At 37.3% G+C, this 56338-nt stretch carries 68 protein-coding genes and 3 pseudogenes (2 of these 71 only partly in view); 33 read left to right on the forward strand and 38 right to left on the reverse strand.

All coding sequences use genetic code 11. The annotated features are described in order from the left end of the window. Both fni and sppA read left to right on the forward strand, forming a co-directional pair. Positions 1–1000, forward strand: the 3' portion of a protein-coding gene (gene fni / locus H6F45_RS04625; RefSeq protein ID WP_190346603.1) for a type 2 isopentenyl-diphosphate Delta-isomerase. It extends 50 nt beyond the left edge of the window; the window shows 1000 of its 1050 coding nt (coding positions 51–1050); its start codon lies off the left edge, out of view; its stop codon occupies positions 998–1000. Between the two features lie 119 nt (positions 1001–1119). Beyond that, entirely contained in the window at positions 1120–2952 is a 1833-nt protein-coding gene (gene sppA / locus H6F45_RS04630) for a signal peptide peptidase SppA (protein ID WP_190346604.1), read from the forward strand. Here the strand turns inward: sppA and H6F45_RS04635 are convergent. Beyond that, entirely contained in the window at positions 2949–3113 is a 165-nt protein-coding gene (locus H6F45_RS04635) for a hypothetical protein (protein WP_190346605.1), read from the reverse strand. The genes sppA and H6F45_RS04635 overlap by 4 nt on opposite strands. Positions 3114–3240: 127 nt before the next feature. Here H6F45_RS04635 and H6F45_RS04640 point away from each other — a divergent pair, with 127 nt between their 5' ends. Continuing rightward, positions 3241–3480 carry a hypothetical protein gene (locus tag H6F45_RS04640; protein WP_187039436.1) on the forward strand — a complete coding sequence of 80 codons (240 nt, stop codon included), beginning with the start codon at positions 3241–3243 and terminating at the stop codon, positions 3478–3480. Between the two features lie 58 nt (positions 3481–3538). Here H6F45_RS04640 and H6F45_RS04645 read toward each other — a convergent pair whose 3' ends face one another. The 3 genes from H6F45_RS04645 to H6F45_RS04650 all read right to left on the reverse strand — a co-directional run bounded on the left by H6F45_RS04645 (position 3539) and on the right by H6F45_RS04650 (position 6072). Then, positions 3539–4297, reverse strand: coding sequence for a GDYXXLXY domain-containing protein (locus H6F45_RS04645; protein ID WP_137668617.1), 759 nt, complete (start codon positions 4295–4297; stop codon positions 3539–3541). Next, positions 4294–4425, reverse strand: coding sequence for a hypothetical protein (locus H6F45_RS26895; RefSeq protein WP_277876956.1), 132 nt, complete (start codon positions 4423–4425; stop codon positions 4294–4296). Before H6F45_RS26895 ends, H6F45_RS04645 begins: the two co-directional genes overlap by 4 nt. A 216-nt stretch (positions 4426–4641) precedes the next feature. Next, on the reverse strand, positions 4642–6072 hold the full coding sequence (locus tag H6F45_RS04650; RefSeq protein ID WP_190346606.1) for a DUF2157 domain-containing protein: 1431 nt from the start codon (positions 6070–6072) through the stop codon (positions 4642–4644). Between the two features lie 427 nt (positions 6073–6499). Between H6F45_RS04650 and H6F45_RS04655 the strand changes: the two genes are divergently transcribed. Beyond that, a complete protein-coding gene (locus H6F45_RS04655; protein ID WP_096568666.1) occupies positions 6500–7462 on the forward strand; it encodes an RsmB/NOP family class I SAM-dependent RNA methyltransferase in 963 nt (320 codons plus the stop codon). 241 nt (positions 7463–7703) lie between these two features. After that, positions 7704–8339 (forward strand): hypothetical protein, encoded by a 636-nt coding sequence (locus tag H6F45_RS04660; RefSeq protein WP_096568663.1) that lies wholly within the window; start codon positions 7704–7706, stop codon positions 8337–8339. Positions 8340–8469: 130 nt separating this feature from the next. Here H6F45_RS04660 and H6F45_RS04665 read toward each other — a convergent pair whose 3' ends face one another. Continuing rightward, positions 8470–9267, reverse strand: coding sequence for a Uma2 family endonuclease (locus tag H6F45_RS04665; protein ID WP_096568661.1), 798 nt, complete (start codon positions 9265–9267; stop codon positions 8470–8472). 249 nt (positions 9268–9516) lie between these two features. Between H6F45_RS04665 and H6F45_RS04670 the strand changes: the two genes are divergently transcribed. Beyond that, positions 9517–11049 carry a gamma-glutamyltransferase gene (locus tag H6F45_RS04670; protein ID WP_190346607.1) on the forward strand — a complete coding sequence of 511 codons (1533 nt, stop codon included), beginning with the start codon at positions 9517–9519 and terminating at the stop codon, positions 11047–11049. Between the two features lie 336 nt (positions 11050–11385). Here H6F45_RS04670 and H6F45_RS04675 read toward each other — a convergent pair whose 3' ends face one another. Together H6F45_RS04675 and H6F45_RS04680 are read right to left on the reverse strand one after the other, a co-directional pair. Then, a complete protein-coding gene (locus H6F45_RS04675) occupies positions 11386–12765 on the reverse strand; it encodes a 1-acyl-sn-glycerol-3-phosphate acyltransferase (RefSeq protein WP_190346608.1) in 1380 nt (459 codons plus the stop codon). Between the two features lie 157 nt (positions 12766–12922). Further along, on the reverse strand, positions 12923–13279 hold the full coding sequence (locus H6F45_RS04680; protein ID WP_096568651.1) for a four helix bundle protein: 357 nt from the start codon (positions 13277–13279) through the stop codon (positions 12923–12925). Here H6F45_RS04680 and H6F45_RS04685 point away from each other — a divergent pair. The 6 genes from H6F45_RS04685 to H6F45_RS04710 all read left to right on the forward strand — a co-directional run bounded on the left by H6F45_RS04685 (position 13274) and on the right by H6F45_RS04710 (position 15626). Beyond that, positions 13274–13501 carry a hypothetical protein gene (locus H6F45_RS04685; protein ID WP_190346609.1) on the forward strand — a complete coding sequence of 76 codons (228 nt, stop codon included), beginning with the start codon at positions 13274–13276 and terminating at the stop codon, positions 13499–13501. The two genes, H6F45_RS04680 and H6F45_RS04685, sit on opposite strands and share 6 nt — an antisense overlap. 56 nt (positions 13502–13557) lie before the next feature. Continuing rightward, a complete protein-coding gene (locus H6F45_RS04690) occupies positions 13558–13911 on the forward strand; it encodes a Rieske (2Fe-2S) protein (protein WP_096572705.1) in 354 nt (117 codons plus the stop codon). Positions 13912–13953: 42 nt separating this feature from the next. Then, the gene (locus H6F45_RS04695) at positions 13954–14121 is read left to right on the forward strand and encodes a hypothetical protein (protein WP_190346610.1); all 168 of its coding nucleotides are present in this window, start codon (positions 13954–13956) and stop codon (positions 14119–14121) included. Between the two features lie 114 nt (positions 14122–14235). After that, positions 14236–14649 carry a DCC1-like thiol-disulfide oxidoreductase family protein gene (locus tag H6F45_RS04700; protein ID WP_096568648.1) on the forward strand — a complete coding sequence of 138 codons (414 nt, stop codon included), beginning with the start codon at positions 14236–14238 and terminating at the stop codon, positions 14647–14649. A gap of 176 nt (positions 14650–14825) precedes the next feature. Continuing rightward, complete coding sequence (locus tag H6F45_RS04705; RefSeq protein ID WP_190346611.1) at positions 14826–15173, forward strand: hypothetical protein; 348 nt, start codon at positions 14826–14828, stop codon at positions 15171–15173. A gap of 267 nt (positions 15174–15440) precedes the next feature. After that, complete coding sequence (locus H6F45_RS04710; RefSeq protein WP_190346612.1) at positions 15441–15626, forward strand: hypothetical protein; 186 nt, start codon at positions 15441–15443, stop codon at positions 15624–15626. A gap of 213 nt (positions 15627–15839) precedes the next feature. Here H6F45_RS04710 and H6F45_RS04715 read toward each other — a convergent pair whose 3' ends face one another. The 9 genes from H6F45_RS04715 to cysE form a co-directional block, all read right to left on the reverse strand. Then, a complete protein-coding gene (locus H6F45_RS04715; RefSeq protein WP_190346613.1) occupies positions 15840–16445 on the reverse strand; it encodes a hypothetical protein in 606 nt (201 codons plus the stop codon). A 47-nt stretch (positions 16446–16492) separates the two neighbouring features. Continuing rightward, positions 16493–17650 (reverse strand): hypothetical protein, encoded by a 1158-nt coding sequence (locus H6F45_RS04720; RefSeq protein ID WP_190346614.1) that lies wholly within the window; start codon positions 17648–17650, stop codon positions 16493–16495. 910 nt (positions 17651–18560) lie between these two features. After that, on the reverse strand, positions 18561–19100 hold the full coding sequence (locus H6F45_RS04725; RefSeq protein ID WP_190346615.1) for a (2Fe-2S) ferredoxin domain-containing protein: 540 nt from the start codon (positions 19098–19100) through the stop codon (positions 18561–18563). Positions 19101–19338: 238 nt separating this feature from the next. After that, complete coding sequence (gene nifT / locus H6F45_RS04730) at positions 19339–19542, reverse strand: putative nitrogen fixation protein NifT (RefSeq protein WP_096568637.1); 204 nt, start codon at positions 19540–19542, stop codon at positions 19339–19341. Continuing rightward, a complete protein-coding gene (locus tag H6F45_RS04735; RefSeq protein ID WP_137667195.1) occupies positions 19517–19807 on the reverse strand; it encodes a nitrogen fixation protein NifZ in 291 nt (96 codons plus the stop codon). The genes nifT and H6F45_RS04735 overlap by 26 nt, the downstream gene beginning before the upstream one ends. Next, positions 19794–20927, reverse strand: coding sequence for a homocitrate synthase (gene nifV, locus H6F45_RS04740; protein ID WP_190346616.1), 1134 nt, complete (start codon positions 20925–20927; stop codon positions 19794–19796). The genes H6F45_RS04735 and nifV overlap by 14 nt, the downstream gene beginning before the upstream one ends. Before the next feature lie 562 nt (positions 20928–21489). Further along, positions 21490–21687 carry a DUF2949 domain-containing protein gene (locus H6F45_RS04745; RefSeq protein ID WP_137667197.1) on the reverse strand — a complete coding sequence of 66 codons (198 nt, stop codon included), beginning with the start codon at positions 21685–21687 and terminating at the stop codon, positions 21490–21492. Between the two features lie 286 nt (positions 21688–21973). Then, complete coding sequence (locus H6F45_RS04750) at positions 21974–22231, reverse strand: Asr1405/Asl0597 family protein (protein WP_137667198.1); 258 nt, start codon at positions 22229–22231, stop codon at positions 21974–21976. 206 nt (positions 22232–22437) lie between these two features. Further along, on the reverse strand, positions 22438–23166 hold the full coding sequence (gene cysE / locus H6F45_RS04755) for a serine O-acetyltransferase (protein WP_137667199.1): 729 nt from the start codon (positions 23164–23166) through the stop codon (positions 22438–22440). Positions 23167–23844: 678 nt separating this feature from the next. Here cysE and H6F45_RS04760 point away from each other — a divergent pair. Both H6F45_RS04760 and H6F45_RS04765 read left to right on the forward strand, forming a co-directional pair. After that, complete coding sequence (locus tag H6F45_RS04760; RefSeq protein ID WP_190346617.1) at positions 23845–24381, forward strand: Uma2 family endonuclease; 537 nt, start codon at positions 23845–23847, stop codon at positions 24379–24381. A gap of 46 nt (positions 24382–24427) precedes the next feature. Beyond that, on the forward strand, positions 24428–24655 hold the full coding sequence (locus H6F45_RS04765; RefSeq protein WP_137667201.1) for a type II toxin-antitoxin system Phd/YefM family antitoxin: 228 nt from the start codon (positions 24428–24430) through the stop codon (positions 24653–24655). Here H6F45_RS04765 and H6F45_RS04770 read toward each other — a convergent pair. Next, the gene (locus tag H6F45_RS04770) at positions 24636–24905 is read right to left on the reverse strand and encodes a hypothetical protein (RefSeq protein ID WP_190346618.1); all 270 of its coding nucleotides are present in this window, start codon (positions 24903–24905) and stop codon (positions 24636–24638) included. The genes H6F45_RS04765 and H6F45_RS04770 overlap by 20 nt on opposite strands. Positions 24906–24998: 93 nt before the next feature. After that, on the reverse strand, positions 24999–25505 hold the full coding sequence (locus H6F45_RS04775; protein WP_187039454.1) for a hypothetical protein: 507 nt from the start codon (positions 25503–25505) through the stop codon (positions 24999–25001). A gap of 427 nt (positions 25506–25932) precedes the next feature. Here H6F45_RS04775 and H6F45_RS04780 point away from each other — a divergent pair, with 427 nt between their 5' ends. Both H6F45_RS04780 and H6F45_RS04785 read left to right on the forward strand, forming a co-directional pair. Further along, entirely contained in the window at positions 25933–26190 is a 258-nt protein-coding gene (locus tag H6F45_RS04780; RefSeq protein ID WP_190346619.1) for a hypothetical protein, read from the forward strand. After that, positions 26183–26614, forward strand: a complete 432-nt coding sequence (locus tag H6F45_RS04785) for a hypothetical protein (protein ID WP_190346620.1) — start codon at positions 26183–26185, stop codon at positions 26612–26614. Before H6F45_RS04780 ends, H6F45_RS04785 begins: the two co-directional genes overlap by 8 nt. 6 nt (positions 26615–26620) lie before the next feature. Here H6F45_RS04785 and H6F45_RS26900 read toward each other — a convergent pair. The 4 genes and pseudogenes from H6F45_RS26900 to H6F45_RS04810 form a co-directional block, all read right to left on the reverse strand. Continuing rightward, positions 26621–26713: pseudogene (locus H6F45_RS26900) on the reverse strand (DUF433 domain-containing protein); the annotation flags it as partial. Between the two features lie 538 nt (positions 26714–27251). Continuing rightward, on the reverse strand, positions 27252–27656 hold the full coding sequence (locus H6F45_RS04800; RefSeq protein ID WP_137667208.1) for a type II toxin-antitoxin system VapC family toxin: 405 nt from the start codon (positions 27654–27656) through the stop codon (positions 27252–27254). Further along, positions 27653–27883 carry a type II toxin-antitoxin system prevent-host-death family antitoxin gene (locus tag H6F45_RS04805; protein WP_190346667.1) on the reverse strand — a complete coding sequence of 77 codons (231 nt, stop codon included), beginning with the start codon at positions 27881–27883 and terminating at the stop codon, positions 27653–27655. Before H6F45_RS04805 ends, H6F45_RS04800 begins: the two co-directional genes overlap by 4 nt. Positions 27884–28005: 122 nt before the next feature. Beyond that, positions 28006–28950 carry an NAD(P)-dependent alcohol dehydrogenase gene (locus H6F45_RS04810; RefSeq protein WP_190346622.1) on the reverse strand — a complete coding sequence of 315 codons (945 nt, stop codon included), beginning with the start codon at positions 28948–28950 and terminating at the stop codon, positions 28006–28008. A gap of 1484 nt (positions 28951–30434) precedes the next feature. Here H6F45_RS04810 and nifB point away from each other — a divergent pair. From nifB to H6F45_RS04855, 9 genes and pseudogenes are all read left to right on the forward strand, one after another. Further along, positions 30435–31868 (forward strand): nitrogenase cofactor biosynthesis protein NifB, encoded by a 1434-nt coding sequence (nifB, locus tag H6F45_RS04815; RefSeq protein WP_096568594.1) that lies wholly within the window; start codon positions 30435–30437, stop codon positions 31866–31868. 164 nt (positions 31869–32032) lie between these two features. Continuing rightward, positions 32033–32371: a 4Fe-4S binding protein gene (locus tag H6F45_RS04820; protein ID WP_137667210.1), complete on the forward strand. Its 339-nt coding sequence runs from the start codon at positions 32033–32035 to the stop codon at positions 32369–32371. Between the two features lie 125 nt (positions 32372–32496). After that, positions 32497–33708 (forward strand): cysteine desulfurase NifS, encoded by a 1212-nt coding sequence (nifS, locus tag H6F45_RS04825; protein ID WP_190346623.1) that lies wholly within the window; start codon positions 32497–32499, stop codon positions 33706–33708. 138 nt (positions 33709–33846) lie between these two features. Further along, positions 33847–34749: a Fe-S cluster assembly protein NifU gene (gene nifU / locus H6F45_RS04830; protein ID WP_096572699.1), complete on the forward strand. Its 903-nt coding sequence runs from the start codon at positions 33847–33849 to the stop codon at positions 34747–34749. A gap of 218 nt (positions 34750–34967) precedes the next feature. After that, positions 34968–35405 (forward strand): annotated as a pseudogene (locus H6F45_RS04835) (AAA family ATPase); the annotation flags it as partial. Positions 35406–35778: 373 nt separating this feature from the next. After that, positions 35779–38640, forward strand: a complete 2862-nt coding sequence (locus H6F45_RS04840) for a DNA methyltransferase (RefSeq protein ID WP_187039465.1) — start codon at positions 35779–35781, stop codon at positions 38638–38640. A 43-nt stretch (positions 38641–38683) separates the two neighbouring features. After that, the gene (locus tag H6F45_RS04845; RefSeq protein ID WP_190346624.1) at positions 38684–38827 is read left to right on the forward strand and encodes a hypothetical protein; all 144 of its coding nucleotides are present in this window, start codon (positions 38684–38686) and stop codon (positions 38825–38827) included. 37 nt (positions 38828–38864) lie between these two features. Beyond that, a complete protein-coding gene (locus H6F45_RS04850) occupies positions 38865–39077 on the forward strand; it encodes a hypothetical protein (RefSeq protein ID WP_190346625.1) in 213 nt (70 codons plus the stop codon). Next, on the forward strand, positions 39058–39336 hold the full coding sequence (locus tag H6F45_RS04855; RefSeq protein WP_137667215.1) for a type II toxin-antitoxin system RelE/ParE family toxin: 279 nt from the start codon (positions 39058–39060) through the stop codon (positions 39334–39336). The genes H6F45_RS04850 and H6F45_RS04855 overlap by 20 nt, the downstream gene beginning before the upstream one ends. A gap of 114 nt (positions 39337–39450) precedes the next feature. Here the strand turns inward: H6F45_RS04855 and H6F45_RS04860 are convergent, their stop codons facing one another. After that, positions 39451–39666 (reverse strand): hypothetical protein, encoded by a 216-nt coding sequence (locus H6F45_RS04860; RefSeq protein WP_190346626.1) that lies wholly within the window; start codon positions 39664–39666, stop codon positions 39451–39453. A 360-nt stretch (positions 39667–40026) separates the two neighbouring features. Between H6F45_RS04860 and H6F45_RS04865 the strand changes: the two genes are divergently transcribed. After that, entirely contained in the window at positions 40027–40683 is a 657-nt protein-coding gene (locus tag H6F45_RS04865; RefSeq protein ID WP_187039466.1) for a hypothetical protein, read from the forward strand. 365 nt (positions 40684–41048) lie between these two features. Further along, entirely contained in the window at positions 41049–41285 is a 237-nt protein-coding gene (locus tag H6F45_RS04870) for a hypothetical protein (protein WP_137668815.1), read from the forward strand. A gap of 15 nt (positions 41286–41300) precedes the next feature. Here H6F45_RS04870 and H6F45_RS04875 read toward each other — a convergent pair whose 3' ends face one another. Both H6F45_RS04875 and H6F45_RS04880 read right to left on the reverse strand, forming a co-directional pair. Beyond that, on the reverse strand, positions 41301–41906 hold the full coding sequence (locus H6F45_RS04875) for a hypothetical protein (RefSeq protein WP_137668816.1): 606 nt from the start codon (positions 41904–41906) through the stop codon (positions 41301–41303). Positions 41907–41974: 68 nt separating this feature from the next. After that, entirely contained in the window at positions 41975–43402 is a 1428-nt protein-coding gene (locus H6F45_RS04880) for an integrase (RefSeq protein ID WP_190346627.1), read from the reverse strand. A gap of 110 nt (positions 43403–43512) precedes the next feature. Between H6F45_RS04880 and nifH the strand changes: the two are divergent. Beyond that, a pseudogene (gene nifH / locus H6F45_RS04885) lies at positions 43513–43974 on the forward strand (nitrogenase reductase); the annotation flags it as partial. Between the two features lie 136 nt (positions 43975–44110). Next, entirely contained in the window at positions 44111–45493 is a 1383-nt protein-coding gene (gene nifD / locus H6F45_RS04890; RefSeq protein ID WP_190346628.1) for a nitrogenase molybdenum-iron protein alpha chain, read from the forward strand. A 129-nt stretch (positions 45494–45622) separates the two neighbouring features. Here nifD and H6F45_RS04895 read toward each other — a convergent pair whose 3' ends face one another. Both H6F45_RS04895 and H6F45_RS04900 read right to left on the reverse strand, forming a co-directional pair. Next, the gene (locus H6F45_RS04895; RefSeq protein WP_190346629.1) at positions 45623–45886 is read right to left on the reverse strand and encodes a hypothetical protein; all 264 of its coding nucleotides are present in this window, start codon (positions 45884–45886) and stop codon (positions 45623–45625) included. A 7-nt stretch (positions 45887–45893) separates the two neighbouring features. Continuing rightward, positions 45894–47027 (reverse strand): ATP-binding protein, encoded by a 1134-nt coding sequence (locus tag H6F45_RS04900; RefSeq protein WP_190346630.1) that lies wholly within the window; start codon positions 47025–47027, stop codon positions 45894–45896. A gap of 386 nt (positions 47028–47413) precedes the next feature. On the opposite strand from H6F45_RS04900, the gene H6F45_RS04905 reads away from it, so the two are divergent. Further along, the gene (locus H6F45_RS04905) at positions 47414–47989 is read left to right on the forward strand and encodes a Uma2 family endonuclease (RefSeq protein ID WP_190346631.1); all 576 of its coding nucleotides are present in this window, start codon (positions 47414–47416) and stop codon (positions 47987–47989) included. A gap of 227 nt (positions 47990–48216) precedes the next feature. Here the strand turns inward: H6F45_RS04905 and H6F45_RS04910 are convergent, their stop codons facing one another. Together H6F45_RS04910 and H6F45_RS04915 are read right to left on the reverse strand one after the other, a co-directional pair. Beyond that, positions 48217–48795 carry a hypothetical protein gene (locus H6F45_RS04910; protein WP_096568570.1) on the reverse strand — a complete coding sequence of 193 codons (579 nt, stop codon included), beginning with the start codon at positions 48793–48795 and terminating at the stop codon, positions 48217–48219. 42 nt (positions 48796–48837) lie between these two features. After that, positions 48838–49422, reverse strand: a complete 585-nt coding sequence (locus H6F45_RS04915; RefSeq protein ID WP_096568567.1) for a Uma2 family endonuclease — start codon at positions 49420–49422, stop codon at positions 48838–48840. Between the two features lie 180 nt (positions 49423–49602). Between H6F45_RS04915 and H6F45_RS04920 the strand changes: the two genes are divergently transcribed. Continuing rightward, complete coding sequence (locus H6F45_RS04920; RefSeq protein WP_190346632.1) at positions 49603–50658, forward strand: hypothetical protein; 1056 nt, start codon at positions 49603–49605, stop codon at positions 50656–50658. 485 nt (positions 50659–51143) lie between these two features. Here the strand turns inward: H6F45_RS04920 and H6F45_RS04925 are convergent, their stop codons facing one another. The 3 genes from H6F45_RS04925 to H6F45_RS26905 all read right to left on the reverse strand — a co-directional run bounded on the left by H6F45_RS04925 (position 51144) and on the right by H6F45_RS26905 (position 53155). Beyond that, a complete protein-coding gene (locus H6F45_RS04925; RefSeq protein WP_190346633.1) occupies positions 51144–51749 on the reverse strand; it encodes a hypothetical protein in 606 nt (201 codons plus the stop codon). A gap of 573 nt (positions 51750–52322) precedes the next feature. Continuing rightward, positions 52323–52775 (reverse strand): hypothetical protein, encoded by a 453-nt coding sequence (locus H6F45_RS04930; protein ID WP_190346634.1) that lies wholly within the window; start codon positions 52773–52775, stop codon positions 52323–52325. Between the two features lie 257 nt (positions 52776–53032). Next, complete coding sequence (locus H6F45_RS26905) at positions 53033–53155, reverse strand: hypothetical protein (protein WP_277876957.1); 123 nt, start codon at positions 53153–53155, stop codon at positions 53033–53035. Between the two features lie 386 nt (positions 53156–53541). Here H6F45_RS26905 and H6F45_RS04935 point away from each other — a divergent pair, with 386 nt between their 5' ends. After that, complete coding sequence (locus H6F45_RS04935) at positions 53542–53766, forward strand: DUF433 domain-containing protein (protein ID WP_027404290.1); 225 nt, start codon at positions 53542–53544, stop codon at positions 53764–53766. A 122-nt stretch (positions 53767–53888) separates the two neighbouring features. Next, positions 53889–54233 (forward strand): DUF6516 family protein, encoded by a 345-nt coding sequence (locus H6F45_RS04940; protein WP_190346635.1) that lies wholly within the window; start codon positions 53889–53891, stop codon positions 54231–54233. A 17-nt stretch (positions 54234–54250) separates the two neighbouring features. On the opposite strand, the gene H6F45_RS04945 is transcribed toward H6F45_RS04940, so the two are convergent. The 6 genes from H6F45_RS04945 to H6F45_RS04970 all read right to left on the reverse strand — a co-directional run. After that, the gene (locus tag H6F45_RS04945; protein ID WP_096572694.1) at positions 54251–54466 is read right to left on the reverse strand and encodes a hypothetical protein; all 216 of its coding nucleotides are present in this window, start codon (positions 54464–54466) and stop codon (positions 54251–54253) included. A gap of 159 nt (positions 54467–54625) precedes the next feature. Next, the gene (locus H6F45_RS04950) at positions 54626–55078 is read right to left on the reverse strand and encodes an HNH endonuclease signature motif containing protein (RefSeq protein ID WP_190346636.1); all 453 of its coding nucleotides are present in this window, start codon (positions 55076–55078) and stop codon (positions 54626–54628) included. Beyond that, on the reverse strand, positions 55065–55313 hold the full coding sequence (locus H6F45_RS04955; protein WP_096568550.1) for a hypothetical protein: 249 nt from the start codon (positions 55311–55313) through the stop codon (positions 55065–55067). Before H6F45_RS04955 ends, H6F45_RS04950 begins: the two co-directional genes overlap by 14 nt. Before the next feature lie 347 nt (positions 55314–55660). Beyond that, on the reverse strand, positions 55661–56059 hold the full coding sequence (locus tag H6F45_RS04960; RefSeq protein ID WP_190346637.1) for a type II toxin-antitoxin system VapC family toxin: 399 nt from the start codon (positions 56057–56059) through the stop codon (positions 55661–55663). Then, positions 56044–56319, reverse strand: coding sequence for a hypothetical protein (locus H6F45_RS04965; RefSeq protein WP_137668952.1), 276 nt, complete (start codon positions 56317–56319; stop codon positions 56044–56046). The genes H6F45_RS04960 and H6F45_RS04965 overlap by 16 nt, the downstream gene beginning before the upstream one ends. A gap of 17 nt (positions 56320–56336) precedes the next feature. Next, positions 56337–56338, reverse strand: a 2-nt sliver of a protein-coding gene (locus H6F45_RS04970; protein ID WP_187039492.1) for a hypothetical protein. Its footprint extends 412 nt past the window's final position; only 2 of the gene's 414 nt are visible here; its start codon lies off the right edge, out of view — the gene reads right to left on this strand; only part of the stop codon is in view: it crosses the right edge, with 2 bases visible at positions 56337–56338.

The raw sequence follows: 56338 nt of genomic DNA on the forward strand, positions 1-56338 counted from the left end.
TCATATCCGCATCTGTCTTGAGGAAGATGTCCAAGGTCAGCAAGTCACTACTGGACTAGAAAAATATCGTTTTATTCATTGTTGTTTACCGGAATGCGATCGCACCGACATTGATATCAGCACGACTTTTTTGGGAAAACAGCTTCACGCACCAATCTTAATATCTTCCATGACTGGAGGAACAGAACGCGCAGGAATGATTAACCGTCGTTTGGCAGAAGTCGCCCAGCAATATAAACTAGCGATGGGTGTAGGTTCTCAGCGTGTAGCTTTGGAAAAACCCCAAGTTGCTGATACTTTCGCTATTCGTAAATACGCCCCAGATGTGCTTTTATTTGCTAATTTAGGTGCTGTACAACTTAATTATCAATGTGGTGTTGATGAATGTTTGCGAATTATTGATATTTTAGAAGCTGATGCTTTAATTTTACACATTAACCCGCTACAAGAGTTCATTCAACCCAGAGGTGATACTAATTTCCGGGGATTGTTTGACAAAATTGCCGATTTATGCAGTAAATTACCAGTTCCTGTCATTGCCAAAGAAGTCGGTAATGGTATTTCTGGGAAGATGGCTGAAAAACTTATATCCGTAGGAATACAGGCTATTGATGTCGCAGGGGCTGGTGGTACATCTTGGGCTTTGGTAGAAAGCGAAAGAGCCGAAACATCATTACAGCGTAGATTAGGAAAGACTTTTGCCGATTGGGGGATACCGACAGCAGAATGTATTACCAGTATTCGCGCACAGTTACCGGAAATACCTTTAATAGCGTCTGGGGGGTTACGTCATGGGTTAGATGTAGCCAAAGCGATCGCTCTTGGTGCAGATATCGCTGGTTTAGCAATGCCTTTCCTGCAAGCAGCAGATGTATCATCAACTGCACTACAAGAATTGACAGAAGTCTTAATTGCCGAAATCACCACCGTGTTATTTTGTACTGGTAACAGAACTTTGTATCAGTTAAAGCAATCTGACAGTTTGCAGCGTATACAATAAAAAGAGGCAGGAGTCAGGAGGCAGGAGTTATTTTTTTAATTGTTCTGTTCCCTGTTCCCTGTTCCCTATTCCCTTTCCTACCAGATATGATAGGTATTCAAAAGGACATATTATAACCAATGAATAACTTTTTTAAACAAACTTGTGCTAGTTTAATTGGTAGCTTACTAGGACTGATTATTTTCTCTGGTGTTGGTAGTCTAGGCTTATTATTTATCATTATCGCTGCTACTGCTAAAGATACAAGTCCACAAGTTAAAGATAAATCTATGCTGGTGTTTGACTTGTCAATGAAAATCACTGACAGTCAACCTAGTTCCAGTGACTTTCTGCAAAAAACCTTAACAGGTGTAGATGAAGAACAAATCACACTCCGCAAAGTGATTGAAACTGTGGAAAAAGCGCAACGTGATCCGCGTATTGTGGGTATTTATATAGATGCTACCAAGTCAGGTACAGCGAGTAGTTTGGGTTATGCTTCCCTCAAAGAAATTCGTCAAGCGTTAGATAAATTCCGTGCATCTGGGAAAAAGATTATCGCATATAGTACAGATTGGAATGAACGGGAATATTATCTGAGTTCAGTAGCTGATAAGATTGTACTCAATCCTGTAGGCATGATGGAAATCAACGGTTTGAGTTCACAACCGATATTCTTAACAGGAGCATTGGAGAAATACGGGATTGGTGTTCAAGTAGTACGGGTAGGGAAATTTAAAGGAGCAGTAGAACCTTTTCTCCTGGATAAACTGAGTCCAGAAAATAGACAACAAACCCAAAAATTATTAGATGATGTGTGGGGAGAGTGGCGAACTTCTGTAGGTAAAAGTCGGAAAATTCAACCGGAAAAATTACAGGCGATCGCCAATAACCAAGCTATTTTAGAATCTACCGCCGCAAAAGCTAACGGTTTAGTCGATCAAATAGCTTACCAAGATGAAGTATTTGCTGATTTGAAAAAGTTAACTGCTAGTGATGAAGATGATAAAAACTTCCGACAAATTAACATGACTGATTATGCCGAAGTTCCTGGTAAATCAATGGGAGTAGAACGCAACTCAGAAAATAAAATTGCAGTTGTTTATGCAGAAGGAGAAATAGTCGATGGTAAAGGAGAAGATGGACAAATAGGAGGCGATCGCTTTGCCCAAATCTTCAGAAAAATTCGCCAAGATGAAGATGTAAAATCTGTAGTTTTAAGAATTAACAGTCCTGGTGGTAGCGCCACAGCTTCAGAAATCATACAGCGAGAAATAAAATTAACTCGACAAGTTAAACCAGTGATTATTTCCATGGGTGATGTAGCTGCTTCTGGTGGTTATTGGATTGCCAGTGATTCTAATCGCATTTTTGCTGAAAAGAATACTATTACAGGTTCTATTGGTGTCTTTGGAATATTGTTAAACGGTGAAAAATTAGCCAATAATAATGGCATCACCTGGGATACAGTAAAAACAGCCCAATTTGCAGATACTCAAACAGCTGCTCGTCCCAAATCACCCCAAGAATTAGCACTGTATCAACGCAGTGTTAACCGTATTTATAATATGTTTATTAATAAAGTTGCCGAAGGTCGAAAACTACCCCAACAAAAGGTAGCAGAAATCGCCCAAGGTCGAGTTTGGTCAGGTGTAGCAGCAAAACAAATCGGTTTAGTTGATGAAATTGGTGGTTTAAATGTTGCTATTGAATATGCAGCCAAAGCCGCAAAATTAGGTAACGATTGGGAAGTAGAAGAATATCCAAGAGTGACAACTTTAGAAGAACGTTTTTTTGGCAGAACACTACAAGAAGCCCAAGCAAAATTAGGACTTGAAAAAAATCTGATTCAGCCAAATAACTCACTTTTAGCAGAATTTGAGAAATTTACACAAGAAGTTGCCATTTTACAGAAAATGAACGACCCCCAAGGCATTTATGCCCGTTTACCTTTTAATTTGAAAATAGATTAATAAGCCTGGGGACTGGGGACTGGGGACTGGGGACTGGGGACTGGGGACTGGGGACTGGGGACTGGGGACACTTCGACAAGCTCAGTGCATCGCTGGGGACTGGGGACTGGGGACTGGGGACTGGGGACTGGGGACTGGGTAATCAATTTTATGTTTCCCAATCAACTGTCAACTGTCAACTGTCAACTGTCAACTATCAACTGTCAACTATCACCAATCATCAATCACTAAAATATAGTGTAAAGTAGTGGGAACTTTACCTCACTCCTCTACTTTACACATCCATCTATGGATATAAAAACGAAACGCTTGTTACTGCTTGTTGTTTCCTGTAGTTTATCTGGTGTTATTTTAGGCGGAACTGCTAGTTGGGCAGAAAGTAAAATGTGTATGCGTGCTGATACAATTACCAGTGAATGTATTACCCAAAACCCAGTCGAAAAAACAATTCAAGGTATGAGTACGGGATTATTAGCTGGTGCGGGTGCTGCTTTTGGTGCAGCTTGGAATTTACGTCATCAAGACTAAACCCAGATCCCCGACTTCTGGGAGAAGTCGGGGATCTATAGCGATAACTGTTAAAAGGTCAAAAGCGATAATTGCGATCGCCTATCCACATACTCGTTGGTACAGCATTACCTTGAGGATCTACTTTCACCCTGACAATGATCGGTGTTCTACTTCCATTTCGGTTTTGCTGTGCTTGCAACAAATCATTATTAATTTGTTGTCTTTGTTCTTCGGAAAGATAATAATTTTCCAAACCGTAATTAATCAACCCATCTTGATAATTACCCTTTAAAGCTACCTGATTATTAGCTAAATAAATCGGGCGATCGCTACTCACACGCACTGGTTTCCAAGCTGCGGGAACATTACGATTAAAATCACGATTCAAACCACGATTAAAATCACGATTCAAACCACGGTTAAAAGATTGTTGTTCCTGCAAAATCAAATATAATGTACTGCCTTGATTGATTCTGCCATTTCTCAGAGAATTTTCTCTTACCCAATCTTTCCAACCCGGTAATCTTCGCAAATTTTCGGTACGAGAGATATTATAATCAAAGGACAAAGCAGAACCCTGTAACACATTATTAGAATATGCAGGTAAAGTTTGCAAAATCACACTTTTACCTGTCATTTCTGTATACATTGCTTGGGTGGGAACTGCTAAAATTAACCCTACTTGCAGCATTAGAGGTGCTACTAACCGCCAAATTGGTAATGGTTGATTGGCCTTTTGTTCAGTAGCAATTAAGTAATCACGAAAAGTTAACTTTTCGGAAAATTCCTTTTCTGGAGTTAAGGTTTTATTTTGTTCTGGTGAGTTATTTTTCATAATTGGTAATTGGTGATTGGTAATTGGTAATTGGTGATTGGTGATTGGTGATTGGTAATTGGTGATTGGTAATTGGTAATTGGTGATTGGTGATTGGTAATTGGTAATTGGTGATTGGGAAAATACAAATAATTTACCCTTATTCCCTATTCCCTATTCCCTATTCCCTATTCCCTATTACCCATGACTAATAGGATTTATAACGCAGAGATTTAATATATTTTTTAATTCTAATTTCCGCAATTGTAGCCGTAGAGAAGGCGGTTAGGACATTAATCTAAACTAAAACCTTGACACTCAAAGGCGTTTAGCACTGTCACCTGTCACCTGTCACCTGTCACCTGCTATTGTTTTTTAACAGTAGCACGTTCCTGTAAACGACGTTCAAACCAAAGACCGGCAGAAATCAAACCAGAACCACACAATACAAACACCAATGATCTAAATAATAAATCAGTGTCGTACTCTAGAACCCGGCTGATAATTTGCAGGATAAATAATAGCATACCACACCAAAAAGAAGTTCTGTTACTCAACTTTAAACCTTGTTGCATCAGTCCCCAAGCTAACGTGATCAACAGAACATTGAAAACAAAAATGCCTAGTTCAGTAATACGACTTATAGCTTGATGCCAAAAAGGTACAATGACAATGAAACTCAGAAAAATGCTAATGACAGTGATAGTAAAAAATACTTCTCTGCGGGTTGGGTTATGACGATGACGAAACAGAAATAACCATTGCAACACTGCTAAACCGCTAAGAATGCCTAAATCAATGATAGGCAAAGATTGAAAAACATTGGAGAAATTATTTGGCGAATTACCAAAACTGAAAGATTGCCATTGCCAACGGAAAGACAATAAATAAAACACCACAGCAAAACACCCCAAAGCTAAATTACGGGCTATATTTTGAAATAACCGATAATTAACAGTTGGGAACAACAAATCATCATAACTCCAAAATAAAGCAGGTGGTAATGCTAAAGCAAAAGAAGCAACCCAAGGAATAACATCAGAAAAAGTTAATAATGGTAAAGGATTGAGATTGTATTGTAGAGAAAGAGTAAAAGCGATCGCTGCTAAGATAAAAATCACCCGTGAACGACAAATATACGCCAAAGGTACAAACAACAACCAAGAAATTAACGGCGTATGTCGCACAGCTAAACGCGCCCAATTAAAATCACTACCAGCAGACCAAAATTCTCTCAGTCCTAACCAATAACCAATTTGTAACAGGATAATAGCCACAACACCCAAAGAATTGAGTGATAGACTATAAGCCATGAGTAAAACACCAAACCCCCAAGCTAAAAATAACTGGGTAGCTGAACCGCTAATATTAAATATTTGCGCCATCAGCATTAAAGTTGCACCCAAAATTAAGGCGCTGAGAATGAGTAAAGCTTCTCCTAATAGACGTTTGTTGCGTTGTGGTTTTTTACCTTCTCCCTTAGCAAGAGTCGGTTCTCTCCAAGTCAAAAAACCCGTGATAGCAGTAGACAAAAACAAACTCATCAACAAGATAAATTTAACTTCTCTTGACCATGTTTGCCAATTTGCTGCTACAAAGATAATGATACCTAAAATTAAAAGTAAACCACCGACAGCAATGGCTATTAAACCAGAACTTTCTTTTGCAGCCGCTTCTATTTTGTTAAATTGATAACGGTCGGCAATTTGCTGGTATTGGGAAGAACTGATAAGTCCTTCATCTCGCCAAAGTTGTGCTTCTTGGCGCAGTTTTTGTGGAAAATTATCTAAGATCATGACCTCTCCGGTGCAAATGGGTTAAAGGAGGCAAGAGTTGAAAGGCAGGAGGCAGGAGGGAGGTAGGAGAAAGCTTACAGGGGGATTCAAACCCACCTTTAATCGAAGACAGCTAAATCTGAGATTGTGGCTCTTGACTTAAACCCATACAGGCGAGGCAAAAAGACTTTATTGTTTATTGAAAATTTTCCCTTCTGCCTCCTGCCCTCTGCCTTCTGCCTCGCCCGAAGGGCAGTTAATTTAACAACTGTCAAAAAACGGTTAGCTTCTAGCCAAAGGCCAGAAGCCGCGCCGGACGCGCTTTAAAAACGCAATCTCAATGTTGGTCATTATCTTTTCAGTATGCAGCCAAATGCCTTAATTACATTGTTCTGGTGTAACACTTTCAATATTGTGCTAAATAGCTAAAATTACCCAATTTGTAAATATGGAAAAGCCTTCAAATTTATTACTTAAAGTTGCCCGTCGTTTATTTGATGATGCAGATGAACAAGCAAAGTTTATTGCATCTTTAGTTAATCCTCAACCTTTTGCACCTTGTATTCTTTGGTGTCAAGACAAGCTTGAAGTTTCACCTTTTGCAGTAGAAACACCAACACTTTGGCAACCAGAATTTGTAGATCGTTTATCTTTGGGCGAAAAACCAGGTCAACATCCTTTACATCAACAAGGATATTTTTATTGTTTAGATTTTTCTTCTGTATTTGCGGCTTCTGTGTTGTTAACAATTAATCAACCAGTACCTTTAGTATTTGATATGTGCGCTGCACCAGGAGGCAAGAGTGTATTTGCTTGGAAAGCGTTAAAACCTGATTTATTAATTAGTAATGAAGTCATTGGTAAACGTTTAGGGATGTTAATTTCTAACTTGAAACGTTGCCATATTCAACCTAGTTGTGTGGTAAATCGAGATTCTAGTATTTTTGTAGAGATGTTTGCAGAATCTAGTAATTTAGTCTTAGTTGATGCACCTTGTACGGGTCAATCTTTACTAGCAAAAGGTGAAAAAGCACCGGGTTGTTTTCATCATACTGCAATTAATAAAAGTGCTAATCGTCAAAAAAGAATTATTGCTAATTCAGCCCAAGTTGTTGCACCTCAAGGGTATTTAGTTTATATGACTTGCACCTATTCCCCAGAAGAAAATGAGCAGGTTTGTGAATGGTTGTTAGCAAGATTTCCCCAATTTCAAGCTGTGGAAGTTAGTCATTTATCTAAATATCAATCACATTTAACAAGTATTCCTTGTTATCGGATGTTTCCGCAGGATGGTTTGGGTGCTGGTGCGTTTACGGTGTTGTTTAAAAATATGAATGAAGGAGACATGAAAGAGAATAATTTAGACGCTATACTTTCTATGTGTAAATATGATAATTTTACAAAAACCTGATCAATTCAGGTTTTTATTTCTCGTTTTCTCGTTCCCATGATTACCAACCATTCAATACTGCTCGGTTAAGGCTAAAAAGTCATTATATGGTAGGTTGGGTTGAGGAACGAAACCCAACATTCTCAAGGATTTTTTTGGGTTTCGCTGTCGCTCAACCCAACCTACATTTGCTTAACCGATAAGTATTGACCAACCATTTACAAATCTCATTTGTTTATCTGTAGAAAATCGTATAAAATTTATGTCAAATCCAACTCTGAAAGCAAAATATTGGTGGTGGGTATTCGCCACAACTATTGCCATTGTTATTGGTTTTTTCTTGGGTTTATTTTCTAGTTTACCGGCAATCAATTCTTCTTTATCTGCTATTTCCGGTTTTTGGGGTGGTGCGTTGGGTGGTTTATGTGTGGGTATTGCCCAAAAGTTAGTTTTACGCCATCAATTATCTGCTAAATGGATATTAGCCACTACTTTTGGTTTCAGCATTGGTTGTGGTATCGGTAGCCTCATACTTGTTATGACTTCTAATGGTATTATTAGCTCAATTTTTGGCTTAGTCAGTGGTATCATTTCCCTGAGTTTTGCCCAAGCACGAACGATGAAATGGCAGAAAAATAAGACTCTTAAATGGTTAATTGCCAATTCTATTGGTGTTACAGTGGGCGCAGGTATAGGGGTATTAGCTTGTATTATCGCTGGTGTTATTGCTGGGCAAATAGTCAGAGGAGGTTTAGAAACTCTAGGGACAATTTTGCTTGCGGCTACAGTAGCAGGTAGTTTAGTGATGGGATTAACTTACGGTGGCATTACTGGTTTATTTTTGATCAAATTATTGCCAAATCTTCAGACTATGGGTGTAGATTCTGAAAATTTGTAAGTGGTAAATAGGGTTTTATGGGAATGAATTATGGCAGGATCTATCTTACTGTAAATTTGAGGCAGAGCCTCGATTAAGCATTCCCAGTCTCTGACTGGGAACGAGCAGTAATTAATTTTTTAGTGGTTGTTTATGTTAATGTTGTAGTCACTTTTTGTACTTCCTCAATTGATAATGCTAAAGCTTGGGCAATTTGTTCAACAGTTAAACCCATTTGCAATAATTTGGGTATAGCTTCTTTTCTCGCTTGTTCTGCTTGTTCTGCTCGTTGACGTTCAGCTTCTTCTGGTAACAGAACTAAGTTTCCTTGTTGATCATAAAATCTTAACCAAGTGGCGGTTTCTCTTGTTAGTATTCCTTGCCAATTTCCTAACCAAAATTCTAATGTTTCACACCATAACCAGCCTTTTTCATTAGCTGTTAAAGGTTGATAAACAAAATGATTATCTAAATGCCAACCTTTTAAGGAGTGAGGATCAAAAGGATCATAAACAAAATAATCTCTAGTTTTAAAGATGTTTTGATAAAGTTCTTTTTTGAGAACCAAATCTACATTCTTAGTTGAGGGAGACATTAATTCAATAATTACATCTGGGTAGCGTCCTTGTTCTTCCCAAACTACCCAACCTTGACGAGTTTCTTTATTGGGGACATTCAAAACAACAAAAAAATCTGGACCACGAAAATCTTTATTTCTCAGTTGTTCACTACTATAGTAGATAAACATATTCCCGCCAACAAAATAATCTTGACGGTCTGACCATGCTTGTTGTAAAGAATAAATTAAAACATTCATGGCGATGCGGTGGCGGTTACTTTCCAAGGGAACTCCATCATCAAATATTAAATCGGTTGGTGGTAGGGGGGGTTCGTAGTCTGGGATAACCTCAACTGGTGGAGTCTGATTTTCTGTAATATTCGTTAACATGACATCACCTGAGACTATTGACATATTTATCTATGATCTTAGCTGTCAATTGATAAGTATTCAGCCATCAGCTATCAGCTTTCAATGCTAAAATACAAAGAACAATCACAAATGCACAGAGTGTAAATTTACTCAATTAATGCTGCTAAATCTTTGTTTCTGCCATTATAAGCTGATTACTGATTACTGATAGCTGAATGCTGACAACTTCTCAAGTTATGGTAGGTAAGTGTTGACGATTTTTCCACTATGCCACAAGTAATTATTGCCTCTGGTTCTCAAATATCTGCGGATGCTGGTGCTGCTGTTGCTAACCAAGGAGGTAATGCGGTTGATGCTGCGATCGCTGCTACTGTTGTTTCTATGTGTACTGATTTGGGGGTGATGGCTGCCGGTGGTAGTGGTTTTATCACTATCTGGCCAGCTAATGCTGATCCTATTGTCATTGATGGTTATGCAGAGATGCCAGGAAGAGGTTTAGAAGATGAGCGTTTTGGCCAGGGTATTCGGGAAGTTTTCTTTGATTATGGTGGTGAAATTAGTACGGTGCTTGGTTATGGTAGTATTGCCACTCCGGGAATGTTTGCGGCTTTGGGCAAGGCTTGGGAACAGTACGGAAATATACCTTGGGCTGATGTGGTAGCACCTGCACGAAAATGGGCTAAACAAGGTTTTCCCCTTTCTGGGGGTGCGGCGGAATATTTACATTACACCCATGCAGCTATTTTTGGGTGGCATCCTGACAGCTATAAGACGCTACACCATGAGGATGGTACTCCCCTACAACAAGGGGAAATTGTTCATGTTCCTGGACTAGCTGAGAGTCTAGAATTGATTGCCCAGGAGGGGGTACGGGCTTTTTATACTGGGGAATTAGGAAAGCGGATTGTTGCGGAAATTCAGGAAAATGCAGGTTTGTTAACGGCGGCGGATCTGGCTGCTTATGAGGCGGTAGAGCGATCGCCTATTTGCATTAATTTTGATCATTGGCAAATTGCAACTAACCCTCCTCCCGCTGTGGGTGGTGCTTGTTTGGCGGCAATGTTGTTACTTTTAGATGATAATTCTGTGCAAGAATGGAATTTAACGACTGTTAAACAAATAGTAGAGGTGCAACACGCAGTTTTAAACTACCGCAACCATCATCTTGATTTTAGCAGCGATCGCACTGGGGAAACTGCAAAACTCCTAGAATTAGCCCGTGTGGGAAAACCGCAAACTCTGTTATCTTCACCTTCAACTATTCACATTTCCACCGTTGATAGTAACGGTTTAGCTTGTTCTATTACCGCTTCTGCTGGTTATGGTTCGGGAGTGATGGTTGGTGGTACTGGGTTTTGGTTGAATAATTCTTTGGGAGAAATAGAATTACATCCCCAAGGATGTCACCATTTAAACCCAGGAATGCGTTTAACTTCTAATATGTCCCCAACTATTGCTAGATGTGCTGATGGTAGGGTTTTAGCTATTGGTTCTCCTGGTGCTTCTCGTATTACCACAGCCATAGCTCAAGTATTGCTGAATTTTGTGCATTTGGGAATGTCTTTAGAAGAGGCGATCGCCCATCCTCGTCTGCACGTTGAAACTAGGGATGGTAAACCTACTGTAGTCATGGAAGCTGGTATTCCCAAGGATGAAATAGGGGGTTTTATTACCCATTGTTTCCCTAAACTCTCTATGTATTTTGGCGGAGTGCAGGCCACTTTATGGCATCCCCAACATGGTTTATCTGCTGCTGCTGATCCCCGTCGTACTGGTGGGGTTGCTAGGGGTGGTAATTGACAATTGACAATTGACAATTGACAATTGATAATTGTTTCATTAAAGGTTTAAAACCTACCCTTGAAAGGGGAAAAAGCCAAAAATTCTGCTTTTGAAATCCTCTGAATTTCAGGGATAGGTAATTGTCAATTTTTAATTGTCAATTATAGGAGCATCCTAAATGTGTAAGTTTATTTTTATCTCACACAGCAAATTACCCCAGGCTTTATTTGATTGAACCGCAAGGGACACAAAGTACACAAAGGTAAAAGAGTTGGAGAGAGTTTTTGGTGTTGCTGCATTTATTTTTTCAAAATTTGGATGCTCCCTCAATTATCAATTATCAATTATCAATTATCAATTGATCACCAACTCTTGCAACACCTGCTGTAAATCACTTGTTAACTCAGATACCGCTTGTCTTGCACCCACTCGACTACCTTTATAGGTGGGATAACGTTCAGATACAGATATTGGTTTACCTACGGAAATTTTGGCTTTTTGTTTACCTAATTCTGGACGGTTTAAAGGATTATTACCTTTAATTTTATTCACCATATCCCATAATAGTAAAGTCGTTTCAGCAAATCTTTCTACTGTGGGTTTTTCGCGGATATAAGTACCAGAAACTGCTACAAAACTTTCTACTAATCTCATGTGCCACATCCGAAAATAAGCTTCTTCGGCGATTCTATCCCCTAGACTTTTCTCAATGGTTGATAATGATTTCATATCTTTAAAATCTTCCCTAAATATATAATTCCATCCGGCTTGTTCTACCCTTCTACATCGATCATTCCAATTACCTCTTGATGGTAAATCAAAATATTGTTCAGCAATGAATAACGCTATATTCATTACAGATTGTAATCGGTAAGCTAAGGCTTCATTTCTATCTTTAATTTCCCCATTAGTAATCTTTTCATCTGGCAAGGTTTGATGATAAAATTTGCTGTAAAAATTCTCCATGATAGCTAATAATTGTTCTGCCAAAGTCAATAATCGGGGATAAAGTAACTCAAAGGAACTACTATTATTAGCTGATTGAAAATTTAAACCACTCGCAATTTCTAACTGAGTTAATAAATTAGCGATCGCATCCCAAGGTTCATCAACATAACTATATTTTAACCCAATTGGGACAATTAAAACTTCTTCATTTCTCCCTGCTTTTTGTAAATCTTCTACACACCAAAAACCCATTTGAGCAATACCCGGTTCTAAAGGGCTAATAATTTCTGATAAACCATTATTAGCACCTTCGGGAGCAGCGGCCATGGGGAACTTACCATTAATATATAAATCTCTGGCAGAACGCAACCCCATCCAGTCAGCTTTACCTCTTTGAATAGGAGTACCACCTAAATTAGCAGCTAACCAACCTATATATTTACCAGCCCATAAAGGAATACCCCGATCATAAATAAAATGGGCATGAATGGGATATTGTAAATTTATATTTTGCTGTTTTGCTACCTTGGGTAAAAGCTGAGAAAATAAATAAGTTAAACAAAAAGGATCTTCTGTTTTTGGATGACGAAACGCTAACATAAACCGAATTTTACCAGCTTGAAACTGATCATAAAGCTCTGCTAAAACTTCTACATTTTCTGCTTCAATTTGGTTAATGGGAGTTTTCCAGCTGATCCAGTGGGGTAATAACAAATGTACGCATTTTAACAACAAGGGGTTAAAGGCTGGGGGGATAAATTCTAAGGGTGGTTGCGCCTGATACATAAAAAATAGGAGATCAAGGAGTCAGGAGATCAAGGAGTCAGGAGATCAAGGAGTCAGGAGTTCAAGGAGTCAGGAGTTCAAGGAGTCAGGAGTCAGGAGTCAGGAGTCAGGAGATCCAGGAGTCAGGATATCAAGGAGTCAGAATGAGTCAGAAGGATTACTTGTTTAAAATAGCTTTAGCATAACTATCTAATAACCTACTCACTTCCTTTAATTGCAACATTAATTCTGATGTATCACCATATTGTAAATCATTTGCCAGAATAAGATAATATCTACATTCTTCCACAGAAGCTTGTGCAATATTCATAAATCTTGCTTTATCTGCATCTCCTTTTTTCTTAAACCCTTCTGCAATATTTGCAGGAATAGAAACAGATGCACGTCTAAACTGAGAAGTTAGCCCATATATTTCTGATTTAGGAAAATTAGCCGTTAATTGATATACTCCTAATACAAATTGATGTGCTTTTTGCCAAACTATTAAATCTTCAAATGTTCTTGCAGGTTGCATAATTATGACATAGGAGATCGAGGAGTCAGGAGATCGAGGAGTCAGGAGATCAAGGAGTCAGGAGATCCAGGAGTCAGAAGGCAGGAGTCAGGAGGCAGGAGTCAGGAGTCAGGAGGCAGGAGGCAGTCCCCAGTCCCCAGTCCCCAGTCCCCAGTCCCCAGTCCCCAGTCCCCAGTCCCCAGTCCCCAGTCCCCAGTCCCCTATGATGGCGATCGCAAATGACATAATTGCGAGAAACTAAAAACAGCTATCGAAAAAGAAAAAAAACGGAGAACACAATGGCCTGGACAAAAATTCTCGAAGTTAACGCCCTATCCCCTGGGGCGCGAGAAGTGGTAAAAGTAGGAAACAGAAATATTTTAGTGTTAAACCACGAAAATCAGCTTTATGCCGTGGAAAATAGCTGTCCTCACCTCAAATTACCTATGAAATCCGGTAAAATTCAAGACGGAGCTATTGTTTGTTCTTTCCATCGTAGTGCCTTTGACCTAAATACTGGAGAAGTAAAAACTTGGTGTCCTTGGCCACCCGGAGTTGGTAAATTACTATCAATGGTATCCGCAGCCAAAACCCTGCCAGTATTTCCTCTCCGTGTGGAAGATGGCAATATTTTGATTGACTTACCAGAATAAAATCGTAGGGGCGAAGCATTCGGGCAACAAATTATCAATTTTATGAATAGTCTATTTTCCTGTAAGGGCGAAGCATTCGGGCAACTAATTATCAATTTTTATCACAGGTTATTTTCCGAATGCTTCGCCCCTACTTCGCCCGTACAGGAGTCAGGAGTCAGAATTAATTTTTCTCCCTATCTCCCCACCTCCTCACCTCCCCAGTTGTAGGGGCGAAGCTTATGGGCGATAATTTGACGGAAAAATCAGACATCTAGATATCCCATAAGCTTCGACCAGCCCCCATAAATAAGTTCCATAATTTCTTTTCTGGACAAGTCTAATATGAATTACTACGTGATTTATGATGGCAATTGCAATCTCTGTGTTACTTTAGTGCAATTATTAGAAAATCTAGACCAAGGAAAGCTGTTTCGCTACATCCCCATGCAAGATGAAAAGGTATTATCCCAATGGGGAATTACTGCCCAAGATTGTGAACAGGGTATGATTTTAATAGATGCTCAAAGTCCATCAAAACGTTGGCAAGGTAGCAATGCAGCGGAAGAAATTGGGCGACTATTACCGCTAGGTAGTGTATTTGTGGAAGCTTATCGCGCCTTACCGGGTATGAAATGGGCAGGAGATAGATTTTATGAACAAATCAGAGATAATCGCTATACCGTGTTTGGTAAACGTGCGAATACTTATCAATCAGCATATTGCATAGATGATGATTGCAGAATAGGTAATGGGTAATTAGACCTAGCAGTGAAAATTATCGTAGGGACAATTCATGAATTGTCCCTACATTAAACAACTGCCTCCTGGGGCAACCACGGGGGGTTTGCCCCTACCCCTTAGCCCTGAGATTTTGATAACTGGCAACTTAAATTATTATAAGATGGACAGATTGTTACCAAAATGGGGCTATTATGGCTCGCTATACCTGTTCTTTTCTTGTTTCTGTTGCCAGCGACTATCTACAACCATTGCTGATAGAGCTACTACAGTATTGTGATTTGGAAATTCAATACTACACACCAGATTACATTATGGCTCGTGAAATTCCCGGAAATGTATCATTTTCCAGGTTAGTGACAGTGGAAGTATTGATTGATAAATCCACTGCTACGGACGAGGAAACCCGCATGAATATTGTGATCAAAAATGAGGAACTACCACTTAGATTGGACAATCATTGCCGACAAGTCTTTGATTTTGTCCGACAGCAGATTGAACATAGTCGCAATTGGCACTTAATAGAAAGTATATCTGGTTAACCGTCTCCCGACTGTAAAAACAAGCAATAGCGAAATTTTTATTAAAAGTCGGGAGATATTTATATTGTAAATATGCCATAATTTTATAATTTTATGAATTAATTAGGCTTTGCTGAAAAAGTTATCTGTGAAAGCTAGGTGACAGGTGACAGGTGACAGGTCAGCAAACCCTAATTACAGCAGTTTCCGTTATTATGAGGTACAGATATTAATGATAAACTCCTTAATCTTCACGAAAGGACTTTTTCAGCAAGCCCTAAATAGGGGTTGCTGAGAAAGTCTTTCCGTGAGGGCATAGGAGTCAGGAGTCAGGAGTCAGGAGGAGATTGGAAAATTTCTTTGCCATCTCTTGAAATCCCAAAAAATGCACACTTTTTCCGGTATACCCTTCAAAACCCTTGCACTAATTTCTGTGTTTATCAGCCTCTAACCTTTGATATATCAAGGTTTTAGGTTTATTCAGCAAGCCCTAAATAGACATCTCCGGTCATATATATAGAGACGTTGCAAGCAACGTCTCTACAAGGGTGATGCACAACTTATATTGAGGAGTTCTAGGAGTCAAGAGTTCAATGAGTCAGGAGATCATTATTGCCAGCTTTCTATGACAATCTTTTAGATTTTGATTGTGTAGATACTGGGTTTCATTTCTGACTAATTGCTTCTTTAATTTAAAGAGCCTCTAAGGGTTTGGAGAGCATTACCAAGTGATCTGAAAGTTGGATCTTGTGATAATGCTTGGAGATTATTTGGAGCAGTAGCCAGGACAATATTATTGTAGGCTGTAATAGCTGCCTCTAAATTATTGATATCTACACTGATGACCGCACCATTTGAATCTCGAACAATGAGATTATTCACGGCAGAGATTAATGCAGGGTCCAATGGTGCAGGAACTCCGGAAACATTAATAGTAGGTGGATTCCCAGTAGTGACACCCGAGAATAAGCTAACAATAGCTTGAGACTCAAGTGTGGTGCTTGCAGAGATTACTTCAGCGGCAGCAGCAATCAAGTTATTCTGAATTTGGGGGTCATTAATAATAATGACATTACCACCAACACCAGGACTCAAAGAAATACCTGTTATTGTTGGTGTTCCTCCTTGCAAAAGTTGACCAACTGCCAAAGTATCCCCAACCACAGTGGATGCATCTCCGCTAGTTCCTGAGACTGTTTGTTGACCTGCATTGGCTCTGGGGGGAGAAGCAGCCAAAGAACCTAATAATATAGAGATTAAACCCAAGGTGAGGGTCAATTTTTGTTTAATCATGGTTTTGCCCTTTTTAGGTGAAATTGCCGTAGTGGAAAAAACAAATTTTAGAACTGAAGACTATAACCTGCACTTAAAGTAAATCCAGAACTATTAAGGTTGTCAGTGACATCGGTAAAGATAGCATTGATCACCATAGGACTTTGTTTGAAGGGAACAAAAGAAGCACCTAAGTTAAGACCACTTCCAGTCCAACTACTAACGAGGGATGCTTGTGGTGTGACTCTATAACCTATGCTGGCAAATAAGTTAGGATCATTCTCACCGGCATTTCTAGCACCTTTGGATCTGAAGCTGCCACTACCAACACCCAAAGAAACAGAGAGTTCGTCAAATCTCTGGCTAACTACACCATAAATAGTCTCTTGGGGAATATCTGCTTCTCCCCATTTAATGGCATTTGACCAACCAACGGCTACAGCTGTATCCCTGGACAGGATTCTGTGTAGTTTTAAGCCTACGGTGCCACTATCAGCAAAGTCTCCAAAGAAGTTATTTTGACCACCGAGACTGATAATATTGAAGGCGACTTCTAGACCTGCTGATTTGACTGCGTTTCCTAAACCAAAACCGACAGACATAGAACCATCTACTTTGCCATCAAAAGGAAAGAATAGTCCACCACCAATAAAAGCTTGTCCCCAACCTGCACCATAGGCAGTGGGTGTACCTGCACTGGAACCAGGAGCAGCTTTGAGGGGAGGTTGAATTTGGATAATGGGATCAATCAGTAGTTCCTGGCGTAGTCTATTTGCTTCTGAAAAAGTATCACCTACAGTTGTACCAGCAGAGGGATCTACTTGAGCGATGGTTTGAGGTGGTTTGGGCTGAAGAGAAGACTTTTTAACAGAAGAGTTTTGATTTGCTGGTTGAAAGGTATCACCGAGGCTGGTAGAGAAATCTAGCTGTGAGATAGTTTCGGGTGCTGGGGAAAACTTCAGCGGTTGATTGTTTTCAATAACTGTATCTTGAGATTTTGTATCTTGAGATTTTGTATCTTGAGATTCTTGGCTGAAATTTTGGCTGGATACTGTTTCTAGCTGGGTTTCTAGTTCGTTGCTGACAGTAGCAGGAACTGAGTTATCAACCGCAGACGCGGGTTTTATGCCGGCAGATGTAGATAGTAAAAGACATCCTAATAAATTGATGCTTAAAAACTGCATCCAGTTGGCTGAGATAATGTTGGCGAATTTGCGTGTAGTCAAAGTTGTACTCCTCACACTTTTATACATTTGTTTCGTGTCACTGTTATAGCATTTTTTTGCTAAAAACCAAACTTTTACCAGTACTGATATTTTTAAATTTACTCAGGCTGAGTGAGGATCAATATTTTTAACAAGTTAATTACTATTTTGTTTATAGTGCTATTTTGGTAAGATAATAGTCAGGATTTACGAGATATCTTTTTTATCAAAGATTTATTGGGATAAAATACATATTTTTTGCTTGAAAATCTGCTATTTTGTTATATTTACTTTGTTTATCAGTTTTTTTTAGGTTTTCTGTCAACTGCCTGAAGATTAAAAACTCTTAACTTTTGAACAGAAAAATGTAATTAAAAGTTACAATATTAATAAGTATTAACAAGTATTAATAAGTATTAATACGTTGTTAGGAAATTTGTTAATTTATCATTAGATAAGCTGTTACACAGCTAAATTGTCAGGACTTACGCAAAAGGAAACGAAAGTAGGGGTAAGTCATGAATTACCCCTACGCAAGAATAAGGTTTTTAGTCACATCTTGCGTAAGTCCTAATTGTATAATTCTAATATTCTGAACTCTTGTTTAACAGGCAAGATGCCTGTTCCACTTATACAAATTAAATGCACAACAGCTTATCTCACATATCTCCGAAAATTAAATAAGCATAACCTGAAACCTTTGGTAGGGACAATTCATGAATTGTCCCTACATTCATTACCACCAGATGCCTATTAGACATCTCCAGAAAAGAAATTATGGAACTTATTTATGGGGGCAGGTCTAAGCTTATGGGATATCTAGATGTCTGATTTTTCCGTTAAATTATCGCCCATAAGCTTCGCCCCTACAACTTATGACAAATTATGACAAATTATGACAAATTAATACATTCTATTTTGGAGAGGTCTATTAAGTTAAATGATTTTCTAGCAAAGATGCGATCGCCTCTGGATGAATTTTATTATATTGTTTTTTACCCAACATTAAAACACAATTAGGGGCGCTACTACAACGTTTTTGACAGTCGGTGTGTTCAATTTTGACTTTATGCAGTAAACCGCGATCGCACAAAGTTTTTTCTAATTCTGACAATAAACCTTTACCACCTCGTTTCACACAGCCTGATTTTTGACAAACCATAATTTTAGCTGTATTTTCTGGTAGTTGGTAATGAATAGGACAAAAACCAACTTGTTGAACTCGATAAGCAATAAGTTTAAGTTTACTGGTGCGTGGATTTAATTTACTAATAGCATGAATGATAACTTGTTCACCAGATACTAAATTAGCAACCAAGGAACAAAGTAAATCTTGGGGAATTTTAATTTTTAAAGTTCCCCCAGGAATAGCTAAACGCAAATGTTTATATTTTTCGGGTTTGTTACCAACAAAACCTAAAAACTGTCCTTCCAGATTCACTTCAGATAATGTGAGATATTTTTCACCCATATTGATAACCCTCACGAGAGAAAATGAGAGAAAATAATATTAGCTATCAACATTCAGCGAAGAACAGCAATGGGGAAAATTCAGAAGTATGAATTTTTAGAAAATTACATATTCTTCTTCATTAATTCTGATTCTTTTTATTTCAGCTTTTAAGTATTAGCTGATAACTGAATGCTGATAGCTAAATTCTGAGATAAAATCCTGAGATAAAATCCTGAGATAAAATCCTGAGATAATCTTAGGACAGACGTTTAGCTTCTAAAGTTTGAGGTAAACTTTCTTGAGTAGGAATTTCACTAAATTCTAATTCCCAACCATTAGCTAAAGTGAGAACTTTACCTGCATCACTGTCTGTTTGTTTCACAACTTCTTCTTCTAAGTCTTTCTTAGCGACATAGACAACCAAAGTTCCAGCATCATTCGTCCGTAGCATGACTTTCATTTGATGTTTCCTCAGCAGATTCTAGTTCTCTTTTGCGACAACCGATGATGTACCCTGTATCTAAAAAATGTACTGCATAAATATAGTAAGCTTGTAAAAAAGTTCCTATACTTGCCACATAACCAACATCTCCAATTTTGGCTAAAACTTCCCCAATTTCTCGCCCTGGAAAAGTACCATCATTTTTGATGAGTTTCTTAACTCGGACTTTTTCACCAATTTCAAACACTGGTGGATCATTTAGTTCTATCTCATCTCGCTGCATGAAAATACCTCTGTTCTTGTACTAAATTCAACAATTCTTCTGGAGAAAGATTGCGTTTTTTGATGGTTGATTCATGGCGAACTGCATTTAAAACAGCTTGGGTTTCTTCGTCATTCAAAAATATCCCATGCTGTGCTAATAAGTTAGATAATAAATGCCTTCCAGAATGTTTACCGATGACTAAACGACGTTCCCAACCTACTGCTTCTGGTGCAAATGGTTCATAGGTTTCTGGGTTTTTGATGACACCATCAGCATGAATTCCTGATTCATGAGCAAAGGTATTTTCACCGACAATTGCTTTCCAAGGTGGCACGTTTGCACCGGCAGCATTAGCAACTAATTGAGATAGTTTTAAGAAATTTTTTGTATCAATTCCTAAGTCAACATTGTAGATATGTTTTAAAGCCATAACAACTTCTTCTAAAGCTGCATTTCCTGCTCTTTCTCCTAAACCATTCACGGTGGTATTGACAGAAAGTGCGCCGGCTCTAATTCCCGCAATAGCATTAGCAGTTGCTAAACCAAAATCATTATGGGTGTGAATTTCTACGGGAATTGATAAAGTAGATACTAATCGTTTAACTTTGATGTGAGTTTTAAAAGGTTCAAGGATTCCCACTGTATCACAAAAACGAAATCTAGATGCACCCCATTCTTGAGCATATAAAGCTACATCTTGGAGAAAATTTTCATCTGCTCTGGAAGAATCTTCTCCCCCTACTGCTACCCATAAATCATGATCTAGAGCAAAGTTAATACAGTCTTTTAGTCTTTGTAAACTAACTCGCCATTGACCATGAAATTTGGCGGCAATTTGAATACCAGAAACGGGAATAGCAATATGTATTCTTTTGATTCCACAGGCAATAGAGGCTTTTATATCTGAGATAACTGCACGATTCCAAGCTAGTAATTTAGTATCTAAATTTAACTCAGAAATTGCTTTGATAGCAAGAATTTCTTCCTCTCCCATTGCGGGTATACCTACTTCTAATTCTGGTACACCAATGGCATCGAGAAATTTGGCGATCGCTACTTTTTCTTCTAAGTTAAAAGCAACTCCTGCCGCTTGTTCCCCGTCACGTAACGTAGTATCATTAATACTAATTTGACTCATCTCAAACATTCCTCTAGCCAAGTTTTTACTGTAAACGTTCAGCTATTAGTGGTCAGATTTTTGACGTTTACGCCACAAAACAGTATTTGATCATCTAAGTATTGATCAAATATTCTGACTCCTGAATCCTGAATTCTTAGTTTTTACTAATGTCCTTTAATGCTACAATGGCCATTCCACATAGATATAAAGTAAATATTAATTTTTGTAGATAACTGCTAAAAATAACAGGAGTTATTCCAAACAGTTGATAATATTTAATTATTGCTCAATAACTCACACCACATCTGTATGTTAGGAAACTAAATTTCGGTATCATTTAGGAAGATTTATTTTGCTCATGTTTGGGATGTTCTACAAATAGCCAGTAGCTAATATAGCTATTAGTAAGTCCTGTCAGTAACAAAATACTCAGTCCAGCAATTAAACTCGTAATCATAATATTTACCTCATAATTAAGAAGTCAGGAGTCAGGAGTCAGGAGTCAGGAGTCAGAATATATATTTCTGGAAGATCCTGATATTGTTTAATTGTCAATTGTCAATTGTCAATTTTCAATTGTTTAACCTTGTTCGACTAACCAATCAAAAATCTTTTCTAACTGTTGTAAATCTATCAAACCATATTGCCAAAGCAGCATGGGAATGGGACCTTGATCAAATTCACGATGTCGCAAAGCAACAGCAATATCAGCTTTTGAAAGTGACAGTTCGCTATGTAGAAATTGCAATAATTTCTTATCGCTGTTACCGTTTACCATAAGTTGACGTTCAAAATATCAAAATAGACACAGATTTACCTGCTAATTTCACTCCATTACAGAAGAAAATATGTCAGAGAAATTGGAGATTTAGCAGATCGGAAAAAATAAGTGAAACCTAAGCTTAGGTTAATTGTCTTGATTATGCAAGCGAAATTGTGAGTGAACAATAACTTTGACTATGACAGAAGATAAATTAAATTTGCATCTTGAATTTACTTCTGATATTGTGGTGATTAAACCTGAGATAAGTCGTGAATTGTATCACTCACATCGGTTTTGAGAATTAGCCATTATAACCGCAGTACCAACAACTTTCTAACCATTCCACTAATTCCTCACGAGAAGCTAAAAATTGCATAATGGTATTTTGCACAATCACTGCTTCTTTGAAGCTATTAATTTGCACTCTTAAAGAACCATCTGGTTCACAAGCACAGGCAATCATTAACTCTTGCAAGTGGTGAAAAATTTCTGAGCGATCGCTCAAAGGAACTTCCAAAAATTGTTCACCTAAAGCCAAAAAGTTACCATTCAAGGACATAAATTACTGCTCGTTGATAGGCAAAGTTTACAGTTTACTTATATAGCAGGAGTCAGGAGTCGTAGGGGCGAAGCATTCGGAAAATAGCCTTTTCATAAAATTGATAATTGGTCGCCCGAATGCTTCGCCCGTAAAGGAGTCAGGAGGAAAACCCTTTTTTCGAGAAAACTCCATCATCAATTTGTGAACTACCGATATTTCCATTGCTATACATCATCTTGTTGATGATTTTTGAGAGTTTTTACTTGTTGTTCAAGTTGTTCAATGCGGGAAAGTAAAGAGCGAATTATACCTGCTTCCACATCAGGTAATTTTCCATGTTCTAAGGGAGAAATGCGTTTTTTCTGTTTTTGGGAAATAATGCGCCCAGGAATACCAACGACGGTAGAATCAGGAGGAACATCACGTAAAACGATAGAACCTGCACCGATCCGCACGCGATCGCTAATTTGAATATTTCCCAAAACTTTCGCACCTGCACCCACAACCACGTTATTACCTAAAGTGGGATGACGTTTACCGCTTTCTTTCCCAGTTCCACCGAGAGTTACACCTTGATAAATGAGTGTATAATCGCCGACTATGGCAGTTTCACCAATTACCACACCCATACCATGATCGATAAATACACCTTTACCAATTTTTGCCCCTGGATGAATTTCAATACCTGTAAAAAATCGTCCCCAATGAGAAATTAAACGGGGAATAAAACCCACTTTACGAATGTGTAACCAATGAGCGAGACGATGTAAACAAAGAGCATGAAAACCAGGATAACAAAAGATCACCTCTAACCAATTTCGTGCGGCTGGATCACGCTCAAAAATGATGCGAAAATCACTCATTAATGGCTCTAAAAAATCGCCAGAGAGTAGATTTTTCCGCGAGTCTGTATTTGCAGTTTGGGTTTTGAGACTGTCTAGAGACTGTTGCATCGGTACTGTCTGGTTAAGAGAGCCATGTTGTGTTTTTCTGCTTATATCAGGTGACTTGAAAGCAGAGAAAATCCCAGCTACCGATTAGATTTATTGAATTTATTAAGATTGTACTCAATAGGTTTAAACCCCTATTTAACAGATATTTAACACAAATTTACATTCTTTCTTGGGGTAGGGGTACTAGCTTTTTAGTACAGGAGTACGGGTATTTTTGGGGTCAGGTTTGAGGTTTTTTGTACTCAATTAAATCTATTTGCCTGTGAGAGTTACAACGATTTAGGCAAGATATTTTGAGATATATTAAGTTGTACTCAGTTGATGTGAAAAGTTGTGTTAATGACAGGCAATTAAGGTTTTATGTATTTGCTGTTACTATTATTAGTGTAGAGTTTTGGTAGTCAAAAGACCGATTTCTTTATTTTGTTTTAGGATTTTATTTTCTGTAGAGGGGAATACAAAATAGCAATAGGTAGGAAGAAAAATTTAGCGATTATAGAATTTTACCTAGCTTGGGTTTTTATATTGTGTTATAATCGAGACTTACGAATTCGCCTAATTTTTATGTAAATAGTAGTTATTAGCCCTATGACATTAGCAGCACCGCAAACCAAACAATATATTGAACAGAGAAATGAATGACATTACCAAAAATGTGAACAATAAATAACAGCAACTATGAAATTTTCAACCCTCACCAATTCATTAGACAATTTTCTTCAACAACCCAATATTGAAGCCTCTCCTGCTTGGGAGTTTATCCAGGGAAAAGCCCAGCAAAAACCCATGCCAACGCTGTTTCATTCTCGCCTCCAACGCAACCTTGTTAACGCCATCAACAGCCAAACTACAGCTTACGAAGCTATTCAAGAATTGCGGTGTATTGTTCCTCCCATGTCTTTTGTACCTGATATTGCGGTTGTGAAAAGTGAACGTTTTACAGATGAAGATGGACCCCTACAAGCTTCACCAGACTGGTTAATTGAAATTCGTTCTCCTGATCAAAGTACATTAGATATACAACAGAAAATCCTGCATTGCTTGAGTAATGAAACAGAACTTGCTTGGTTAATTGACATTCAAAGAAAGCAAATTTGGGTATGGGAAAATCAAGAATTACCGCTTATTTATGCCGATCATGATATAATCCCTAGCCTAGATAACATTTTAGAATTAACTGTTGCAAATGTGATGGCAATGACTCAGCAAAGATGATATAATGTTATGTTAGAATAATGAATATGTTTATTAGGAAGTTGTTATGACTCAAGTAAATGCCTCTCAAGTTCGAGAACATTTGACTGATTTCCTAGATAGTCTGACTCAGGGGGAAAAATCAATTGTTATTGAACAAGCAGGAAAAGCAATAGCGACTCTCATTAGTTATGAAGAATGGAAACGCTTAAAACAAATAGAAAGTTATTTAATTTCCCAGGACGATGAAGAATCTTTTAGTCCTGAAGAAGTCATCACAGCATATAATCTTTAGCTAAATCTGCATCAATGCTTTCATTGTCAATATTTGTACTATTATGAACATTAAGTGTGCCAAAATGACGCTCAAATTTTGCCCGTGCTAATTCTTTTTGTGCATCTGTAGGTACTACCAAAACTCGACTAAAATGTTGTTCTAGCAATGTTGTTGCTAAACTTTCTGGAGAAATACCAATATTATTAGCTTGTTGCTGAATAGCGATCGCTATTTGATCACTCAGTTCCAGAGTTAGAATTTGGCTCATAATAGGATACTCAAGAATTGGTGTAATTATAACATTGATTGCGTACAGATGAAAGATACCAAGGAAAAATCACCGTAAAAATTAAAAGCTTGATTATTCCGAGTCTACCTGCTTTACAACCTCTAAAGGTAAATCTAGCACTTCTGCAATTTGTTCATCATTTAAACCAAAATACCTTAACTTGTCAATTTTTTCTGACTGAGTTTTATTATTTTTACGATGTTTAAATTTAGGATGAATAAAATTATTTTTATCTGATTTATTTTTAGGATTTTTAGAACCGAATTTTATACAATTAATTACATTACTATTAATACTATTATCACCTAAAGAAATATTTACATTTCCCTGTCGTTCCAGAACAGATTTAAGATTTTTTTTATCCACTGGTTCATCAAAAATATCAGATAACAATTGTAAAAGTTCATAACCTACATCCTTTGCATGACCCGCGCTACAACCACAGTTTTCAGCAATATCAGCATACTTGTGATGATTGAGCGAACCTTCAATAACTGCGCGTTGTATGTCGTTCAGATGCTCACCTGTGTTGAGATAAACAGCGTCATCCACTAATTGTAGTAGTTCGTGAATCTGCATATTTAGAAATGTAACACGACATAGGTAATTTTAGCATACTTTATCCGTACTTATCAGTCTTTTTCCGTCCTTTTTTGTAAATTTTTTTGCGATCCGCTTTTTTCCGCTTTTCAGGTTTGGGTAGGTGGTGTAGGGTAGTTAAGAATAGATGCGAGTTTGACTTTGGACAACCCTATTAAAGAGAGGATATCAATATGATCAACAATTTCTTTGGACAATTAGTATTATTCTTCGTAGGTGCAGCAGCTCTTTGGTTAGCTTTATGGCTTCTTGGTTTTATTGTAGAATTACCATCAGGTTTATTTGGATTTTAAGAATTTCACAAAAAATAGTAATGATCAGAAAATTTGTCCTTTTTAGTATTGTGATTCTAGTAATATGCTCATTTGTATTATTGGATAATCTAGAATCCAGAGCAGAATCTATAATGAATAAAAATACACTGGATATTCAAAAACAATCTCACTTGAGAGTTAATGAAGGTGAAAATGATACAAATTTACGTGGCATAATAAACAACAATGATACTTCTCCCGTTTTTGGGTCTCCTTACGATATTGTAGGTATAGATGGATTTAATAAAGGTAGATTCGTGGGTTACTGGGTAGGAAGAAAAATCAGAATTTATGCGTGTAATAAATTAAATTTGGATTGTGATAACAGGAGTAAAATAGAAAATGAATAAATATAATATCATTGCTTACATTATTAATACGTTGATACTTTTTTTAATTTCCTTTGCTTCAACTATTTTTTCAAGAAAGTACAATTTTACTTCATTAATTACAGAAGCATTTAAACCGAATACTGATTTAGAAGTTGAAGATAAAATACAACAAGAATCTTCTTCAGATGCAAAATTGAACCAAGAAAATGTTACTCAAGAAAAAGAATTAGAAATTAGTGATTCTAAAATAGAAAAAGAATCTCTACCTGAGTCAGTCTTGATGACAGAAACTCCATTACATCAGGAAAATTCAGTCAGTGATGGAGAAAATAACATTCCCTATATCAAGGAATTAATTAACGATAAAGATTTTTGGAGTGAAGTTATTCGTCTTTTTATAGTTATTTTAATTGGATTTACAATAATTAGGTATGTTCAATGAGAATAATTAATATGCAAATTCTAAACAAGCTCGAATATCAGCTTCTAGTAAATCTTCATATTCTTCTATGATTTCTGCGACTGTTGCGCCGTGTGCCAGAAGATTAAGTTAGGACTTACGCACTGTACAAATTCACCATGATGTGCATGAACGAAAATCCGTCGTTTCAGGCTTTTGTCGATTAACTTCCGATCAATAGCGATCGCTCAAAAATCATTAAAAAATCACGTTAAAAAGCCTGAAATCCGTACCTCATATTTGGTTGATCCTGTCAATGCGTAAGTCCTATAAGTATATATTCAACAGTTAATCGTGTACCTTTAATAGTAGGGTTTCTTACCATTACTTTTGGATCTATGGAAATACGGTTGAGCAGTTCTTGTTCTATCATATCTTTTCAATTTTTCAATTAATCAACAATGATCCTATGTTATCGGATTTTCTCGATGATTTAAAAAGTGCTGACTTAGTTGGTATTTCCTGAAATCCTCAAACCCTGGGATTACGTCTTGACTTTACCTTCGGTCCTGAAGCTGATGATGTCGCAATTGAACTTTACCACATTATTCACCTGGTTTTTTCCCAACCTCTAATTTGTTAACTCAATAATGGTACTAGATATAATTTTCTAACTTTCCTAACTTTTATGACCAGCCCAAAGAATAGCAGTATCTTGATATTCTTTAAACATTGGATCAGCCGTAATAATTGTCGTGTCCTCCATTTGTGCCTGAGCTATTAACATTCGATCAAAAGGATCTCGATGATGTAAGGGTAAAATAGCTGTTCTAAGTGCATGAGAAGCTGTAATTTCCAGATATTTCGCACCTAACCGCACCATGCGACTAGAAATGTAACCGTCTAGTGGTGCTGGTAATGGTAACTTACCAATTGCCACTTTTATCCCCATTTCCCACACACTAGCAACAGAAAGCCATAGTTCGTTGTTTTCATTAGCTATCTGTGCGATCGCCTCTTCATTTAAACGCTCTGGTTGGGCAAACCACCATAACCAACATTGAGTATCCAATAAAAATTTCACTCTTCACTACCCTCAAATGCTGCCAAAATATCATCTGGTAAGGGTGCATTAAAGTCTTCTGGTACTACAAAAAGTCCTTTATCTTGCCCTAAACTGTCACGTCTATTAGATGACACACTAAAAGGAACTAACTTGGCCACAGGAACACCCCGGTTAGAGATGATAATTTCCTCACCCAGTTCTACACGGGATAACAGACGTGAAAGATTTGTTTTAGCTTGATGGATATTTACAGTTTCTACGGTTTTTTAGCTTAGTTTATAAACTAAGTTTAGTGCAATTTTCTCATTGACGCAAGATAAACTAACTTTGCGCCTTTGCTCCTTTGCCTCTTTGCGCGAAACTTGACTCAATGTGTAATTACAATGGCAATTTTCCCCACAGTCCTTTCACCCTCACTATACCGATGAGCTTCTGTTAATTCTTGTAACGGATATGTGCGATCAATCACTGTCCGTAACTTCCCAGCCTCAATTAATTCCTTCAAATAACCCAAATCCTGACTATTCGGCTTTTCCAAAACAATTTTCGCCTTTTGACCAGGAAGAAACGCTGTTAAAACACTCTGTAAAATGACCTCCGGTATAGGCAAAGTAGATACATAAACCCCATTGGGCGTTAACACCTTTCTGCAATTAGAAAACGAACTTTTAGCAACCGCATCAAAAATAATATCGTACTGCACATTACCTTTTGTAAAGTCTTGTTGCGTATAGTCAATAACTAAATCTGCGTTCAAAGACTTCACCAAATCCAAATTTTTAGCACTGCAAACACCAGTCACCTCAGCACCCAAAGCCTTAGCAATTTGCACCGCAAACACCCCTACACCACCCGAAGCACCATTAATCAATACCTTTTGAGCTGATTTGATATTTCCCAAGTCTCGCAGAGATTGGAGAGCCGTTAACGCTGCTAATGGGACGGTGGCTGCTTGTTCATAACTCATGTTGGTGGGTTTGGCAACTGCTAAATTTTCCGGGATGGCAGCGAACTCTGCATAAGCACCCCCTGGAAAGCTGGTACTGCCATAAATAGCGTCACCTCCTTTAAAGCGCGTCACCTGTGAACCAACTGCCACCACTTCTCCAGCGACATCAAAACCAAGAATCAGGGGAAATTTGTTTCCAGTCAAAATGCTTAACATCCCTTTGCGGGTTTTCCAGTCAATGGGGTTAACACTACTAGCGTGAACCTTCACCAATAGCTGATCAGGTTTGATTTTTGGTTGTTCTACCTCTTCATATTGCAAGACTTCAGGAGAACCATAACGACGTATCACCATAGCTTTCATAAAAATTCCCATCCTTATATATATATTTGTTTGCCATAATTACAGTTTAGTCATTGCCAAAAGTTCAGCAAGACTTATTTATTTTTACCATTGCCTGTCAACTGTCACCTAACTTGAGATTATTTTTCATTCCCTATTCCCTATTCCCTATTCATCAGCATTCAGCTATCAGCAAAAATCATAAAAAACACAAATATTAGTCTGTAAATTTCCCTGTTAAAAAGCTGTGAAACCTAGACAAATTATGAAAAACTTTCAAAAAGTATAATTTCAGCAACCTGTATATTTAAATCTGAAAGTTGATTACTGATTACTGATAAATGATTACTTATTTCTATTCCCTCCCTTAAACAAAATAAGATTACTTGCAAATTATCTGCATTAAGACTATAGTATTATTAAACGATGACAGCCTTTAGCTAAAATCGGGAGCATCCAATGTGTAAGTTTATTTTGATCTCACGGAAAAAATGATCTAAGGGACTGATATGATTGAACCGCAAAGGACGCAAAGGACGCAAAGGACACAAAGGTAAGAGAGTTTAAGAGATTTTTTGGTGTTGCTACGGTTATTTTTTCAAAATTGGGATGCTCTCACTAAAATCAAACGACTCGCTGAAAGCTGATGACTGATAGCTGAATACTTACCGAAAAATTAAAAAAATATAAACTGCATTTTTATCTGAAAAAAAATGCTATTCTAGATACAGAATATAATAGACATCTTTCGGACTTAGTAAAACTTTAGGCAAAGAGTTGTAAATGTAGCTAAAATCCTGAAATTCCTTATATATTAAGACTTTCAGAAGAAAGAGATCAGGATTTGAGTACATTGTAAATGTAAGCGAAAATTAACTAAGATTTTATCCCAACCCTGACAGGTATTGGGTTTTGAATGAGTACAAAGAAATCCTGAACCCCACTTCATAAATACTCGTACCCCAACTAAAAAATACTAGCACCCATACCCGAAAAAATATTATTTAATTATTGTAATCCTTGCAGAGATGAGGATTTATATTTTTGAGTACAAACATAATAAATCCAATAAATCCTATCCTAGAGATAGCAAAAAGCCTTATGAAAAGTGCTGCTATAAATCATTTATCGCCAATCACTTAACGCTCCTTAACAAATCAGCAGCGAAATGTGAGTGGAGGGATGAGATAGCACCATGCCTGAAGTGAAAGGAAGTCGCGGCTGTACCCGTCTACCCAAAACCCAAAGTTAACACACACCAGCCAAACTTCAAGGATTGATTGCCTGATCAATTTTGGATTTTAGATTTTAGATTTTAGATTTGGGATTTTGAATTAAATGTCACCAAAATTTAGAATCTATCATAAATTACCAAAATTGATATTATTGCCAAATTAACCCTTGGGGCAAAGAGAGTATAAACGCGACTTCAGTTCATAGGCATTGGAAGGAGCAACGGCATCTCCCACAGTGGCCATCTAGTCCACCGACGTTTGCGAAATTCAATGACACTACCGGCTACAGGACTCCTCACCTCCTCCGAACAGGAACCCAATTTCAAAGCCAAATCTGGTGGTTGCGGTTGTGATAGCAACACAGCGCCAGAAATGGACGAAAAACTCAAAGCACGCATCGCCAACCATCCCTGTTACAGCGAAGAAGCGCATCACCATTATGCACGGATGCACGTTGCTGTTGCTCCTGCTTGCAATATTCAATGTAACTATTGTAACCGCAAGTATGACTGCGCTAACGAAAGCCGTCCGGGAGTAGTTAGCGAACTACTAACACCAGAAGAAGCTGCACATAAAGTATTAGTTGTAGCGAGTAAAATTCCCCAAATGACAGTTTTGGGAATTGCTGGACCTGGTGATCCTTTAGCAAACCCCGAAAAAACATTTCGTACCTTTGAGTTGATTGCAGATAAAGCACCAGATATTAAGCTTTGTTTATCAACCAACGGTTTGATGCTACCAGAATACATCGATCGCATCAAACAATTAAATATAGATCATGTTACCATCACCCTTAACACCATTGACCCAGAAATAGGCGCACAAATTTATTCTTGGGTTCACTATAAACGCAAACGTTATAGAGGTGTAGAAGGTGCGAAAATTCTGCTAGAAAAGCAGATGGAAGGATTGCAAGCTTTAAAAGAAGCTGACATTTTGTGTAAAGTTAATTCTGTGATGATTCCCGGAATTAATGATCAACACTTGGTAGAAGTTAACAAAATGATTCGTGAGAATGGTGCATTCCTGCACAATATCATGCCGCTAATTTCTGCCCCAGAACATGGTACACATTTTGGTTTAACTGGTCAACGTGGACCAACAAACAAAGAACTGAAAGAAGTACAGGATCAATGTTCTGGTAACATGAAAATGATGCGTCACTGTCGCCAGTGTCGTGCCGATGCGGTAGGATTATTAGGAGAAGACCGCAGCCAGGAATTTACTAAAGAGAAATTCTTGGAAATGTCCCCAGAATATGACTTAGAAAAACGTCAAGAAGTACAGGAAGGAATTGAGAAATTTAGAGCAGAAATTAAACTAGCGAAAGAGAAAGTTAAGGCTGAAAAACAAACAGCTACTAAGGAAAAAATTCTCGTTGCAGTTGCCACTAAAGGCGGTGGTTTAGTTAACCAACACTTCGGACACGCGAAGGAATTTCAAGTTTACGAAGTTGATGGAAATGAAGTTCGTTATGCAGGACATCGGCGAATTGATCAATATTGTCAAGGTGGATACGGTGAAGAAGCAACCGCAGACCATATAATGAAAGCAATTGCTGATTGCAAAGCGGTTTTAGTTTCCAAAATTGGCAACTGTCCTAAAGAGAAACTGCACGCAGCCGGCATACAGACTGTTGAAGCTTACGATGTAATCGAAAAAGTTGCTTTAGAGTTTTACGAGCAGTATGTAAAGGCGAAATAGTAATGAATATTTAGGAAGTCAAAAGGAGCCAGTGCGTTGGGCGGCTCTGCCGACTTGAAGCAACTGGCGTTCAAAAGTTTGAAGAATACTGTTCTTTTTACTTCTCACTTTTGCCTTCTCTATTTACCCATTACTACAGCCCAAAACCTCAAAGGAGAATAATCATGGCTTACACAATTACTAGCCAGTGTATTTCCTGTAATCTTTGTGTGTCTGTATGTCCTAATGGTGCAATTCAAGAAGTTGAAGGTAAGCACGTAATTGATTCTGAAAAGTGTACAAACTGCGCCAATACTATTTACACAGTTCCTCAATGTAAAGCAGTTTGTCCTACAGCTAGTGGTTGTGTAGAAGAATCAAAAGATTATTGGGAAATGTGGTTTGCTACTTATAACCGCGTGATTGCAAAATTAACCAATAAACAAGATTATTGGGAACGCTGGTATAACACTTATTCCCAAAAGTTAGCGGAACAATTGAAAAAACAACAAGCAGCGATTTAGGTGACAGGTGACAGGTGACAGGTGACAGTAAAGAAGTTTTTAGCAATTACCAATTACCAATTACCTATCACCAATTACCCAAATCCAATAAGTAATAAATCATAACTAAGTAAATAGTGAGTGAAATGTTAAAGAATTGCATCTATCTCGATAATAATGCAACCACAAAAGTAGATCCTCAAGTTGTCGAGGCGATGCTACCTTACTTGACGGACTACTATGCCAACCCTTCTAGTATGCACACTTTTGGCGGTCAATTAGCTAAAGATGTGAAAGTAGCTAGAGAAAATGTTGCAGCTTTATTGGGAGCAGAAGATTCATCGGAAATTGTCTTTACAAGTTGTGGTACTGAAGGTGATAATGCAGCTATTAGAGCAGCGTTATTAGCTCAACCAGATAAACGCCACATCATCACTTCCCAGGTAGAACATCCGGCTGTTTTAAATGTCTGCAAACAGTTAGAAACTCAAGGTTATCAAGTTACTTATTTGTCTGTTAATAATAAGGGACAAATAGACTTGAATGAGTTGGAAGCTTCCCTCACTGGCAACACTGCTTTAGTAACAGTAATGTATGCCAATAATGAAACTGGCACAATTTTTCCAATTGAAGAAATTGGTGCTAGAGTTAAAGAATATGGAGCTATTTTTCACGTTGATGCAGTACAAGCTGTAGGTAAAGTACCCTTGAATATGAAGACCAGTACAATTGATATGTTAACCATATCTGGTCATAAAATTCACGCTCCCAAGGGTATTGGTGCTTTATATGTAAAACGTGGTGTGAGATTCCGTCCTTTCTTAATCGGTGGACATCAAGAAAGAGGACGTAGAGCAGGTACAGAAAATGTTCCCGGAATTATCGCTTTAGGCAAAGCTGCGGAACTGGAACTGTTACACTTAGAAGAGGCGACAAAGAGAGAAAGAAAATTGCGCGATCGCCTCGAACAAAGTTTACTTGCTAAGATTCCTGATTGTCAAGTAAACGGTGATGTAAATAATAGATTGCCTAACACTTCTAATATCGGTTTCAAGTATATTGAAGGTGAAGCAATTCTGTTACTTTTGAATAAGCATGGTATTTGTGCTTCCTCTGGTTCTGCTTGTACTTCGGGTTCTCTTGAACCATCTCACGTTTTACGAGCAATGGGTTTACCCTACACTACTTTACATGGTTCAATTCGTTTCAGTCTTTGTCGCTACACCACTGAGGAAGAAATTGATCAAGTAATTGCAGTCATGCCAGAAATTGTTGAAAAACTACGTGCATTATCTCCCTTCAAAAATGATGATGCAAGTTGGTTACAACAACATGGGCAAACTTTAGTAAATAGGTAATGGGTAATAGGTAATGGGTAATGGGTAATAGCAAATATATTGTTTCAATTACCAATTACCAATTACCAATTACCAATCACCAATTACCAATCATCAATCCAAAATCTAAAATCCAAAATCCAAAATCCAAAATTAACTATGTGGGACTACACTGATAAGGTATTAGAATTATTTTACGAACCCAAAAACCAAGGCGCAATTGAAGATAATCATGAACCTGGTGTAAAGGTTTCTGTGGGTGATGTAGGAAGTATCGCTTGTGGTGATGCTTTAAGATTACATTTGAAAATTGAAGAAGCAACCGATAAAATTCTTGATGCTCGTTTTCAAACCTTTGGTTGTACCAGTGCGATCGCTTCTTCTAGTGCTTTAACTGAAATGGTTAAAGGTCTAACTTTAGATGCAGCTTTGCAGGTAACAAATAAGGAAATCGCTGCATATTTGGGCGGTTTACCTGAAGCGAAAATGCACTGTTCTGTTATGGGTCAGGAAGCTTTAGAAGCTGCGATTTATAACTATCGTGGTATTCCTTTAGCGGCACATGATGACGATGATGAAGGTGTCCTAATCTGTAGTTGTTTTGGAATAACTGATGCTAAGATCAAGAAAGCAGTAAGACAGAATAACCTCTTCAGTGCAGAACAGGTAACAAATTATGTAAAAGCTGGTGGCGGATGCGGTTCTTGTTTAGCGAAGATTGATGATATAATAAAAGAAGTTAAGCAAGAGTATGAGAAAGAAATCGCCAGTAAAAATAGCGCAACAGCTAACAAAGAAATTTCCACAGTAGGGCAACAAAAACCATTAACTAATGTGCAAAAAATCGCCCTAATTCAAAAAGTATTAGATGAAGAAGTCCGACCTGTTTTAATCGCCGATGGGGGAGATGTTGAACTTTACGATATTGAAGGCGATAAGGTAAAAGTAATTCTGAAAGGTGCTTGTGGTTCATGTCCAAGTAGCACTGCAACTTTGAAGATTGCGATTGAATCGAGATTGCGCGATCGCGTTAACAAAAACATCATTGTTGAAGAAGTTTAGTCACAATTGACAATTGAGAATTGACAATTGACAACTAACAAAACAGTAATTCTTACAACCCAATAAACACTATGAACACAACACAAAATCTATGTTTGGTAGAGCGATCGCCTCCATAAGCTGCGACGTTCTATTACACGCTCACTGCCGTAGATACAAGGCGTGAGAAACCAACAAACAAAAGACCAGTAAACCACTAATACTAGGAACTAGGAACAATGAGCGACGAAAAAATTAGACAGATAGCATTCTACGGCAAGGGCGGTATCGGTAAATCTACCACCTCTCAAAACACCCTCGCAGCTATGGCTGAAATGGGTCAACGCATTCTCATCGTAGGTTGTGACCCTAAAGCTGACTCTACCCGTTTGATGCTTCACTCTAAGGCTCAAACCACAGTATTACACTTGGCTGCTGAAAGAGGTGCTGTAGAAGACCTCGAACTCCATGAAGTAATGTTGACCGGTTTCCGTGGTGTTAAGTGCGTTGAATCTGGTGGTCCAGAACCCGGTGTAGGTTGTGCAGGTCGTGGTATTATCACCGCTATTAACTTCTTGGAAGAAAACGGTGCTTACACAGACTTAGACTTCGTTTCCTACGACGTATTAGGTGACGTTGTATGTGGTGGTTTCGCTATGCCTATCCGTGAAGGTAAAGGGGGGTTGTTTAGGGTTTTTGTTGGTGCAATTGTTTGAGGACTTTTGTTTTTTTGTTCCCTATTTTTGCCCTGGGATTTTTTGGGGAAATGGGGTTTTTGTTTGGGTTTTATGGTTTTGTTTACCCTATTTTTTACCTTGTGTCAAGGGGGATACATGATTTTTGCTAAATTGGTTACTGGTTACTCATTGGTTATTTTACAGTGATATTTGATTGTGAATAAACCATCAGAAATACAGCAAAATAAAACAAAAATAAAACATTTATTACATTTTGTTAAAAATGCCGATTCTCCCAGTTATCCTTTACATACATATATAATTATAGTGTATAATATATTCTTGTAAATTTTTATTATATTTTGACAGTCAAATGGAAGATACACGCAATAAAATTATCAGTTTTGTTGAATATGCTCGCCAGTTGAAGGGTGATGAAAAAGGAGAAGCACAGGTATTTTGCGATCGCCTATTTCAAGCATTCAACCATCAAGGTTATAAAGAAGCAGGAGCAGAATTAGAATATCGCGTAAAAGTTAAAGGCAAATCTACCAAATTTGCTGATTTACTTTGGCGACCTCGGTTACTAATGGAAATGAAAAAACGGGGTGAAAAACTAGAAAGACACTATCAACAAGCCTTTGAATATTGGCTGGAATTAGTTCCCCATCGTCCACAATATGTAATTCTTTGTAACTTTGATGAATTTTGGATTTATGACTTTGATATTCAATTACAAGAACCATTAGATAAAGTCACATTAGAAGATTTACAAAATCGTTATACCGTCTTAAACTTCCTATTTCCTGAAAATCGTAAACCGCTATTCAATAACAACTTAGTTGACGTTACACGCAAAGCAGCAGATAACGTTGCTCAAGTTTTTAATCGCTTAGTGGAAAGAAGAGAAAAAAAAGACATTGCCCAAAAATTTATTCTTCAGTGCGTTGTTGCCTTATTTGCAGAAGATATTGATTTGTTACCTAGAGGATTATTTAGTGAATTTTTAGATGATTGTCGTACTAATAAAATCAGTTCTTATGATTTAATTGGTGGACTTTTTAATCAAATGGGAAGTGACCGTCCTGCACCTCAAGATAGCCGTTATCGAAATGTTCCTTATTTTAATGCTGGTTTATTCTCTAAAGTTGAACCAATTGCATTAACTAGAGGCGAACTCGATTTATTAGCATCAGCAGCGTCAGAAAAATGGTCAAAAGTAGAACCTGCTATTTTTGGGACATTATTTGAATCTAGCATGGGCAAAGAAGAACGTCATGCTTTAGGCGCACATTATACCAGTCCCGCAGACATTCAAAAAGTAGTTTTACCCACAATTGTTAGACCCTGGCAACAAAGAATTGATGCAGCCAATAAGCTAAATGAATTACTAGCACTCAGACAGGAATTAATTAATTTCAAAGTCCTTGATCCAGCCTGTGGTAGTGGTAATTTCCTTTATGTTGCCTATAGAGAAATCAAGAGATTAGAAGCCAGTTTATTAAACAAAATCCATGATAATTTCAGTCTGCGAACTACATCTAGTATAGGTACAATATCTTTAGTAAAAACAAACCAATTTTATGGATTAGATATTAAACCATTTGCTGTAGAACTAGCAAAAGTAACTTTAATGATTGCTAAAAAATTAGCATTAGATGAAGAAAATCAGCTACTTAATGTAGCACAAACCAGTTTATCTTTAGAAATGGATCGCGCCCTTCCTCTGGATAATTTGGATCAAAATATTCGCTGTGATGATGCTTTATTTTGTGATTGGGTAAAAGCAAATGCAATTATTGGCAACCCTCCCTATCAATCAAAAAACAAAATGCAGCAAGAATATGGAGAAGATTATGTTAGTCAACTAAGAGAAAAATATCCAGAAGTACCAGGAAGAGCAGATTATTGTGTTTATTGGTTTCGTCGTACCCATGATGAATTAAGCACAGGTGGACGCGCTGGACTGGTTGGTACAAATACCATCCGTCAAAACTACTCCCGTGAAGGCGGTTTAGATTATATAGTCAATAATGGTGGAACAATTACCGAAGCAGTTTCTACTCAAGTTTGGTCAGGTAGTGCAGTTGTTCATGTTTCCATTGTTAATTGGATCAAAGGTGAAGAATCAGGTCAAAAGAAATTATATACTCAAGTTGGAGATGATGTAGATAGTCCTTGGGAAGTTGTAGAACTTGAGAAAATTAACTCTTCTTTATCTGCAAAACTTGATGTTACTCAAGCAAAAAAACTTTTAGTTAATATCAACTCAGGAGCTTGCTATCAAGGACAAACTCACGGACATAAAGGATTTTTACTCACTGCACAACAAGCGAAAATAATTGCTAAAGATGAATCTTCTCAATCTGTAATTCATCCTTACTTAATAGGTAATAGTCTATTAGGGAATTATAAAAGTCTTACATCTCGCTACTGTATTGATATGAATCATTGTCAAGATTCTGTTTCAGCTATGAAACATAGCCTAGCATTTGAACATATTCAGAAAAATGTTTTTCCAACCATAGAAAAGAATGCTAATGATGAGAGAAAACAAACTGGTAAAGAGAATGGTCCACGTCAATCACACTTTCGTCATTGGTGGAGATTTTGGAGAGGAAGGCCGGAAATGTTGGAGAAAATTTCTCTCATTCCGAGATATGTTGCTTGTGCAAGAGTAACTAAACGTCCAATTTTTGAGTTTGTTAGTTCTTCAATACATCCTAATGATGCTCTGCAAGTATTCCCGTTATCAGATGATTATTCTTTCGGAATTTTACAATCTGATATTCATTGGCAATGGTTTAATGAAAGATGCTCAACTTTAAAAAGAGATTTTCGCTATACTTCTGATACTGTTTTTGATTCTTTTCCTTTTCCTCAAAATCCCAAATTATCACAGGTGAAGAAAGTAGCCGCAGCAGCAGTTAAATTACGAGAGTTAAGACAACAAATTATGACAGAAAATAAATGGAGTTTACGCGAACTTTATCGCACCCTAGAAATACCAGGAAAAAACCGTCTTCGCACAGCACATGAAGAACTTGACAAAGCAGTTCGTGAGGCTTATGGTATGGAAAAAACAAAAGATGTATTAAAGTTTTTGCTGGAATTAAATTTTGAAGTCGCAGATAGAGAAGCAAAAAATTTACCTGTAATAGCTCCTGGTTTACCTCCCTGTGTAACTGATGCTAGTGAGTTTATTACAGATGATTGTGTGAAAATGCCAGATTGAAATTTAATGTTTTACATAAGGGATCGCTTTTCTGGTGTGTAGGTTGTGGAGAGCGATAGCTTTTCCGGTGTTATGGGTTGTGAGAGCGATCGCTTTTCCTCTGTTGGGTTGTCGGTGCGTTAGCGAAGCTTACCGCAGGTATCGCATTTCCGATGTTGTAGTTTGTGGGTGCGATCGCTTCCACTAAAAACGGTATAATACTTGTATTCTCAAGGATAAAGATAATGGAAATTGAAGAATTTAAAGCAATAATCAAAGAAAGTATCCGCGAAGTTTTGCGAGAAGAAAGAATGTTATTGTGTCAAATTCTCATACCCTATGTAAGTGACGAAGAACAAGAAGAACTAGATGAAATGTTTGGTTCACCATCAGATTATGAAGATGAAGAATTGGTTGATATGACAGAGTGGGTAAAACATGGCCATAAAATTTCGTAAGAATGCTGTTAAGTTTTTAGAAAAGGCAAATCTTGAAGATGCTGAGAAGATTCAAGAAAAAATATCTCAACTTCTAGCTTTTGTCGAAGAACAAGCCATTATTCCCTTTACAGAACTTGATATTAAAAAGATGAAGGGAGAGTGGGAAGGATTTTATAGATTACGTATTGGTAAAATCAGAATAGTTTTGACAGCTAATACACAATCTGGTGAAGTTGAAATTTTCACAATTGGTACAAGAGGAGATGTTTATAAATAAAGACTTTTCCGATGTTGTGGTTTGTGGAGTGCGTTAGCGAAGCTTACCGAAGGTATTGCATTTCTGATGTTGTGGTGTGGTTTTGATGGGTATTCAAGCAGATATGATATCACTTTACTTTTTTGGGAATGTCCTATAAGTTAAATCCCAATTTCTATTCGGCATTGCTGTAAAGTCTTCTCGATAATTGCGATTAGAAAACTGACGGAAAATTTCACCACCGATATATTGAGTATTCATCAAAAATTTACCAAGATCCAATCGTGAAAATTTTTGAGCTTCATACCGACTTTTAACATAATCAGGAAACTGTTGAACTACAAATAGCAACCAAAAATAAGTGGTATACGTAGAGGAAAAAAGACATCTCGAAACATAAATGTTTCTATATGGATAAGTGAAATTACTAAATCTGTTAAATGATATAGTTCTTTATATATCTGATTTACAGCGTTAAATAGCGGATTATATTTAAATGCACTGATGCCGCAGTTTAATCACTGTGTAATCGTTAAGTAATTATGCATAGGATGTGCAAAGGGTTATATCCCTTTTTGAATAAGCTCATCATCTACTTCGATTACAAGTTTCATCAAATCAATTTCTTCTGTCACTTTTGCACTCCGACCAAAAATTTACACTACACATTATAATTGTAAAAGTTTTTAGTAAACATGAGGATCTTTTGCTATGTCACTTTTAAAGCTACTACAGACGCTCATTTCCGGTACTCATAATCCTGAATTGGATGCGGCGCGAATAAATCATGACAGCTTGCCTCAAAGCGAATATTTTCAGGGTGAAAAACTTTCAAAAGACCAATTGGAAAGGGATAAACAGATAACTTCTCAAAGAGGTTATCAATTGGGGCGGAGTTTGATAGCAGCTATCGAAGAACATTACTCTGCTCCAGAACAACAGCGAGTTATTAATAATCTTGTGAAAGCAATAGTATACCTTGGTAATAACGCCAGGATATTTCCTGATATGGACTATAAGGATATTTGGTACACAGATTACTATGATCTAATTGAATTAGCGAAAGATATGGGTTTAGGGGATCGTACTTTACCTCACTGGCCTGAAGAATCAAATTCCTTTAATCGCTATCTAGAACTGACTACTTCTGATTTGGTTCAAATATTTCTGGGTTTTTTAGAAGAAGCTTTGCTTGATGAGTATAAATTTGGGGCAGATTTAGATAGCTGGGTTAGGTACTTATTAAGAGAAACGTTAAAATCGAGACAGCGTTTAGCTCGTGAACAACAAAAGCAGGACGAAGCTTTGCGCTTTTCTCCTACAATCTTCAAAACAACTCAGCAGAATAAAAGCAATAACAGTAAGTAAGACATATAAACGTTAAAAGGTCTTCTGGTATTGTAGTTTGTTGAGAGCGATAGCGAAACGCGACCCAAGAATCCCATTTCCGGTATTGTGGTTTATGGGTGCGATACCTTCGGTAAGCTTCGCTAACGCTTTTTTGGTGTTTGGTTATATCCGTGCTGTGCTAACACATTCAGAATATAGTGATCCGATTTGATTCATGAATTTTTCGTAGAGGCAGGGAACAGGGAACAGGGAACAGGGAACAGGGAACAGGGAACAGGAAAGAAGGCTGTCAGTATTTATGGTGAGCGAAGCCGAACCATGTACGGAGTTCTGTTCAAAAATCAAATATTAGTCCTATATGATGAAGGAAAGTGGAAAGAATAATGCAAACTTTAAACCTTGAAAAAACCATTAATGCTTGGTCATCCATTGCCGAAAACGTCTTTTTTACTCACACAGAAGAGGAATATGAACACTTAGTTGATATACTAGATTCTCTGATAGATCAAGTTGGTGAAGATGAAAATCATCCTCTTGCATCTCTGATGGAAGTCATAGGAGTTTTAATTGAAAACTATGAAAATGAACATATTCCTGAACTGCATATTCCTGAACTGTAGGAAATTATTAATTGACTATCCACCATTTTCAATCATCCAAACCAACATCCCTAAAATTTCATCTACAGGAGGTAAAGGATAATCAGCTAAATCAATAGTTACAATATCACCCTCTAACTTTAAAAATCGCCATTGTGTACCGCTACTAATTGCACCATAAACAATACTAAGAGGATTATGTTTAGCAAGATTAAATCTCTGTGCAGCTACCATCTCTGCAATACACTGTCCAAACCCAGTTCTTAAATCTGCTTTTTTGGCTTCTACAATCACAATTACAGGTGCTTCAATTTCCAACACTTCAGGAGAACGACTTAACAGAAAGTCACATATTCCATTTAATCCCACCGACTCATCAACTGTAAAATCTTCACCAGAAAATAAACTAATTTGCCGATTTAAAATTCTTCTTACTTCTAACAAAACTGGATAAATAATCCCTTCAGAACGTGCTTTTTCACTAGCAGAAGCAGCAAGGGGTAAACTTTCTGCTAAATATGCTGTTAACGTCGTAGAAGGTTCAATTTTGGCAACTTCAGGAATAAAACGCCCACCTTCCTGAGTTTTTAACCCAAAAGCTTCTTTAACCTTACCTATAGATGTAAATTGACTATAAGACATATCTTGTAACATTCCTAGTTTTATAAAATTATTTTTGCGCCTCAGTGTCTGTGAGTGAGGCTAATATCTTATCTTAACTCAATTTTCATCAAACTGTGTCCCATCTGCAATTTCAATCTTTCATTCTCAATTCTTAACCTCTCATTTTCCTGTTCCAACATTATTACCATCTCTTGCAATTCTTCAACTTTCGATTTTTTCTTAATTGCTTCCTCAATTGCAACCTTCCGATTTTCCAAACTAAACCACTTCTGATAAATGGATGTGTGCATATTCACAGAATGACCCAAATTATCAGCAGCAGCTTTAATGGGAATCCCCATTAAATGCGCTCGAATTGCCCAAGCGTGACGTAAATCATAAGGTTGAAAATTCACACCCACAAATCTAAACCATCTATCTGTACCATGTCGCGCAGCGTTGATTTCTTTACTCGTTATTTTATCTTGAATTTTCAATTTCAATAATTCAATTGCTTCTAAATCTGTTTTTAAATTAAACTCTTCTACCCAACGAGTATATAATGGTAAAGCTTCCCTTTCTCCGGTTTTACATTCTTCATTAACTCGCCATGTATTCATGGTATTATCGGCAGATAACCACCAATCTAAATCCGGTTTGACAAAAATTTCAATCGGTCTTAAACCATAAGTTGCTAACATTCCATAAACCCATCTCCACAATTTCCAATTATTTCTATCTTCTCTAGTTGTTAACTTACTTGGTCGGTTAATGGCGTAATTTTCAAACTTCAAATATTCTTTTTCAATTTCCACATCAGTGGGTATATCGCGTTTACGTTTTGCAGTAGGTTTAATTTTTAAATTGCTTAATTCAGGAACTTCTAAACCAGAACATTTACACAAAACCCGAATTACTTTAATCAATTCATTTTTCACACTATCAGAAGATTGGCAATTTTGCACAGCTTCGATAAAATTAGCATCTATCGCTAGTTTATCCTTGGGTAAATGCTTTTGAGCAATATAAAAATAACTGCTAAAAGTATTTTCACTTTTTAAAGTTTTTTTCCGAGTTTGGAAATAACGTTTCTCAAAATCTGCAATTAAATCACCAATGGTTTTTAAACTAGCTTTAATTCGAGTTTTTCCTAAATATTTATCATTCCAGTGAAATTGCCTTCTAGCAATTAACTTTCCTAATTCATAAGCCTCTTCTTCCGCAGTATTCAACCCATCAAAATTAAAAGGAATACCCAAAGAAATATCATATTGTTTTGTACCACTAGCATTTTTATCAATATCCCCTGGTTTAATAGGTAAGGTGCATCTCAACTGTAAAGAATTGCCAGATTTGCGGATATAAACACCAACATTAGCCGCTTTTAATCTACCATTAATTGCTTTTAATTCTGTAGTTAATTTTGCCGTTAGATGATTTTCTTGTTCATTTACTGCTTGCATTCTACCTAAATATCCCCCATCGGTAATAGCTGTTTGGTGAAAATCGGCAAATGCTTCCTGTGTTCTGTCCATACCCTAGATTTACCCTAATAAAAAAACCGTTCACTCTAGACAATGATTACCGCAAACATAGTCTAAAATGAACATTCTACAGCTATTTTTATGAGATAAATAATCTTTGCCGTGAAGGTAAAGCACAAGAAATCTACATCGTTACCTCTGGTGAAATGATGGCGATGTACGCTGCAAACAACATCGCTCGTGGTATTTTGAAATATGCACACTCCGGTGGTGTACGTTTAGGTGGTTTGATCTGTAACAGCCGTAAAACTGACCGGGAACACGAACTCATCGAAACCTTGGCTAAACGTTTGAACACCCAAATGATTCACTTCGTACCTCGTGACAACATCGTTCAACACGCAGAATTGCGTCGTATGACCGTTAACGAGTACGCTCCTGACAGCAACCAAGCTAACGAATACCGTGCATTAGCTAAGAAGATCATCGAAAACAAGAACCTCACCATTCCTACCCCAATAGAAATGGATGAATTAGAAGCTCTGTTGATCGAATACGGTATTCTTGACGATGATTCTAAGCACGCTGAAATCATTGGTAAGCCCGCTTCTGCAACCAAGTAGTATTCAGTAATTGAGGAATAGGAAAAAGGAAAACTCTACATCACTTCCTTTTTACCTTCCTTTCCTTCCCTACCTTGGGGATTAACTTCCCCATCCCTACCTAACCAATATCTAAAAGAGCTAATAGAGGCCAGACATGACTCCTCCAGACAACAAGAAGATTGTTGAAGAAAGAAAAGAACTGATTAAAGACGTTCTTAAAGCTTATCCCGAAAAGGCTGCTAAGAAGCGCGAAAAGCACCTGAATGTACACGAAGAAGGTAAAACAGATTGTGGTGTTAAATCTAACATCAAATCCTTACCTGGTGTAATGACCGCTCGTGGTTGTGCTTATGCAGGTTCTAAGGGTGTGGTTTGGGGTCCTATTAAGGACATGATCCACATCAGCCATGGTCCTGTAGGTTGCGGTTACTGGTCTTGGTCTGGTCGTCGTAACTACTACTTAGGTACAACTGGTGTTGATACCTTCGGTACTATGCACTTCACTTCTGACTTCCAAGAACGCGACATCGTGTTCGGTGGAGACAAGAAGTTATTGAAACTGATCGAAGAATTAGAAGAATTATTCCCCTTAAACCGTGGTGTTTCCGTTCAATCTGAATGTCCCATCGGTCTAATTGGGGATGACATCGAAGCGGTTTCTAAGACAGCTGCTAAAAAACTCGGTAAACCCGTTATTCCTGTACGTTGCGAAGGTTTCCGTGGTGTGTCTCAGTCCTTGGGTCACCACATCGCTAACGACCAAATCCGTGACTGGGTATTCCCCAGAGCAGACAAAGCTAAGAAAGACGGTACTCTCAAGTTTGAAGGTACTCCTTACGACGTAGCAATCATCGGTGACTATAACATCGGTGGTGACGCTTGGGCAAGCCGTATCCTGTTAGAAGAAATTGGTTTGCGTGTTGTTGCTCAGTGGTCTGGTGACGGTACTATCAATGAGATGTTGTTGACTCCTAATGTGAAGATCAACCTCATCCACTGCTATCGTTCTATGAACTATATCAGCCGTCACATGGAAGAAGCTTATGGTATTCCCTGGATGGAATATAACTTCTTTGGTCCTACCAAGATTGCTGAATCTTTAAGAGCGATCGCTGCTAAATTTGATTCTAAGATCCAAGAAAACGCTGAGAAAGTTATTGCTAAATATCAGCCTTCTATGGATGCGATCGTTGCTAAGTACCGTCCTCGTTTGGAAGGTAAGACAGTTGCAATGATGGTTGGTGGTTTACGTCCCCGTCACGTTGTACCCGCTTTCCAAGATTTGGGTATGAAGTTGGTAGGTACTGGTTATGAGTTCGCTCATAATGACGACTATAAACGTACTACTCACTACATTGAAAACGGTACTATCGTTTATGACGACGTAACCGCTTTTGAATTTGAAGAGTTTGTTAAAGCTCTGAAGCCAGACTTAATTGCTTCTGGTGTGAAAGAGAAGTATGTATTCCAAAAGATGGGTCTTCCTTTCCGTCAAATGCACTCTTGGGATTACTCCGAACTTGATGATGTTTGTTGAAAGGTGCGGTAATTTTAGGTTTTTTAGTTGGGCAATTTTGAGATTTTAATTTTTAGCCTAAATTGATTTTATTATGTTCTAATATAACATTGTTTATGGATAACTGCAAGTGGTAAATGTTTGATTTTATCAGTGTTTGAGGGAATTGCTTAATTTTGTTGTTTGGTGATTTGGTAAAATTGGATAATTTTTAAAATTGGATTTTTTTAGACTAAATAGTAGGGTGGGTTTAACGAGTGTAGCTGTCATGGGTAAATTATCTTTAGTTTTCTTGATTTTATCATTGAGTATTTGAGAAAGTGCGTTAGCGAAGCGCACCGAAGGTATCGCACTATAACTTCGCTCGGCTAATTTAGTAGCTGTTCTCGCATCTGCTGCACTTTCAACTATCACAATCACCTCAACCATTGACTTCTCCTTCTAATACCCAATCTTCCCCTTCAGCATCCCAAAATTCACCTGTTGTCAAGGTTTCTTTTGCCCATTCTACATCAGGATGTTCATCCAAACGTTTAGCAACTGTAAAACCTGATTTACTGTTATTTAAAATGTGGACTTGAGAAGGTGCAAGTGCATCAATTATATAAGGAGAATGGGTAGAAAAAATAATTTGTAGGTTAGGATTTTCTGCGATAATTTCTTTAAAAACTGTCATTAATTGACGTTGTGCCTGGGGATGAAGTCCCTGTTCCACATCATCTAATAATACTAAATTAGGTTGAGTAGGATTCATTAATACAGTTAATAATCCTAAAGTTAACATTGTTCCTTCGCTAATTGCATGGGCGGGAATACGTTCACCTGTATTCATATCTAACACTACTTCTTGTCCGGTCATTTCCTGAGTTTCATCATAGGAAATAGAGCGACCATCAACTTCTATTAAGCGTTGACGAATGACTGGAACTTTTGCCCGTTTAATACCAATTTTTTGGACATTTGGTACAACTTTTTTTAACATTTCTTCTATAATTTTAAATTTATCTGGTGCTTCATCACGGAGAAAATCTAAGGTAGGTGCTAATCCTGATCCATCAAATTCTACTCTGGGGGTAATTTCATCACTATAAGCTGGTTTGGCGAGATTATTGGCAGCTAATTTGAGATAAACTGTATGTCGTAAAGACTTACGAATTACATCTGGAGAATTACTGAAAGAACTTGTCCATCCTGCTAAATTTTCTTTTGTTTCATTTATTATATATGATGCTGTGGGATGCCAATAATCATTATTTTCTTGTTTCCAATTATAGGCAGCTTGCCAATTTTGGCGATTTTTATAACCCCAAAAACCACTTGCAGTAACAGACATATCTTTTTCACCAATTGTTGTAATAAATTGGGGCAATTTATCATACTGAAAAATATTTTTAAAGGGTGAGGCAGTTAGTCTGCTGAGATTATGTAATGCTTGGAGAACGCTGGTTTTACCAGCACTATTTTTTCCTACAAGTCCATGTAATTGGGAGTTATCGAAACTAAACTCTGTTGATTTATGGCTTTTGAAATTATGAATATTTAGGCTTTGTAACATATTGTTGGTTTTATTTGTTCTCTTTTTATTTGAATCCCTTGAGGTGCTTTTATTTCTTTCATTGATGTTATCCATTCTATAGATTGATTTCTAGATGTAATATATTAAGATTAACTTCAATCATAATTTGCATGATGAATTGTTTCTATCTAAATATTAGATTAACATAGTATAACACAGCACTAAGTTATCCTATTATGCCTTAACAAAAATATACACTTAACCACCAATCAAGATGAGGATTAGTCTGTAACTTGGGTTAAGCAACAATACAACCCAACATTATTTAAAAAACAATAAATCACATCCTGTAAATCCCAAAATCCTGGACATCCTGATTCAGACAAATGCTACAATTAACAAATCACCACAAGGAGTAAAAAACTATGCCCATCATGACAATTAAAGATGTGGAAAAACTACAAAGTGCAATCAATGAGGCTGGTTTAGATTATGATCTAGAATTAGAAAATGGGAGCATTTCTATTATGGGTCCATCGGATATCGTTTCTAGTGAAATTGGTATTCTTTTTAGCCGACTATTAGCAAACTGGGTTTATCCCCGTCGTTTAGGAAGAGTTTTTGATTCTGCGGGTGGTTTTATTTTACCAGATAGCAATTTAACAGCACCAGATGTTTCTTTTGTGCGTGCTGCAAGGTTGCGTCAAAGTCCCCGTTATTTTGGTGAACTTGTGCCTGATTTAGTAGTAGAAATTAAATCTCAAAGTGATAGAATTAAAACCTTAGAAAAAAAAGTTATCAATTTTATTAATTTGGGTGCAGTGGTGGGAATTTTAATTGATCCTGATGAAGAAACTGTTACGGTTTATCGTTCGGAAGGTGAACCAATGGTTTTTAACAACAATGATGTTTTAACTATTCCTGAACTTTTACCAGGTTGGGAATTACCTATTTCTGAATTATGGCCTCCTGTTTTTACTGAGGAAGAAATAGAAAGTTAGTTTTAGTTGATTTTCAAATTATGTGTAAGTTGGTAAGGTGTGTAAAACAGATAAGTTAGTAAGAAAATGATTAAATTTATAATCTTTATCATCTGATTATAATCTGACACACCTTTAGGCAAAAGTTAAGAAATAAACGAACCACAGAGAACACAGAGAAATGAGGTTTTAAGAGAGATTTTCATAATTCTTTCTTGGTGGAAATCTTCATATTCTTTTGTTTTCCTTTAATCAGGAAAAGCTAAACCAGTGCGCGGATCACGAATATATAAACCTAGTGTTAAACTCCGCATTACTTCATCCCAAACAGGTGTTAATTGTTCTGCTTGATCCGCCCAATAATCAAAGGTAATTAAACATTGAATATTAGAACCTAAACCTACACAAATTCTAGAATATGCTTCTCTAGGTTCTGCTTGGGTATCAATAAATTTAATTTGTCCCCACATGATTTTTGCTGTTTGGCGTTTAACTTGTATGATTTCCCCTGTTTCAATGACATCACGCTTATCATCTTCTATGATTTTTTTTAAGGTGCGTTTGAGGGGGAATAATGTCCAATCATTGGGGGGTAAATGATTATAGGAAATTTCTAAACAACAATCATCATTAGGTGGTTTTTTATCTGTGAATTTAAAGGATTTTTCTTTGGGTTCAAATACCCAATCTTGGGGAACGTTAAACCGCACTGCACCCCTACCAGCGACAAATATTTTATAATCTTCAGGTCCTTCCCAATGATGGTTTGGATCTAGTTCGAGGGTTTCTTTAATCCATTGCAGGTTGCTTTTTTTACGCTTGGACATAATTTTCATGTTCTCCTTTGTTTCTAGATTTAAGATTCGAGTTTAATTTTCTGTTTCTGTCTCTAATTCTACACCTTCATATAATAATTCAATGGGAAATTCAAATTCAATGCTTGATAATGTAATTATATCTCCAGTCGTGTAGGGATAGTAAAGCCACATTCTCCCTTCTCCTCGACAATAACGCTCAACATATATTCTTTCCGAATCAATTAAAATATATTCTTGTAGGGAGGGAATTGTTAAATAATATCTGAATTTTTCTCCTTTATCTTTATTGGTTGTACTGGGAGAAAGCACCTCTACAATTAATTGCGGATGTTGAATAAATTTGCGAGCGTTGATATCTTCATGGTGACAACTAACAACAAGATCAGGATAGAAGTAGATGCTGTTGGGATTAACTTGTACTTTGACATCTGATACGTTGACTCGACAACCTTGAGGATGGACATGAGAATATAAAGGTCTGTAAAGATTGAGAGCAATATCATTATGGGGAATTGTACCACCAGTCATGGCGAAAACTTCGCCGTTGATGTATTCATAGCGAATATCTTGGTTAAGTTCCCATCTGAGATATTCCTCAAAGGTCATTTTTGGCTGTTTTTGGGGAATGGCTATCATATCAGAATTTTGAGAAGTTTGTTTTGATTATAGCTACAAATTTAATATTTTTTCTTGATTCACTGGCTGGTTATGTTGATGATTGCATTTCTTTAGAAAGATTTAAGATCCAGCAGTATTCCTGTTAATGACAATACACCGTAAAATATTAACGAACGTGATTTTTATGACATTTTTCCAATGAAAAACAAATTGACTTCTAAGCATCCTCGACTGTTGCAGTTGGTTGTGAGTGTTTTAGTGTTTTTTTTCGTTTTCACAACTGGGGTAAAAGCAGAAACTGCGAGTTCTACAGCGCCAGTCACTTTTGCTGCTTATGGTGATATACCTTATTTGGTGAAGTTGGCAGATGGTAGGACTGATGAGCAGGTTTTAATAGAAGATATTGCGCCAAAATTTCGTGAGAATGATGATATACCTTTTGTGATTCATCTAGGTGATCTTGGTCGTCCACAAGAAGCTTGTTCTGATGCTTGGTTGGAGAAGAGTCAGACTTTTTGGAAAAATGAAATAGTTAAACCAGTGTTTTATACACCAGGGGATAATGATTGGACTGATTGCGATCGCGAAAACCTCAAGGTACGACAATCAGAGTTAGAAAGATTGAATGCTATTCGACGGGTATTATTTAGTCAGCCTAAAAGTGTCAATCCTGAATGGCGATATGAACAACAAAGCAGTTTACCAGAAAATGAGACTTGGTTTTATAAAGGTGTCCGGTTTGTAACGCAACATATTGTGAGTACAGATAATGGTCGGACTGAGATATTTCTTGATGATCCTCAGACAGTTGAAAAACTGACAGATGCACGAGATAAAGAAAATGAAATTTGGCTCGATCATGCTTTTGATTTAGCTAAAAATAGTGATACATCTGCTATAGTTGTAGCGACTCAGTTAGATCCTTTTGCTCCTGATGGTAGCACCGGAGATGTGTACAGCAGATGTTTGAATAACCATGCTTACAAAGGATTTTGTGAACAGTTAGAGACATTGGCAGCAAAGTTAGATAAACCTGTTTTATTGCTGCATGGTGATACCAATGCTTACTGTTTTGATCAACCTTTTCCTGTGGCTAAAACTCCAAAATTATGGCGTTTAAATGCACCTGGTGATTTTAAGGTGATTGATGCTTCTTTGATTTCTTTTGATCCCACAAGTTCTGCACAACCTTTTAAAGTGACTGGACTTTTATCAGGTCAAGTTCCTCCTCAAGTCTGCGATTACAGTAGATAATTAATATCAGACGATCGCTTTTTTTGAATTAATACTTAATTAATTTGATAATTTGGCGATCGCATAACACAATGCAAATGTCACACTTTTTGAGTTGGCAAAGGTGCTAATTTTTACCTATTCTGGTTGACAGTTTTATAGCCGTAGACAGAGCAGTTAGGACATCAATGAATCATGAAACTCTCAACCCAATAGACATCTCCAGAAAAGAAATTATGGAACTTATTTATGGGGGCAGGGCGAAGCTTATGGAATATCTAGATGTCTGATTTTTCCGTTAAATTATCGCCCATAAGCTTCGCCCCTACAACTTATGACAAATTAATACATTCTATTTTGGAGATGTCTAATAGACATCATAATTGCACAGAATATTGCACAGAATGTAGAGAAGAGAGTTCTTACCTATGGAACATCTCTATATCTCTACAGTGATTTATGTTTAGTTTCACCAACCTGCTATTTTTCTGATGAAACAGGTGATTTTAATCTTTGTAGGGCAGGGAGGAATGGTGTACTACAATACGCAGTTTACCATTGGTATCCTTGATGAACTTCCAGGTTTTGTCCACTGTGGTTACTTTACCAGTCTTGTCAGTAATTAAGACATTGCCCATTGTTGTAGCTACATTACCAACAATGAAGATTCCAGCGTTGCGAATTTCTACCTTTCGCCATCCGTTGAGGGCAAAGCCAGTATCATTAGGGAAAGAAGAATCGTCGCCCACGAAATAAGCCAATGCACCTTGGCGTGTTGTGCGGAAAGTCTGTGGTGCTTTTGTCAAAGTTGGCTTGAACAGCACTGCACCCATCTGATAACCATAGGCTTGATCAATAATCTTCTCGGCTAATGCCTTAGCTGCGGCTTTTCCCTTCTGATCGTAGGTGGTGGAGATGGCGACTAATGCATCTCCCCAGGCTTTTTGGGCTGCCAGAACTTCAGACTCAGTGATGGTCATATTGACTACTGAAGTTGAGGGGGTTGATGAGTTGGAATTAAGGATGATGTTATTAACTTGAGCTTGAGCTATTGACGGAGTAGCAGCTAACAAGGCCATAGCAGCAGCGGTGACGGAAAGATTGATTCGCATACTTATAAAAAAAACCTATCGGTTATATTTAACGATCACATTAAACCACATTAGAAATCTGGTAAAAATTATCGTAGGGACAATTCATAAATTGTCCATATAATGTCTATAGATATCTATTGTTTCAATAAACTCTATTAATACTTAGAAACTAATTTAAAAGTTACTTAGTGCTTCCAAAATATCAATGAAGATATCGTCAAGTTCTCCTATTGCTGCTAATTCTATTGCTTCTTCTGGTTTTCAGCACCCCCTAATTATTATTTTTGCAAAAAGCTCAAAGGGCAGAATTTAAAGCCCAAAAAGCAGAAATATCTGATGAAAAAGTTCAAGGGTTAGCAGCAAATTTGCAGGAATTAAATATTGATTCAGATACAATTTAATTTAAATCAGGACTTACGTAAAAGGGAACGAAAGTAGGGGTAATACCCTTCGGAAAGCAAGCTACATGAATTACCCCTACACAAGAATAAGGTTTTAAGTCACATCTTGCGTAAGTCTTATAAATGTCTTATAAATGTCTTATAAATATCTAATAAATATCTAACTTTTCCAGGAAGTCGGGGATCTAGTCTAGTTGTAATCTAGTTTGTGGTAAAATTTTCTAATCACAGGTGAAACCTCTAAACTCACTTCTGCATTTATTTGTTGGGTAGAAAGAAGGAAACGCCTTTTTAGGGATTGAATACTAGTAACTATTAGCTCATAAACCTGATGACTATTTTCCAGTTCACTTAATAAAATTGAGCCATTTTGACTAGCTATAAAATGTAGTAATTCTACTTCTGATGGTGGCAAAATATCTAAACTTTGCTCTAAAAAAGCCGTTAGTTCAATATCTATAAAAGGTTGATCTAGCTGCAAAAATTTATTGGTGTCACCTGCAAATAATTCCTGAATAAGATAACCAATTATTTGTAAATATTGGGGAGTTCCTTGATAAATATTCAGCAATTTTTGATAATTTTCTTCATTTTTCAAGCCAAATTTTTTAAGAATGTTTACACCATCATCATCTAATCCCAATAATTCCAGGGTGAAAACATGACTATGATCAGTTTGTGGTTTAGATAATTCACGAATTTCCTCACTACTATTGCCATTATTGAGGTAACAGGACTAACAGGTAATTTAGGATCTAATAACTTTATTGTTATAAATTAATTACCGTCAAATTAGCCACTTTATTTGAGTCCGATCGCTTATCAATAGAGTTATTCAGATCCCCGACTTCTTAGAGAAGTTGGGGATCTAAGCGAGGATAAATTACATCCTGTCAACTATCAGACAAATTCCCACAGCGATCGCTCATCATTAATTATCCTCAAATTAGCAACCTCATCCTGTAAATCCTGAAATCTTGGAAATCCTGATTCAGACAAATTCCCACAGCGATCGCTCATCATTAATTATCCTCAAATTAGCAACCTCATCCTGTAAATCCTGAAATCTTGGAAATCCTGATTCAGACAAATTCCCACAGCGATCGCTACCAATTAATCACCATCAAATTAGCAACCTCATCCTGTAAATCCTAAAATCCTGGAAATCCTGATTCAGACAACCAGAGCGATCGCCACCAATTAACCACCGAGTCCCTCATCCTGTAAATCCTGAAATCCTGGAAATCCTGATATGGCTTGCGCCACGCTACGCTATCAGACAATTAATCAGCGTCAAATTAGCAACATCATTTACAAACAGATCCCTCATCCTGTAAATCCTCATCTAGCTTGCACCACGCTATCAGACAAATGCTACAATTAATCCGTAACGACAAGAAGTAACCAAAATGGAAAGTAGAATCACTATTCATCCAGACATTTGTAATGGACGACCCATTATTACTAATACTCGAATTTCTGTACAAACAATTATGGAGTTTTTAGGCGCTGGTGATTCAATTGAGGAAATTCTGGAAGAGTACCCCTCTCTACAACGAGAAGATATTTATGCTTGTATTCAATTTGCAGCAAAGTTGATGGGGAATCATTATCAAGTGAGAAAAATCGCATGAATGGGTTTTTATTCGATGAAATTTTAGTGGCTGATCATCAGTTAATTAATGTTTATTTGGATCAGATTGAAGCTTTTAAATAATTAATGTTTGATACTAGAAAGCGATCGCTTAAATAGAATATGTCACTCAACAATTACCAAGCTGATATTCTTATCGTTATTCAAAAATACCTGAATCAAGGGTGGATTATATCTTTTAATTTTTCCTTAGATGCTAGATCAAACTATGTCGGGTTTATCCAGGGAAATTTAGGCTTTTTACGGGGGAGTCGCTTATTTTTCAAAGAACATATTGATCTACAAGAATCATTAGCAAAGCTCTCTTATTCATTCCATTATCAAGACAATGAAAACAACTTAATATTTCGCTATGATAATGCAAAACACAAACCTGATTTGGGCTACGCAGATCATAAGCATATTAAAGATGAAATTATCCCATCTAAAATTCCAGAGCCTCTGTAAAGGAAAATCTTTGAGGTTTATTCATGTTCCTTTTGTTTATCAGCTTCTAGCAGTTGGGCTAGTTGATGTGCAGCAGCATGAGAATTTAGCGGGGACACAATAGAATAAGTTGCTCCCTGTTCTAATGATGGTTCTTCATCTTTAGCTAATTCTGATACTAGAAACTGCATAACTTTTAGCTTATCTGCACGAGTTAAATTTCGCAGGGTGGGAAATAGTTCTATGGCGTTCATAATTTTCATGGTAGAGAGAATTTTATATTTCTATTTTTCCACAAGTTTCATGATTGTGGGTTAGTGAAGCTCACGGTGCGATCGCATTTGTTATGACTGGATGGTTTTAAGTTGTCTTGATTTTATCATTGGATATTTAGGATGAGGCGATCGCACAAATTACTCTGATTCTTGTGGATCATCTTCAGGAGGATGTAGACCGCTTTCAACCCATCTTTGTCGAGATTTTTGAATAAATTTTTCTCCTCGACGTTCATCATTTAGATCAAGACGTTCACAAGTTGCCCTTCCTGTAGGAGTCGTACCAAGAATACACAAACCGTCAGATGTCCAAATAAAATGTTCAGACCAAATTTGCTGACGAGGGTTAAATAAAGGAGTTTCTTTTCCCGTATCAGGATCAATACCTGTAGTGAAGTTGTAGCGTCTTTCGTTGCAACGACGACAGGCCAGAGCAAGATTATCGGGACTATCCGTACCTCCCAGAGATTGGGGTTGCAGATGGTCAATGGAAAGGGGTGCTGTGCTGAGAAGTTCAGGGTAGTGACAGTATTCACAGCGACATTGAGCGCGTTGTCTCACCTGCTCATAAAGAGATTTAGGAATGGGCATTTTCTTGAGCAGCAACAGCAGCGTTAATATAACTGAATATGTCGTCAAGTTCTCCTATGGCTTCTAATTCTATTGCTTCTTCTGGGGTGAGGGTATTCAATTTATTTTTATCAAGGAGTTCTTGCATCCGTTCTCCTAGTTGATCGGTAAATTTGAAGAGGGTGAGGTTATTAATACGCTTGATACAGATTCCTTCTGGTAGGAATTGGGAGGGTTTAACCAGTGTAGCTGTCATTGGTGGATTGTTTTGAGTTTTCTTGATTTTATCATTGGATATTTAGGATGAGGCGATCGCTCATTTTAGTTTGGAGCTTGGAAAGTGCGATCGCTTTTTGGGTTGAAAAAACCCAACATTAACTTATCTAGGGTTTGCTGAATAAACCTAAAACCTTGATATATCAAAGGTTAGAGGCTGATAAACACAGAAATTAGTGCAAGGGTTTGGAAGGGTATACCGGAAAAAGTGTGCATTTTTTGGGATTTCAAGAGATGGCAAAGAAATTTTCAAATCTCCTCCTGACTCCTGACTCCTGACTCCTGACTCCTATGCCCTCACGGAAAGACTTTCTCAGCAACCCCTATCTATTCCCAATCTTCATATTTCAAACTTTCAATACGGCTAAATTCACGGGTATTGTGAGTAACTAGAGTGAGATCATTTGCTAATGCGATCGCCGCAATTAACAAATCATTAGAACCAATGGGAATACCTAAAGAATCCAGACGAGCGCGAATTTGTCCAGCAATTTTTGCCGCTTGACGATCTAGGGGTAAATCAACAAATTCAGCAAGTAAATTTTCTAAGTGAGATAAGTTTTTATTAACATTTGCACTTTTGTAAGCTCCATAATATAGTTCGCTGTACACCACAGTACAAATATAAATTTCTTGAACAGGAATTGATAAAAGTCGTTTAGTAACAGGTGAATTTCGAGAATTGAGAATTTGAATACAAGCATTTGTATCTAAGAGATAGGCCATTGAATTTCCTCCCGTTCTTCAAACTGAAGCTGTTCTGGAATTTCAATCATTTCACCTTCCCAACTACCTATTACTTCTTCTAAAAATCTTCGAGAATATCCTAACTCTTCTGGAGATTTATTTTCAGATTTTAATGATGTTTTGGCAATACGTTGAAATACAATCACCATTTCTAATTCTTCATTAGCAAACTCAGGAGGAAGTTCGATTTTGACTATCCTATCATTACCAATTTGTGCTTTAATTTTCATGCTTTCCATAGACTTATCTCCTTAATCT

The sequence above is a fragment of the Sphaerospermopsis sp. FACHB-1194 genome (assembly GCF_014696235.1).
Classification (GTDB): Bacteria; Cyanobacteriota; Cyanobacteriia; order Cyanobacteriales; family Nostocaceae; genus Sphaerospermopsis; species Sphaerospermopsis kisseleviana.

Excerpts from the sequence above, each read along its gene's own strand:
- H6F45_RS04725 (WP_190346615.1), bottom strand. The coding sequence starts at position 19,100 with ATGGGTGAAAAATATCTCACATTATCTGAAGTGAATCTGGAAGGACAG.
- H6F45_RS04640 (WP_187039436.1), top strand. The coding sequence starts at position 3,241 with ATGGATATAAAAACGAAACGCTTGTTACTGCTTGTTGTTTCCTGTAGT.
- nifU (WP_096572699.1), top strand. The coding sequence starts at position 33,847 with ATGTGGGACTACACTGATAAGGTATTAGAATTATTTTACGAACCCAAA.
- nifT (WP_096568637.1), bottom strand. The coding sequence starts at position 19,542 with ATGAAAGTCATGCTACGGACGAATGATGCTGGAACTTTGGTTGTCTAT.
- H6F45_RS04775 (WP_187039454.1), bottom strand. The coding sequence starts at position 25,505 with ATGCAGATTCACGAACTACTACAATTAGTGGATGACGCTGTTTATCTC.
- sppA (WP_190346604.1), top strand. The coding sequence starts at position 1,120 with ATGAATAACTTTTTTAAACAAACTTGTGCTAGTTTAATTGGTAGCTTA.
- H6F45_RS04655 (WP_096568666.1), top strand. The coding sequence starts at position 6,500 with ATGGAAAAGCCTTCAAATTTATTACTTAAAGTTGCCCGTCGTTTATTT.
- H6F45_RS04715 (WP_190346613.1), bottom strand. The coding sequence starts at position 16,445 with ATGATTAAACAAAAATTGACCCTCACCTTGGGTTTAATCTCTATATTA.
- H6F45_RS04785 (WP_190346620.1), top strand. The coding sequence starts at position 26,183 with ATGAATAAATATAATATCATTGCTTACATTATTAATACGTTGATACTT.
- H6F45_RS04675 (WP_190346608.1), bottom strand. The coding sequence starts at position 12,765 with ATGTATCAGGCGCAACCACCCTTAGAATTTATCCCCCCAGCCTTTAAC.
- H6F45_RS04910 (WP_096568570.1), bottom strand. The coding sequence starts at position 48,795 with ATGTCCAAGCGTAAAAAAAGCAACCTGCAATGGATTAAAGAAACCCTC.
- nifD (WP_190346628.1), top strand. The coding sequence starts at position 44,111 with ATGACTCCTCCAGACAACAAGAAGATTGTTGAAGAAAGAAAAGAACTG.
- cysE (WP_137667199.1), bottom strand. The coding sequence starts at position 23,166 with ATGCAACAGTCTCTAGACAGTCTCAAAACCCAAACTGCAAATACAGAC.
- H6F45_RS04905 (WP_190346631.1), top strand. The coding sequence starts at position 47,414 with ATGCCCATCATGACAATTAAAGATGTGGAAAAACTACAAAGTGCAATC.
- H6F45_RS04690 (WP_096572705.1), top strand. The coding sequence starts at position 13,558 with ATGGCCTGGACAAAAATTCTCGAAGTTAACGCCCTATCCCCTGGGGCG.
- H6F45_RS04645 (WP_137668617.1), bottom strand. The coding sequence starts at position 4,297 with ATGAAAAATAACTCACCAGAACAAAATAAAACCTTAACTCCAGAAAAG.
- H6F45_RS04875 (WP_137668816.1), bottom strand. The coding sequence starts at position 41,906 with ATGTCTTATAGTCAATTTACATCTATAGGTAAGGTTAAAGAAGCTTTT.
- H6F45_RS04880 (WP_190346627.1), bottom strand. The coding sequence starts at position 43,402 with ATGGACAGAACACAGGAAGCATTTGCCGATTTTCACCAAACAGCTATT.
- H6F45_RS04900 (WP_190346630.1), bottom strand. The coding sequence starts at position 47,027 with ATGTTACAAAGCCTAAATATTCATAATTTCAAAAGCCATAAATCAACA.
- H6F45_RS04840 (WP_187039465.1), top strand. The coding sequence starts at position 35,779 with ATGGAAGATACACGCAATAAAATTATCAGTTTTGTTGAATATGCTCGC.
- H6F45_RS04695 (WP_190346610.1), top strand. The coding sequence starts at position 13,954 with ATGAATAGTCTATTTTCCTGTAAGGGCGAAGCATTCGGGCAACTAATT.
- H6F45_RS04955 (WP_096568550.1), bottom strand. The coding sequence starts at position 55,313 with ATGACAGCTACACTGGTTAAACCCTCCCAATTCCTACCAGAAGGAATC.
- H6F45_RS04680 (WP_096568651.1), bottom strand. The coding sequence starts at position 13,279 with ATGCAACCTGCAAGAACATTTGAAGATTTAATAGTTTGGCAAAAAGCA.
- H6F45_RS04660 (WP_096568663.1), top strand. The coding sequence starts at position 7,704 with ATGTCAAATCCAACTCTGAAAGCAAAATATTGGTGGTGGGTATTCGCC.
- nifS (WP_190346623.1), top strand. The coding sequence starts at position 32,497 with ATGTTAAAGAATTGCATCTATCTCGATAATAATGCAACCACAAAAGTA.
- H6F45_RS04945 (WP_096572694.1), bottom strand. The coding sequence starts at position 54,466 with ATGAACGCCATAGAACTATTTCCCACCCTGCGAAATTTAACTCGTGCA.
- H6F45_RS04765 (WP_137667201.1), top strand. The coding sequence starts at position 24,428 with ATGACTCAAGTAAATGCCTCTCAAGTTCGAGAACATTTGACTGATTTC.
- H6F45_RS04700 (WP_096568648.1), top strand. The coding sequence starts at position 14,236 with ATGAATTACTACGTGATTTATGATGGCAATTGCAATCTCTGTGTTACT.
- nifV (WP_190346616.1), bottom strand. The coding sequence starts at position 20,927 with ATGAGTCAAATTAGTATTAATGATACTACGTTACGTGACGGGGAACAA.
- H6F45_RS04735 (WP_137667195.1), bottom strand. The coding sequence starts at position 19,807 with ATGCAGCGAGATGAGATAGAACTAAATGATCCACCAGTGTTTGAAATT.
- H6F45_RS04925 (WP_190346633.1), bottom strand. The coding sequence starts at position 51,749 with ATGCGAATCAATCTTTCCGTCACCGCTGCTGCTATGGCCTTGTTAGCT.
- H6F45_RS04915 (WP_096568567.1), bottom strand. The coding sequence starts at position 49,422 with ATGATAGCCATTCCCCAAAAACAGCCAAAAATGACCTTTGAGGAATAT.
- H6F45_RS04810 (WP_190346622.1), bottom strand. The coding sequence starts at position 28,950 with ATGAAAGCTATGGTGATACGTCGTTATGGTTCTCCTGAAGTCTTGCAA.
- H6F45_RS04705 (WP_190346611.1), top strand. The coding sequence starts at position 14,826 with ATGGCTCGCTATACCTGTTCTTTTCTTGTTTCTGTTGCCAGCGACTAT.
- H6F45_RS04870 (WP_137668815.1), top strand. The coding sequence starts at position 41,049 with ATGCAAACTTTAAACCTTGAAAAAACCATTAATGCTTGGTCATCCATT.
- H6F45_RS04650 (WP_190346606.1), bottom strand. The coding sequence starts at position 6,072 with ATGATCTTAGATAATTTTCCACAAAAACTGCGCCAAGAAGCACAACTT.
- H6F45_RS04940 (WP_190346635.1), top strand. The coding sequence starts at position 53,889 with ATGTCACTCAACAATTACCAAGCTGATATTCTTATCGTTATTCAAAAA.
- H6F45_RS04850 (WP_190346625.1), top strand. The coding sequence starts at position 38,865 with ATGGAAATTGAAGAATTTAAAGCAATAATCAAAGAAAGTATCCGCGAA.
- H6F45_RS04920 (WP_190346632.1), top strand. The coding sequence starts at position 49,603 with ATGAAAAACAAATTGACTTCTAAGCATCCTCGACTGTTGCAGTTGGTT.
- H6F45_RS04670 (WP_190346607.1), top strand. The coding sequence starts at position 9,517 with ATGCCACAAGTAATTATTGCCTCTGGTTCTCAAATATCTGCGGATGCT.
- H6F45_RS04750 (WP_137667198.1), bottom strand. The coding sequence starts at position 22,231 with ATGTCCTTGAATGGTAACTTTTTGGCTTTAGGTGAACAATTTTTGGAA.
- H6F45_RS04770 (WP_190346618.1), bottom strand. The coding sequence starts at position 24,905 with ATGAGCCAAATTCTAACTCTGGAACTGAGTGATCAAATAGCGATCGCT.
- H6F45_RS04965 (WP_137668952.1), bottom strand. The coding sequence starts at position 56,319 with ATGGAAAGCATGAAAATTAAAGCACAAATTGGTAATGATAGGATAGTC.
- H6F45_RS26905 (WP_277876957.1), bottom strand. The coding sequence starts at position 53,155 with ATGATGAGCGATCGCTGTGGGAATTTGTCTGAATCAGGATTTCCAAGA.
- H6F45_RS04665 (WP_096568661.1), bottom strand. The coding sequence starts at position 9,267 with ATGTTAACGAATATTACAGAAAATCAGACTCCACCAGTTGAGGTTATC.
- nifB (WP_096568594.1), top strand. The coding sequence starts at position 30,435 with ATGACACTACCGGCTACAGGACTCCTCACCTCCTCCGAACAGGAACCC.
- H6F45_RS04960 (WP_190346637.1), bottom strand. The coding sequence starts at position 56,059 with ATGGCCTATCTCTTAGATACAAATGCTTGTATTCAAATTCTCAATTCT.
- H6F45_RS04865 (WP_187039466.1), top strand. The coding sequence starts at position 40,027 with ATGTCACTTTTAAAGCTACTACAGACGCTCATTTCCGGTACTCATAAT.
- H6F45_RS04820 (WP_137667210.1), top strand. The coding sequence starts at position 32,033 with ATGGCTTACACAATTACTAGCCAGTGTATTTCCTGTAATCTTTGTGTG.
- H6F45_RS04760 (WP_190346617.1), top strand. The coding sequence starts at position 23,845 with ATGAAATTTTCAACCCTCACCAATTCATTAGACAATTTTCTTCAACAA.
- H6F45_RS04780 (WP_190346619.1), top strand. The coding sequence starts at position 25,933 with ATGAATAAAAATACACTGGATATTCAAAAACAATCTCACTTGAGAGTT.
- H6F45_RS04950 (WP_190346636.1), bottom strand. The coding sequence starts at position 55,078 with ATGCCCATTCCTAAATCTCTTTATGAGCAGGTGAGACAACGCGCTCAA.
- H6F45_RS04935 (WP_027404290.1), top strand. The coding sequence starts at position 53,542 with ATGGAAAGTAGAATCACTATTCATCCAGACATTTGTAATGGACGACCC.
- H6F45_RS04855 (WP_137667215.1), top strand. The coding sequence starts at position 39,058 with ATGGCCATAAAATTTCGTAAGAATGCTGTTAAGTTTTTAGAAAAGGCA.
- H6F45_RS04745 (WP_137667197.1), bottom strand. The coding sequence starts at position 21,687 with ATGGTAAACGGTAACAGCGATAAGAAATTATTGCAATTTCTACATAGC.